Annotated in this window: 40 protein-coding genes and 1 pseudogene; 17 read left to right on the forward strand and 24 right to left on the reverse strand. The window is 71.5% G+C overall.

Features of this window, described 5'->3' with window-relative positions; all coding sequences use genetic code 11:
* Positions 1-255: 255 nt before the first annotated feature.
* Complete coding sequence (locus GCU69_RS09310) at positions 256-1560, forward strand: MFS transporter (protein ID WP_156205659.1); 1305 nt, start codon at positions 256-258, stop codon at positions 1558-1560.
* 59 nt (positions 1561-1619) lie between these two features.
* On the forward strand, positions 1620-3272 hold the full coding sequence (gene pgi, locus GCU69_RS09315; RefSeq protein ID WP_098751360.1) for a glucose-6-phosphate isomerase: 1653 nt from the start codon (positions 1620-1622) through the stop codon (positions 3270-3272).
* A 94-nt stretch (positions 3273-3366) separates the two neighbouring features.
* Here pgi and pgl read toward each other — a convergent pair whose 3' ends face one another.
* From pgl to tkt, 5 genes are read right to left on the reverse strand one after another with little or no spacing between them, the layout of a single operon-like run.
* Positions 3367-4128 (reverse strand): 6-phosphogluconolactonase, encoded by a 762-nt coding sequence (gene pgl, locus GCU69_RS09320; RefSeq protein WP_098751357.1) that lies wholly within the window; start codon positions 4126-4128, stop codon positions 3367-3369.
* Entirely contained in the window at positions 4125-5231 is a 1107-nt protein-coding gene (opcA, locus tag GCU69_RS09325) for a glucose-6-phosphate dehydrogenase assembly protein OpcA (RefSeq protein ID WP_156205661.1), read from the reverse strand. The genes pgl and opcA overlap by 4 nt, the downstream gene beginning before the upstream one ends.
* Positions 5228-6751, reverse strand: coding sequence for a glucose-6-phosphate dehydrogenase (zwf, locus tag GCU69_RS09330; RefSeq protein WP_098751355.1), 1524 nt, complete (start codon positions 6749-6751; stop codon positions 5228-5230). The genes opcA and zwf overlap by 4 nt, the downstream gene beginning before the upstream one ends.
* Position 6752: 1 nt before the next feature.
* Positions 6753-7871: a transaldolase gene (gene tal, locus GCU69_RS09335; RefSeq protein ID WP_098751354.1), complete on the reverse strand. Its 1119-nt coding sequence runs from the start codon at positions 7869-7871 to the stop codon at positions 6753-6755.
* Positions 7872-7906: 35 nt separating this feature from the next.
* Positions 7907-10000 carry a transketolase gene (gene tkt / locus GCU69_RS09340; RefSeq protein ID WP_098751353.1) on the reverse strand — a complete coding sequence of 698 codons (2094 nt, stop codon included), beginning with the start codon at positions 9998-10000 and terminating at the stop codon, positions 7907-7909.
* A gap of 402 nt (positions 10001-10402) precedes the next feature.
* Here tkt and GCU69_RS09345 point away from each other — a divergent pair, with 402 nt between their 5' ends.
* Positions 10403-11344, forward strand: a complete 942-nt coding sequence (locus GCU69_RS09345; protein WP_235978349.1) for a heme o synthase — start codon at positions 10403-10405, stop codon at positions 11342-11344.
* A gap of 128 nt (positions 11345-11472) precedes the next feature.
* Positions 11473-11853, forward strand: coding sequence for a hypothetical protein (locus tag GCU69_RS09350; RefSeq protein ID WP_098751351.1), 381 nt, complete (start codon positions 11473-11475; stop codon positions 11851-11853).
* Between the two features lie 158 nt (positions 11854-12011).
* Here GCU69_RS09350 and GCU69_RS09355 read toward each other — a convergent pair whose 3' ends face one another.
* From GCU69_RS09355 to GCU69_RS09435, 17 genes are all read right to left on the reverse strand, one after another.
* Positions 12012-13007: a COX15/CtaA family protein gene (locus tag GCU69_RS09355; RefSeq protein ID WP_156205663.1), complete on the reverse strand. Its 996-nt coding sequence runs from the start codon at positions 13005-13007 to the stop codon at positions 12012-12014.
* A 224-nt stretch (positions 13008-13231) separates the two neighbouring features.
* Positions 13232-13921, reverse strand: coding sequence for a glycoside hydrolase family 11 protein (locus GCU69_RS09360; RefSeq protein ID WP_098751349.1), 690 nt, complete (start codon positions 13919-13921; stop codon positions 13232-13234).
* A gap of 575 nt (positions 13922-14496) precedes the next feature.
* A complete protein-coding gene (locus GCU69_RS09365) occupies positions 14497-15063 on the reverse strand; it encodes a dihydrofolate reductase family protein (RefSeq protein WP_156205665.1) in 567 nt (188 codons plus the stop codon).
* Between the two features lie 410 nt (positions 15064-15473).
* Positions 15474-16301 carry a putative protein N(5)-glutamine methyltransferase gene (locus GCU69_RS09370; protein ID WP_408055783.1) on the reverse strand — a complete coding sequence of 276 codons (828 nt, stop codon included), beginning with the start codon at positions 16299-16301 and terminating at the stop codon, positions 15474-15476.
* 767 nt (positions 16302-17068) lie between these two features.
* Positions 17069-17344, reverse strand: coding sequence for a MoaD/ThiS family protein (locus GCU69_RS09375; protein WP_156205668.1), 276 nt, complete (start codon positions 17342-17344; stop codon positions 17069-17071).
* A gap of 445 nt (positions 17345-17789) precedes the next feature.
* Entirely contained in the window at positions 17790-18881 is a 1092-nt protein-coding gene (locus GCU69_RS09380) for an aminotransferase class I/II-fold pyridoxal phosphate-dependent enzyme (protein WP_156205670.1), read from the reverse strand.
* Between the two features lie 91 nt (positions 18882-18972).
* Complete coding sequence (locus GCU69_RS09385) at positions 18973-19491, reverse strand: flavin reductase family protein (protein ID WP_098755163.1); 519 nt, start codon at positions 19489-19491, stop codon at positions 18973-18975.
* On the reverse strand, positions 19488-21083 hold the full coding sequence (locus tag GCU69_RS09390; RefSeq protein WP_098755162.1) for a tryptophan halogenase family protein: 1596 nt from the start codon (positions 21081-21083) through the stop codon (positions 19488-19490). The genes GCU69_RS09385 and GCU69_RS09390 overlap by 4 nt, the downstream gene beginning before the upstream one ends.
* 98 nt (positions 21084-21181) lie before the next feature.
* A complete protein-coding gene (locus GCU69_RS09395; protein WP_156205671.1) occupies positions 21182-22588 on the reverse strand; it encodes an FAD-binding oxidoreductase in 1407 nt (468 codons plus the stop codon).
* Between the two features lie 72 nt (positions 22589-22660).
* Positions 22661-23335 (reverse strand): hypothetical protein, encoded by a 675-nt coding sequence (locus GCU69_RS09400; protein ID WP_098755160.1) that lies wholly within the window; start codon positions 23333-23335, stop codon positions 22661-22663.
* 67 nt (positions 23336-23402) lie between these two features.
* Complete coding sequence (locus tag GCU69_RS09405; protein ID WP_156205673.1) at positions 23403-24155, reverse strand: SDR family oxidoreductase; 753 nt, start codon at positions 24153-24155, stop codon at positions 23403-23405.
* Positions 24152-24835, reverse strand: a complete 684-nt coding sequence (locus GCU69_RS09410; RefSeq protein WP_328629986.1) for a DUF6875 domain-containing protein — start codon at positions 24833-24835, stop codon at positions 24152-24154. Before GCU69_RS09410 ends, GCU69_RS09405 begins: the two co-directional genes overlap by 4 nt.
* 17 nt (positions 24836-24852) lie before the next feature.
* A complete protein-coding gene (locus tag GCU69_RS09415) occupies positions 24853-26043 on the reverse strand; it encodes a cytochrome P450 (RefSeq protein ID WP_098755157.1) in 1191 nt (396 codons plus the stop codon).
* Between the two features lie 5 nt (positions 26044-26048).
* Positions 26049-26510, reverse strand: coding sequence for a PPC domain-containing DNA-binding protein (locus tag GCU69_RS09420; protein WP_098755156.1), 462 nt, complete (start codon positions 26508-26510; stop codon positions 26049-26051).
* 236 nt (positions 26511-26746) lie between these two features.
* Positions 26747-28564: an asparagine synthase (glutamine-hydrolyzing) gene (gene asnB, locus GCU69_RS09425; RefSeq protein WP_098755155.1), complete on the reverse strand. Its 1818-nt coding sequence runs from the start codon at positions 28562-28564 to the stop codon at positions 26747-26749.
* Between the two features lie 988 nt (positions 28565-29552).
* Entirely contained in the window at positions 29553-30029 is a 477-nt protein-coding gene (locus GCU69_RS09430; protein WP_098755154.1) for an ABA4-like family protein, read from the reverse strand.
* On the reverse strand, positions 30026-30982 hold the full coding sequence (locus GCU69_RS09435; RefSeq protein WP_408055784.1) for a hypothetical protein: 957 nt from the start codon (positions 30980-30982) through the stop codon (positions 30026-30028). Before GCU69_RS09435 ends, GCU69_RS09430 begins: the two co-directional genes overlap by 4 nt.
* Before the next feature lie 78 nt (positions 30983-31060).
* Between GCU69_RS09435 and GCU69_RS09440 the strand changes: the two genes are divergently transcribed.
* The 3 genes from GCU69_RS09440 to GCU69_RS09450 all read left to right on the forward strand — a co-directional run bounded on the left by GCU69_RS09440 (position 31061) and on the right by GCU69_RS09450 (position 33305).
* Complete coding sequence (locus tag GCU69_RS09440) at positions 31061-31768, forward strand: MerR family transcriptional regulator (RefSeq protein ID WP_408055785.1); 708 nt, start codon at positions 31061-31063, stop codon at positions 31766-31768.
* 261 nt (positions 31769-32029) lie between these two features.
* Positions 32030-32488 carry an ASCH domain-containing protein gene (locus GCU69_RS09445; protein WP_098755152.1) on the forward strand — a complete coding sequence of 153 codons (459 nt, stop codon included), beginning with the start codon at positions 32030-32032 and terminating at the stop codon, positions 32486-32488.
* A gap of 271 nt (positions 32489-32759) precedes the next feature.
* Complete coding sequence (locus GCU69_RS09450) at positions 32760-33305, forward strand: hypothetical protein (RefSeq protein ID WP_156205674.1); 546 nt, start codon at positions 32760-32762, stop codon at positions 33303-33305.
* Between the two features lie 265 nt (positions 33306-33570).
* On the opposite strand, the gene GCU69_RS09455 is transcribed toward GCU69_RS09450, so the two are convergent.
* Positions 33571-34305 carry an ABC transporter permease gene (locus tag GCU69_RS09455; RefSeq protein WP_170315814.1) on the reverse strand — a complete coding sequence of 245 codons (735 nt, stop codon included), beginning with the start codon at positions 34303-34305 and terminating at the stop codon, positions 33571-33573.
* 74 nt (positions 34306-34379) lie between these two features.
* Positions 34380-35318 carry an ABC transporter ATP-binding protein gene (locus GCU69_RS09460; RefSeq protein ID WP_156205676.1) on the reverse strand — a complete coding sequence of 313 codons (939 nt, stop codon included), beginning with the start codon at positions 35316-35318 and terminating at the stop codon, positions 34380-34382.
* 274 nt (positions 35319-35592) lie between these two features.
* On the opposite strand from GCU69_RS09460, the pseudogene GCU69_RS09465 reads away from it, so the two are divergent.
* The 10 genes and pseudogenes from GCU69_RS09465 to GCU69_RS09510 all read left to right on the forward strand — a co-directional run bounded on the left by GCU69_RS09465 (position 35593) and on the right by GCU69_RS09510 (position 43345).
* Positions 35593-36352, forward strand: a pseudogene (locus GCU69_RS09465) (helix-turn-helix transcriptional regulator).
* Positions 36349-37770, forward strand: a complete 1422-nt coding sequence (sufB, locus tag GCU69_RS09470; protein ID WP_098751341.1) for a Fe-S cluster assembly protein SufB — start codon at positions 36349-36351, stop codon at positions 37768-37770. Before GCU69_RS09465 ends, sufB begins: the two are co-directional and overlap by 4 nt.
* A gap of 92 nt (positions 37771-37862) precedes the next feature.
* On the forward strand, positions 37863-39035 hold the full coding sequence (sufD, locus tag GCU69_RS09475) for a Fe-S cluster assembly protein SufD (protein ID WP_156205677.1): 1173 nt from the start codon (positions 37863-37865) through the stop codon (positions 39033-39035).
* Entirely contained in the window at positions 39035-39373 is a 339-nt protein-coding gene (locus GCU69_RS09480; protein ID WP_098751339.1) for a non-heme iron oxygenase ferredoxin subunit, read from the forward strand. The genes sufD and GCU69_RS09480 overlap by 1 nt, the downstream gene beginning before the upstream one ends.
* Positions 39374-39380: 7 nt before the next feature.
* Positions 39381-40136, forward strand: a complete 756-nt coding sequence (sufC, locus tag GCU69_RS09485; RefSeq protein WP_098751338.1) for a Fe-S cluster assembly ATPase SufC — start codon at positions 39381-39383, stop codon at positions 40134-40136.
* A 6-nt stretch (positions 40137-40142) separates the two neighbouring features.
* Positions 40143-41414 carry a cysteine desulfurase gene (locus GCU69_RS09490; RefSeq protein ID WP_098751337.1) on the forward strand — a complete coding sequence of 424 codons (1272 nt, stop codon included), beginning with the start codon at positions 40143-40145 and terminating at the stop codon, positions 41412-41414.
* Between the two features lie 25 nt (positions 41415-41439).
* Entirely contained in the window at positions 41440-41913 is a 474-nt protein-coding gene (gene sufU / locus GCU69_RS09495; RefSeq protein ID WP_098751336.1) for a Fe-S cluster assembly sulfur transfer protein SufU, read from the forward strand.
* Positions 41910-42239 carry a metal-sulfur cluster assembly factor gene (locus tag GCU69_RS09500; protein ID WP_098751335.1) on the forward strand — a complete coding sequence of 110 codons (330 nt, stop codon included), beginning with the start codon at positions 41910-41912 and terminating at the stop codon, positions 42237-42239. Before sufU ends, GCU69_RS09500 begins: the two co-directional genes overlap by 4 nt.
* A gap of 207 nt (positions 42240-42446) precedes the next feature.
* Complete coding sequence (locus tag GCU69_RS09505) at positions 42447-42767, forward strand: DMT family transporter (protein ID WP_098751334.1); 321 nt, start codon at positions 42447-42449, stop codon at positions 42765-42767.
* Positions 42767-43345 carry a TetR/AcrR family transcriptional regulator gene (locus GCU69_RS09510; RefSeq protein ID WP_156205678.1) on the forward strand — a complete coding sequence of 193 codons (579 nt, stop codon included), beginning with the start codon at positions 42767-42769 and terminating at the stop codon, positions 43343-43345. The genes GCU69_RS09505 and GCU69_RS09510 overlap by 1 nt, the downstream gene beginning before the upstream one ends.
* Positions 43346-43443 lie beyond the last annotated feature (98 nt).

Raw genomic sequence — 43443 nt, forward strand, 5'->3', positions numbered from 1 at the left:
GGGCGGCGGAGAGCGGCGGAGGGCGGAGGGCGGGCACCCGGGCGGCGCGGCGCGCGGTGGGCGCCCGGCGGTCCCGCACGGGGCCTTCCCTCCCGCACGGCGCCCGCGGGAAGCGGCGGACGGGCACCGGAGGCGTGCGCCCGTCGCCGCCCGCTGTTTGAGGAGGGCGCGTAGGGCAGTTGGCCGAGGCGGTTGTCAGTGCCCGTCGCTACGGTCCTGCACGGACGCGAGGTTCGCGTCCGGGGAGGCCGAGTGATGGACGAAGCAGGACAGGGCGGCGCGGCCGGGGTGCGGGTCGCGGAGGGGCCGCCCGTCAGCGGTGCGGCGGGGCTCCGGTGGCGGGGCGGATTCGGCCGGCTGTGGGGCGCGGCCGTGCTGTCGCGGTTCGGGGACGCGCTGCGCACGGCCGCGCTGCCGCTGCTGGCGGTCGGGCTGACCGACGACCCGTTCCTGGTGTCGCTGGTGACGGCCTGCGGCTATCTGCCCTGGCTGCTGTTCGGGCTGCTGGGCGGGGCCGTCGCCGACCGGGTCGACCAGCGGCGGGCGATGTGGGCGGTCGACGTGGTGCGGGGCCTGCTGGTGGCCGCCTTCGCCGTCGCCGTCGCGCTGGACCGGGTGAGCATCGCGCTGGTGATCGCCCTGGCGTTCGCCCTCACGACCCTCCAGACCCTCTTCGACAACGCGGCCACGGCCCTGCTGCCGTCGGTCGTCCCGCGGCCCGCGCTGTCATCGGCCAACGCCCGGCTGATGACCGGCCAGCAGATCGCCGGATCGTTCGTGGCCACGCCCGCGCTCCCGCTGCTGCTGGCCCTCGGCGCGGCGGTTCCGTACGCGGTCGACGCCGTGACGTATCTGCTCGCGGCGGCCCTGATCGCCTCGCTCAAGACCTTTGGCCCGGAGCGGGAGCCGCGCCCGGAGGGCCGGACGCTGCGGCGGGACGTCGCCGACGGGATACGGCTGCTGTGGCGGGACCGGGTGCTCCGGGCCCTGTGCGCCGCGAACGCGCTGAGCAGTGTCGGCATGGGCGCCCTCATCGCGATGCTCGTGCTGCATGTGACGGGGTGGCTGGACGCGGGCGAGGCCGGGTATGCCGCCGCGCTGGCGGCCTACGGGGTCGGCAGCGTCGCCGGTGGCCTGTCGGCGGCCCGGCTCACCCGCCGGACCGGCCAGGCGCGGTCCCTCTTCTTCGGGCTGCTCGCGCAGATCGCCTCGCTGGTCGTGCTGGGTGGCGTCCGGACACTGCCGGCCGCCATGGCCTCCCTCGCGGTGCTCGGGTTCTGCACCATGGTCTGGAACGTCACCGAGGTGACGATGATGCAGGAGCGGACCCCGGCCGCCGCGCTCGGACGGGTCAGTGCCGCGAATCGCACCCTGTCGGCGGGCAGCGCTCCGTTCGGGGCGCTGCTCGGCGGAGCCGCCGCGGGAGCCTGGGGGCTGAACGCCCCGGCCCTGATGACCGCGGGCCTCTTCCTGCTCGCCCTGCCCGCGCTGCTTCCCGCGCTCGGGACACCCGCGCGCAAGGTCCCGGACAGCGGACGGACACCTCACCGCGACGGCTGATCCCTTAGGTTGGAAGACGCAGTGGGGGCACGTCGAGAAGAAGTGAGCTGATGTCGGAGATGAACGCAGAGGGCCGCGGCAGGCTGGACCGGATGCCGGAGTGGACCGCCCTGGCCCGGCACCGGGACAAGCTCGGGGAGGTGCGGCTGCGCGAGCTGTTCGACACCGACCCCGGCCGCGCCGGGCGCTACTCCCTCCGGGTGGGCGACCTCCACCTGGACTACTCCAAGCACCTCGTGACGGACGAGACGCTCGCGCTGCTGCGCGAACTCGCGGCGGCGACCGGCGTGACGGAGCTGCGGGACGCCATGTTCCGCGGCGAGAAGATCAACAACACCGAGGGCCGCGCGGTGCTGCACACCGCGCTGCGCGCGCCGCACGACACCGTCGTCGAGGTCGACGGGGAGAACGTCGTCCCCGCCGTCCACTCCGTGCTCGGCAAGATGTCCGTGTTCGCCAACCGGGTGCGCTCCGGGGACTGGACGGGCCACACCGGCCGGCGCATCCGTACGGTCGTCAACATCGGCATCGGCGGTTCCGACCTCGGCCCCGCCATGGCGTACGAGGTGCTGCGCCCGTGGACGGACCGGGAGTTGCAGTTCCGCTTCGTCTCGAACGTGGACGGCGCGGACCTCCACGAGGCGCTGCGGGACCTGGACCCGGCCGAGACGCTCTTCGTCATCTCCTCCAAGACCTTCACCACCATCGAGACCATCACCAACGCCACCTCCGCCCGGAGCTGGCTGCTGGCCGGGCTCGGCGGTGACGAGGCGGCGGTCGCCCGCCACTTCGTGGCCGTGTCGACGAACGCCGAGAAGGTCGCCGAGTTCGGCATCGACACCACCAACATGTTCGAGTTCTGGGACTGGGTCGGCGGACGCTACTCCTACGACTCGGCCATCGGTCTGTCCCTGATGATCGCCATCGGCCCGGAGCGGTTCCGCGAGATGCTCGCCGGCTTCCATCTGATGGACGAGCACTTCCGTTCCGCCCCGCCGGAGGAGAACGCACCGCTGCTGCTCGGCCTGCTCGGCATCTGGTACGGCAATTTCCACGACGCCCAGTCCCATGCCGTCCTGCCGTACAGCCATTACCTGTCCCGCTTCACCGCCTATCTCCAGCAGCTGGACATGGAGTCCAACGGCAAGTCGGTCGACCGTTCGGGCGAGCCGGTGAGCTGGCAGACCGGCCCGGTCGTCTGGGGCACCCCCGGCACCAACGGCCAGCACGCCTACTACCAGCTGCTGCACCAGGGCACCAAGGTCGTCCCGGCCGACCTCATCGGCTTCGCCCGCCCGGTCGGCGAACTGAGCGACGACCTCGCCGCGCAGCACGACCTGCTGATGGCCAATCTGTTCGCCCAGGGCCAGGCCCTGGCGTTCGGCAAGACGGAGGACGAGGTCCGGGCGGAGGGCGTGCCCGAGGAGCAGGTGCCGCACCGCACCTTCCACGGCAACCACCCGACCACCACCATCCTGGCCTCCGAGCTCAGCCCCTCGGTGCTGGGCCAGCTGATCGCCCTCTACGAGCACAAGGTGTTCGTCCAGGGCGCGGTGTGGAACATCGACTCCTTCGACCAGTGGGGCGTCGAACTCGGCAAGGTGCTCGCCAAGCGCATCGAGCCCGCACTGACGGAGGGCGCCGAGGTCGCGGGCCTGGACGGGTCCACCGCCGCCCTGGTGGCGCGCTACCGGGAGCTGCGCGGCCGCTGACGCGCTACCGCGAGCTGCGCGTCCGGCTGACCCGTACGACGCGGCCGGGCCCCGCCTCGGGAGGAGGCGGGGCCCGGCCGGGTGTACGGAGGGATCAGCGCGGCAGGTCCGCCGCGGCGGACTCGTCCAGCAGCCAGAGCGTGCGCTCGCTGCCGTACGCCCCCGCCGCCGGGGCCTGGATCTCCCCGATCCCGTCGGAGAGCACCGTCGTCACCGCCCGGGCCTTGTCCTCGCCCGCGGCGAGCAGCCACACCTCGCGGGCGGTCCGGATCGCGGGCAGGGTCATGGAGATCCGGACCGGAGGCGGCTTGGGCGCGTGATGGACGCCGACCACGGTCCGCTCCGTCTCACGCGAGGCCGACAGCTCCGGGAAGAGCGAGGCCACATGGGTGTCGGGGCCGACGCCCAGCAGCAGCACGTCGAAGACCGGCACCGGTCCGCGCCCCCCGGACCCGGCGGCCGTGGCCAGCTCCTCGGCGTACGCCGCTGCCGCCGCCTCCACGTCCTCGCCGTGCGGCCCGTCCGAGGCGGGCATCGGATGCACCCGCGCGGCGTCCAGGGGCAGGGAGTCCAGCAGCGCCTTGCGCGCCTGGGTGTCGTTGCGCTCGGGGTCGCCGGCCGGCAGGAAGCGCTCGTCGCCCCACCAGAGGTCCACCCGCGACCAGTCGACGGCCTCCCGGCCGGGCGCGTCGGCGAGCGCGGCCAGCAGGCCGTTGCCGTTGCGCCCGCCGGTGAGCACCACCGAGGCGCCGCCGCGCGCGGCCTGCGCCTCGGTGATCTTCGTGATCAGCCGGGCCGCCGTGTCCCGGGCCATCTGCTCCTTGTCCCGGTGGACGACGGTCTCGGGGGCGGTCACTTCCGCGCCGCCTTGCCGGAGGCGGCGGCCTTCCGGCCGGCGGGCTTCTTCCCGCCCGCGTCCGGCCCGGCGCCGCTCTCCGGTCCGCCGCCGTCGCCATCACCGGCGTCGCTGCCGCTGCCGCTCCCGCTGCCGGAACCGCTGTCGGTGTCGCCGCCCGCTCCGGGCCGGATCACCTGGCTGCCCAGCTTGCCGACCCCGAACCGCACCGTTGACGCGTACGTCTCGTCCGGGTCCAGCCGGCGCAGCTCCTCGGCGATCAGCTCGGAGGTCTCCCGCCGGTTCAGCGCCACATGCCGGTCCGGCTGGCCGGGCATGGCCAGCTCGGCGAGGGAGCCGTTCGCCCGGTCCAGGCAGATCTCGCCGTCGGTGGTCGCCATCCGGACCGCCGTCAGGCCGGGCCCCTCGGAGACCTTGCGCTCCACGGGGACGCCGAGCCGGTCCGCCAGCCACAGCGCGAGCAGCTCGCTGCTCGGGTTGTACGCCTCGCCCTCCACCACGGCCGACTCGATCGCCGCGTGCTTCTGGTCCAGCGCGGCGGCCAGCACACTGCGCCACGGAGTGATCCGGGTCCACGCCAGGTCGGTGTCGCCCGGTGTGTAGGTGCGGGCCCGCTGGGCGAGCGTGGAGACCGGGTCCTCGATGTTCGCCGCGTCGGTGATGCGCCGGGCGGCGAGCCTGCCGAGCAGGTCCTCGTTCGGGTGCTCCGGGGCGTCCTCGGGCCACCAGACGACCACCGGGGCGTCCGGCAGCAGCAGCGGCAGCACCACCGAGTGCGCGTGGTTCGCCAGTTCGCCGTGCAGCCGCAGCAGCACGGTCTCGCCGGTGCCCGCGTCCCCGCCGACGCGCACCTCGGCGTCCAGCCGGGCCAGTTTGCGGTCCCGCGGCGAGCGCCCGTGCCGCTTGATGACGACGAGGATCCGGGAGGGGTGCTCCTTGGAGGCGTCGCCGGCGGCCTTCAGCGCGTCGTAGTGGTTGCCCTCGTCGGTGACGATGACGAGGGTCAGCACCATGCCGACCGCCGGGGTGCCGGTGGCCCTGCGGGCCTGCACCAGCGAGGAATTGATCTTGCTGGCCGTGGTGTCCGTGAGGTCGATCTTCATGGCCGGCGCCAGCTCCGTCCGTCTCGTGCGAGCATCTCGTCCGCCGCCTGCGGCCCCCAGGTGCCCGCGGTGTACTTCTCCGGCTTGCCGTGCCGGTCCCAGTACTCCTCGACCGGATCGAGGATCCGCCAGGACTCCTCGACCTCCTGGTGCCGGGGGAAGAGGTTGGCGTCGCCGAGCAGGACGTCCAGCAGCAGCCGCTCGTACGCCTCCGGGCTGGAGGTGGTGAACGACTCGCCGTAGGCGAAGTCCATCGTCACGTCCCGGATCTCCATCGAGGTGCCGGGCACCTTCGAGCCGAAGCGGATGGTGACGCCCTCGTCCGGCTGCACCCGGATGACCAGGGCGTTCTGCCCCAGCTCCTGGGTGTCGGTGGTGTCGAAGGGGGAGTACGGCGCGCGCTGGAAGACGACCGCGATCTCGGTGACCCGGCGGCCGAGCCGCTTGCCGGTGCGCAGATAGAACGGCACGCCCGCCCAGCGCCGGTTGTCGATGCCGAGCTTGATCGCGGCGTAGGTGTCGGTGCGGGAGTGGGCGTCGATGCCCTCCTCCTCGCAGTACCCGAGCACTTCCTCGCCGCCCTGCCAGCCGTGCGTGTACTGCCCGCGCACGGTGTGCCGGCCCAGGTCCTCGGGCAGCTGGACCGCCTTGAGCACCTTCAGCTTCTCGGTGACCAGCGCCTTGGCGTCGAAGGAGGACGGCTCCTCCATGGCGGTCAGCGCGAGCAGCTGGAGCAGGTGGTTCTGGATGACGTCGCGGGCGGCGCCGATGCCGTCGTAGTAGCCGGCCCGGCCGCCGATGCCGATGTCCTCGGCCATCGTGATCTGTACGTGGTCGACGTAGGACCTGTTCCACAGCGGCTCGAACATCGTGTTGGCGAAGCGCAGCGCCAGGATGTTCTGGACCGTCTCCTTGCCCAGGTAGTGGTCGATCCGGAAGACGTCGGACGGCCGGAAGACCTGGTGGACGACCTGGTTGAGCTCCTGGGCGGTCGCCAGGTTGTTGCCGAACGGCTTCTCGATGACGGCGCGCCGCCAGGAGTCGCCCTCGCCCTGCGACAGCCCGTGTTCCTTGAGCTGCTGCACGACGGTGGGGAAGAACTTGGGCGGCACCGACAGGTAGAAGGCGAAGTTGCCTCCCGTGCCGCGTGCCTTGTCCAGCTCGTCGATCGTCGCCTTCAGCGTCCGGAAGGCGTCGTCGTCGGAGAAGTCACCGGAGACGAAGCGGAAGCCCTGGGCGAGCTGCTGCCAGACCTCCTCGCGGAACGGGGTCCGCGCGTGCTCCTTGACCGCGTCGTGGACGACCTGGGAGAAGTCCTCGTCCTCCCAGTCCCGCCGGGCGAAGCCGACGAGCGAGAATCCCGGCGGCAGCAGTCCGCGGTTGGCGAGGTCGTAGACGGCAGGCATCAGCTTTTTACGGGACAGATCGCCTGTGACGCCGAAGATGACCAGGCCGGACGGCCCCGCGATACGCGGGAGCCGCCGGTCCGATGCGTCACGCAGCGGATTGCTGCTGGTCAATTCAGGCCTCCGGGGGAGCGAGGCGCTTCAGCTCCGCCTCGGTGGACTTCAGGAGGTCGGTCCAGGACTTCTCGAACTTCTCCACGCCCTCGTCCTCGAGGAGCTGCACGACCTCGTCGTACGAGATCCCGATCTTCTCGAGCGCGTCCAGGTCGGCCTTCGCCTGCTCGTAGCGGCCGCGCACCGTCTCGCCGCTGATCTCGCCGTGGTCGGCGACGGCGTCGAGAGTGGAGTGCGGCATGGTGTTGACCGTGCCCGGGGCGACGAGTTCGTCGACGTACAGGGTGTCCTTGTACGCCTTGTCCTTGACGCCGGTGGAGGCCCACAGCGGGCGCTGCCGGTTGGCGCCGTCCTTCTCCAGGGCGGCCCAGCGCTCGGAGCCGAAGACCTCCTCGTACGCCTGGTAGGCGAGCCGGGCGTTGGCGATGGCGGCCTTGCCGCGCAGCGCCTTGGCCTCGTCGGTGCCCATGCCGTCCAGCCGCTTGTCGATCTCGGTGTCGACGCGGGAGACGAAGAAGGACGCCACCGACTCGATCGTGGCGAGGTCCAGGCCCGCGGCCTTGGCCTTCTCCAGACCGGTGAGGAAGGCGTCCATCACCGCGCGGTAGCGCTCCAGGGAGAAGATCAGCGTGACGTTGACGCTGATGCCCCGGGAGATGACCTCGGTGATCGCGGGAAGGCCCGCCTCGGTCGCCGGGATCTTGATGAAGGTGTTCGGCCGGTCCACGAGCCAGGCGAGCTGCTTGGCCTCGGCGACGGTGGCGTGCGTGTTGTGCGCCAGCCGCGGGTCGACCTCGATGGAGACCCGGCCGTCGCGGCCGTCGGTCGCGTCGTACACCGGACGCAGCACGTCCGCGGCGTCGCGGACGTCCGACGTGGTGATCATCCGGACCGCTTCCTCCACCGTCACCCGGCGGACCGCGAGGTCGGAGAGCTGCTGCTCGTACCCCTCGCCGCCGGAGATCGCCTTCTGGAAGATCGTCGGGTTGGTCGTGACGCCGACGAGGTGACTGGAGTCCATCAGCTCCGCGAGGTCACCGGAGGTGATGAACGAGCGGGACAGGTCGTCCAGCCAGATCGCCACACCCTCGTCGGAGAGGCGCTTGAGTGCGTCTGCCATGAAAATTGCATCTCCTACTTGATTGTCTACAGGCGTCAGCGACCGGCGGCTTCGAGAGATTCCCGAGCCGCGGCCTCCACGGCCTCTGCGGTCAGACCGAACTCGCGGTACAGCACCTTGTAGTCGGCGGAGGCGCCGAAGTGCTCCAGCGACACGATCCGCCCGGCCTCGCCGACATACCGGTGCCAGGTGAGGGCGATGCCCGCCTCGACCGCCACCCGGGCCTTGACGGACGGCGGAAGCACGCTGTCCCGGTACCCCTGGTCCTGCTCCTCGAACCACTCGGTCGACGGCATCGACACGACGCGCGCCGGGACGCCGGAGGCCTGGAGCCGCTCGCGCGCCTCGACGGCCAGCTGCACCTCGGAGCCGGTGCCGATCAGCACGACCTGCGGGGTGGTGGGCCGCCCGTCCGCGTCCTCGGCCTCGAAGAGGACGTAGCCGCCCTTGGCGGCGTCGTCGTTCGCCTCGTAGGTCGGGACGTTCTGCCGGGTGAGCGCCAGGCCGTGCGGGGCGGGCTTCGCGGTGTGCCGGCGGACGATCTCGCGCCAGGCGGTCGCCGTCTCGTTGGCGTCGGCCGGGCGGACCATGTTCAGGCCCGGGATGGCGCGCAGCGCGGCCATGTGCTCCACCGGCTGGTGGGTCGGGCCGTCCTCGCCGAGGCCGATCGAGTCGTGCGTCCAGACGTAGGTGACCGGCAGCTTCATCAGCGCGGCGAGCCGGACGGCGGGGCGCATGTAGTCGGAGAACACCAGGAAGGTGCCGCCGTAGATGCGGGTGTTGCCGTGCAGCGCGATGCCGTTCATGGTCGAGCCCATGGCGTGCTCGCGGATGCCGAAGTGCACCGTGCGGCCGTAGGGGCTGGCCTCCGGCAGCGGGTTGCCGGCCGGCAGGAAGGACGAGGTGGGGTCGATCGTGGTGTTGTTCGAACCCGCGAGGTCGGCGGAGCCGCCCCACAGCTCGGGCAGCACGGCGCCCAGGTGCTTGAGGACCTCACCCGAGGCCTTGCGGGTCGCGACGTCCTTGCCGGACTCGAACACCGGCAGCTTCTGCTCCCAGCCCTCGGGCAGTTCGCCCGCGGAGATCCGGTCGAACTCGGCGGCCCGCTCCGGGTTGGCCGAACGCCACTCCTGGAGGCGCTTGTCCCACGCGGAGTGCTCCTCGCGGCCCCGGTCCACGGCCTTGCGGACGTGCGCGAAGACCTCGTCGTCGACCTGGAAGTGCTGCTCCGGGTCGAAGCCCAGCACCCGCTTGGTCGCCGCGACCTCCTCCGCGCCGAGTGCCGAGCCGTGCGAGGCCTCGGTGTTCTGCGCGTTCGGCGCGGGCCAGGCGATGATGGTGCGGGCGGCGATCATCGAGGGGCGCTCGGTCTCGGCCTGCGCCGCCTTGAGCGCCGCGTGCAGCGCCTGCACGTCGAAGTCGCCGTTCGCCGACTGCTCGATGCGCTGGACGTGCCAGCCGTACGCCTCGTAGCGCTTCAGCACGTCCTCGGAGAGGGCGGTGGCGGTGTCGCCCTCGATCGAGATGTGGTTGTCGTCGTAGAGCGCGACGATGTTGCCGAGCTTCTGGTGGCCGGCCAGCGAGGACGCCTCCGCGGAGATGCCCTCCTCCAGGTCGCCGTCGGAGACGATCGCCCAGATGGTGTGGTCGAACGGGGAGGTCCCCTCGGGGGCCTCCGGGTCGAACAGACCGCGCTCGTAGCGCGCGGCCATCGCCATGCCGACGGCGTTGGCGATGCCCTGGCCGAGCGGGCCGGTGGTCGTCTCGACCCCGGTCGTGTGGCCGTACTCCGGGTGCCCGGGGGTCTTGCTGTCCCAGGTCCGGAAAGCCTTCAGATCGTCCAGCTCCAGGCCGTAACCCGCCATGAACAGCTGGATGTAGAGCGTCAGGCTGGAGTGGCCGGGGGAGAGCACGAACCGGTCGCGGCCGGTCCAGTCCGCGTCCGAGGGGTCGTGCCGCATGAGCTTCTGGAACAGCAGGTAGGCGGCCGGGGCGAGGCTCATGGCCGTGCCCGGGTGGCCGTTACCGACCTTCTGCACGGCGTCCATGGCCAGCACCCGGACGGTATCGACAGCCCGCTGGTCCAGTTCGGTCCACTCGAGATCGGTGGTGGTCGGCTTAGTGCTCACCCTGAGTCAGGGCTCCTCTCCACAAGGTCGCAATGCCGGTGACTTGCCCACCGGGCGTAGTCGAGCCTATCTCGCGCGCACGTGCGTTTTTTCGACTGTCCACCAGCTGAAAACAACCGGCGGACCGGTTGCCCGCGGTAACCGGAATCGTGGTGACGCGTTTCCGTCCCGCGGGTGAACACCCGCCTCCCAGCGTGCCCGCCGCCGTGCGCCTTCGCCTGTCGGGCTATCCATACGGACGGCGCGCGGCCGCCGCTCAACACGGTGACCCCGGGGAGGGGCGGGTAATCCCCTGCGTCTAGAGTGGCGTGGTAAGCGCAAGTCCTGCCCGGGCGGACGCCCGGCGGGTTTGCTGGTCTTCCAGCGGCTCAGCCGCCGATGTCATTTCAACCAGGGGTGTGCGTGACGGCCGTCGATTCCCGTCCTGTGCGGATGCCCGTGATGGGTCCCGGCTACCGGCCGCTGGACTCCCGGGTCAAAGCGTTCGTCGCCCTGACGAAGCCGCGCGTCATCGAACTGCTGCTGATGACGACCGTGCCGGTGATGTTCCTGGCCGCCGAGGGGGTCCCGGACCTCTGGCTGGTGCTCGTCACCTGCGTCGGCGGTTATCTGTCGGCCGGCGGCGCCGGGGCGTTCAACATGTACATCGACCGGGACATCGACGCGATGATGGACCGCACCGCGCAGCGCCCGCTGGTCACCGGTGTCGTCTCGCCGCGGGAGTGCCTGGTCTTCGCGACCGCGCTCGCCGTCATCTCCACCGCCTGGTTCTGGGTGCTGGTCAATCCGCTCTCCGCGATGCTGTCGCTGGGCGCGCTCCTCTTCTATGTCGTCGTCTACACGATGTGGCTCAAGCGGCGCACCGCGCAGAACATCGTCTGGGGCGGCATCGCCGGCTGCATGCCGGTCTTCATCGGCTGGTCCGCGGTGACGAACGAGGTCTCCTGGGCCGCCCTCGTCCTCTTCCTCGTCATCTTCTTCTGGACACCGCCGCACTACTGGCCGCTGTCGATGAAGGTGAAGGACGACTACGAGCGGGTCGGCGTGCCGATGCTCCCGGTCGTCGCGGGCAACAAGGCCGTCGCCCGGCAGATCGTCCTCTACAGCTGGGTGATGGTCGGCGTCTCGCTGCTGCTCCAGCCGCTGGGCTACACCGGCTGGTTCTACACCCTGGCCGCCGCCGCGCTCGGCGCCTTCTGGCTCAAGGAGGCACACGGCCTCCACAGCCGGGCCGCCGCCGGGATCACCGGTGCCAAGCTCAAGGAGATGCGGCTCTTCCACTGGTCCATCACCTATGTGTCGCTGCTCTTCGTGGCCGTCGCGGTGGACCCCTTCCTGCGCTGACCCGGGTGCGTTCCCGCGCGCCGGCCCGGGCGTACGCCGTTCGGGGCCGGGTTTCCCGTACGGCGCGGACGGGGCTCCGTGGGTACGGCCCGTCGCCCGTTGATCTACCCGTGGGTAGCATCCTGTCCATGGCAGACACCAAGCAGGACGAGGACACGCAGGCGGCCCCGGCGGCGGGTGCCGGGGGCTCCGCGGGCGACCGGAGGGCCGCACGGCGGGCCGCCAAGCTCGCCCGTGAGATCACCGCCTTCGCCGGGCGCCACGGCGGCGCCGAGGGCCAGCTCGCCCATCTCGGGCAGGTGGGCACCCGCATCGTGCTCGTCGGGGAGGACGGCGGCTGGGGCGACCTCGTGGCCCCTTCGCACGCCGTCGCGCGGAGCGCCGCGGAGAAGGCGGGCATCACCCTGCACGAGAACTTCGACGGCGACCTCGCGGCGAAGGTCCGCACCGGCCCGTACGAGTGGTCGCGGATGGCGGGCATCCAGGTGGGCGGCCCGTCCAACGACTGAGGGCACGGGCCCGGCGGTGACAGCGGGCCGTCCGGGCACCGGGCGCCCCGACGGGGCCGTCCGCGCCGGCAGTCTTTCCGCGTTGTACGGGCGCGGGCTGTCCCGTCGGGGCGCCCGGAGCAGCCAGGCACCCGGACCCGGACGCCCCGCCGGAGCCGTCAGACGGCGGCCGTGACCGCCGTGTCCGCGCGCGGGGCCGCTCCGGCGGCGGAGGAGTCCGGCCGTTCCCGGAGCGAGAGCAGGACCCGCACCACGCCGACCCACACCAGGCAGGACCCGAGCATGTGCAGGCCCACCAGGACCTCCGGCAGCTCGGTGAGGTACTGGACGTAGCCGATGCCGCCCTGCGCGAGCAGCACCAGCATCAGCGCGCCGGTCATCCGCCGCGGCCGCGCGGGGGCGTCCAGCACCCGGAGTACCAGCCACAGTGCGGCGGTCAGCAGGACCACGGCCCAGGCGAGCAGTGCGTGCAGCCGGGTCACGGTCTCCCAGTCCACGCCCATCCGCGGCACCTCGCTGCTGTCGCCCGCGTGCGGACCGGCGCCGGTGACGACCGTCCCCGCCACGATCAGCAGCCCGGCGACGACCGCCATCACCCAGGCCAGCTGCCGCACCCGGGGCCCGACGAGCACGCGCGGCGCGCCGTTCCCCTCCCGGCTGCGGTGCCAGGTGATCGCGGTGATGGTGAGCAGCGCGGTGGCGGCCAGGAAGTGCCCGGCGACGGTGTACGGGTTGAGTTCGGTGAGCACGGTGATGCCGCCGACGATGCCGTTGGCCATGACTGCCCAGAACTGCGCCCAGCCGAGGCGGGTCAGGTCGTGGCGCCACGGCTTGGCGGACCGGGCCGCGAGGATCGCCCAGCCGACGGCCGCGGACAGCACGTACGTCAGCATCCGGTTGCCGAACTCGATGGCGCCGTGCAGCCCCATCTCGCGGGTGGCGATGAGGCTGTCGCTCGAACACTTGGGCCAGGTCTCGCAGCCCAGGCCGGAGCCGGTCAGCCGGACGGCGCCGCCGGTGACCACGATGACCACGCTCATCAGGAGCGCGGCGAAGGCAGCCCGCCGGACCGTCGCCTGCGACGGGGTCCACCGGGCGGCGAGGAAGGCGAGCGGGTTGCGTACGACTGCGGGCACTTTCGACACGGCAACCATCGTAAGCAACCCCTTGTGCTTGTTTTCACGAGGGGGGCTCCCGGGCGGAAGCGGGTGGTCCGGGGCGCGGTCGGTCCGGACCACCCGCCCGGCTGCGGTCCGCCGCTCCGCCGTCGCACCGGCGAGCCTCCGAAGCGGGAGGCCGGTGGTCACGGAGCCCGGCAGCGGTGTGGCGCGGCGGCCGGGCCGCCGCGCCACGGGTGCGGTGTCCCGGGCGTACGAGGTCAGCTGACCCAGATGTTGGAGCGGCCGCTGCTCTGGTAACCCTCGGTAGCCATGATCATGTAGTAGTTGAAGTTGCCGAGGCTCATGCCGGCGCGGGACCAGGCGTCGAAGTGGTTGCCCGTGGTGATGACCCCGCTCATGCTCTTGGACTGCCGGACGCTCCAGAACTGCGGGAAGGTCTTGTTGTCGCCTTCGATGGACGGCTTGTTGTACCGCATCGTGTGGTACATGTCGTACGTGCCGCCGTTGCTGGACATGGTGCCCTTGTGCGTCCCCGTGGGTCTGTAGGTGCCCCAGTTCTCGATGATGTAGTACTCGACGAGCGGGTTGGAGGTCCAGCCGTAGAGGCACAAGTAGGCGTTGCCGGACGGCTGGAAGTTGCCCGAGTAGTTGACGTTCCGGCGGCTGCCGTTGCTCCATCCCTTGCCGCAGACGAAGTTGCCGGTGTTGCTCCACTGGGTGCTGTAGTTGCCGCCGGCCTTGAGGGTCATGGAGGTCGACCCGCCGCCGTCGGTCCAGAACGAGTAGTAGTAGCCCTCGTGGTTGCCGGTCTGGTTCGTGGTGATCGTCGTGTCCGCGTGGGCGGTGCCGGGCAGTATCAGCCCGGAGGCGCCGCCGACGGCCAGGGCCCCGGCACCGCCGAGGATGCTCCTGCGGCTGATGGGGCGGCGGGCGGGGGAGTTGTCCATGTGCACGCTTCCTCCTCGGGAAGGCTGGCGCGAAGCCAGGCAGCGTTGTGCGACCCCGTGGGTCTGCCGGCGGCCGGGGTGGCGGCCACCGCGCGGCGTCGTCCAACGTCGGTGGGGATTGGCCGGTCCTCGTGCGGCTCGGACCGGACAAGCGGGTCACGCTGAGTGACCCGGCATCACAGGGGGTTGAGGACTGTGACGCCGACTCAGTGTTGGCCCGGCTCCGTGACTAGTCAACAGTTCTCGCAAAGATTCCGGAAGGATCGCCCTGGCCGAAAACCAGCTGACAACACGTCACTGCTGGTCAAGTGGGTTGAGTGGTGAATCAAACTCCGGATCATTGCTTGAAGGGGGCAATCGCAAGATCAAATATCGGTGATTTCGGTCAGTGGGACCGAAAGTTTCCGGAATAACTTCCGGGGTGGCTGGAGAGAAGCGGGAGCCGCCGGACGGGCTCCTCCCGCGGACGCCCGCACCGGCAACCCGGCACTTCCGTTCGTGATCAGTCCCCCGGAGCGGCATGCCCGGCGGCGCAAGCGCCCCCTGTACGGGACACGGCCGGGGCGGGCGTGCGCTCAGCGCCTCGTCTCGTACCTGGTCAGCACCACGCCGCCGGGGAACGTCCGCGTCTCCACCAACTTCAGGTTCACCCAGCTGTCCAGCGCGGCGAAGAAGGGCGTGCCGCCGCCCACCAGCACCGGATGGGTGGCGATCACGTACTCGTCGATCAGCCCGGCCCGCATGGCCGCCCCGGCGAGCGTCGCGCCGCCGATGCCCATCGGGCCGCCGTCCTCCGCCTTGAGCCGGGAGATCTCGGCGACCGCGTCGCCGGTGACCAGGCGGGTGTTCCAGTCGACCTTGCCGATCGTCGAGGAGAACACCACCTTCGGCGTGTCCCGCCAGTTCCGCGCGAACTCGATCTCCGCCGGGGTGGCGCCCGGCCGCTGGTCGCCGGTCGGCCAGTAGGAACTCATCGTCTCCCACAGCTTGCGCCCGTACAGCGACAGGCTGCTCGCCCGCTCCTGGTCGAGCCACCACTGGAACAGCTCGTCGCTCGGCGGCCCGCTCCAGCCGATGTCGTCGCCCGCCGCGGCGATGTAGCCGTCCAGGGTCAGGTTCATGCCGTAGACCAGTTTCCGCATGGCGCCAGCCTTTCGCGAGGGGGACTCGTGGGTATGGACCGGCGCCGTGCGGGAAACTCATCGGTGCCCGCTCCGGGCTCACGGACAGCCTCGTGGGCGGGGCTCGATGCGACGTACTCGCCGGCTCGGGCACCCGGCGGATTCGGGCTCGCCCCTGTACGGCAGCAGCCCGCGGGCGAACCGGACCTGGGCCTCAACCGCGACCAGGCCGCTCAACCGCAATCAGGCCGCTCAACCGCGACCAGGCCGCCGAAGGAGCGGATCACCGACTCGGCTCGCGGGCAGGACGCTCGCCGAGGACCCGTAATCGTCGGGGCGGCCCCGTTTCCGTCGGGGCGGCCCCGTTTGCGTCGGGTCGGCGGTCGGCGGTCGGTGGCGGGTAGGCCGGTGGTGGGCGCGGGCCCGGGGCGTCAACGGCCGGCCCGTATTTCCCGTTCCGGGTCCGGCATGGTGCCGAGCACCACGCCGGTCTCCAGCTCGTCGCAGGTGGTCACGCGCGGAACCAGACCCGCGCGGGCCATCGCCTCGGCGGTGTACGGGGCCTGACGCTCACTCGTCTCGATCAGCAGGCAGCCGCCCGGTGCGAGCCACCTGGGCGCCTCCGCCGCCACCCGCCGCTGGATCTCGACACCGTCCGCGCCGCCGTCGAGCGCCGCCCGCGGCTCGTGCACCCGGGCCTCCGGCGGGAGCAGGCCGATTGCCCGGGTGGGGACGTACGGCGCGTTGGCGACGAGTACGTCGACACGACCGCGCAGCCCCGCGGGCAGCGGCTCGTAGAGGTCGCCCTCGTACACCTGCCCGGAGGCGGCCGCGGTGTTGCGGCGGGCGCAGCGGACCGCGGCGGGATCGATGTCGGCCGCGTACAGCTCCGTGCGGCCGACGGCGGCGGCGAGGGCGGCGCCCACCGCTCCCGAGCCGCAGCAGAGATCGAGCACGACGGGTGCGGGGCGGCGCGGCGCCCCACCGGTGCCCGCGGTTCCGCCGTCCGCCCGGCGCCGCACGTGCTCGGCGGCCTGCCGGACCAGGAACTCGGTACGGCGCCTTGGCACGAACACGCCGTGGTCCACGGCGATCCGCAGCCCGCAGAACTCCGCCCAGCCGAGGATGTGTTCCAGCGGCAGGCCGGCGACGCGCCGTTCGACCATGGCGGCGAGGTCGTCCGCCGTACGCGCGGTGGAGACCAGCAGCCGTGCCTCGTCCTCGGCGAAGACACATCCGGCCGCACGGAGCCTGGCCACGACGGCGGACGGCGGCAGCAGCTCCGAGGCGGCGGGCGCGGGGGAGGCGGGGCCGCGGAAGCCGGGCGCGGAGGCGGCGGGCGCGGGCGAGCCAGGTGCGGACGAGGAGGGCGTCCGCGCGGCGGAGGAGGGAGGCGAAGGGGCCGGCGACGGGCCCGGCGGAGAGGAAGCGGGCCGCCTCGAAACCGACGGTGTGGAAGCCGGGGGGCGGTAAGCCGACGGCGTGGAAGCGGGCGAGGCGGAGGACAGCGGGGATGGTGAAGCCGACATGGGAGACGCGAGCCTTTCGAATACCGAAGGGCGCTCTCGCGGGTCGCCTGTGCCTACGGGACCGCGCTGGTGGGAGACGAGAGCACCCGGACTGCCGCAGCGGTAATGGGTCTCACCTCCTCGGTCGGTTCCTGGCCGGAAGCGGCAACAGTACCCGATCGGACGGCCCCGGGCACAGCGGCGCCCGGCCTGTCCGCCCCTGCCGGTCGCTGTGTCAACCGGCCACCGGTCACGGCCGGATGGGGCCCTCGGGGCCAGTCCTTCCGCAGTTCGGCGAGGCGGGCCAGGTCGTCGCGCATCTGCTCCGAGCGCGCCTCCGCGTCCGCATCGGCGCACGCCGTACGGCATGGCACGGAGCGGGCCGATTCCGGCCCTGCGGTGCGCCCGCCCCCGGTGCGCCCGCCGCCCGGTGCGCCCGCCCCCACGGGCGGCCGTGAGCGGGCCGCCGTGAGCGGGGACGGGCGCGCGAGGCTGCCACCGCGGGGAGCGGGGCACGGTCAGCCGCCGGCGACCGCCGGGATGATGGTGATCTCGGCCCCGTCGGGCGTGCCGGCGCGAAGACCGCCGGTGAACCGGACGTCGTCGTCATTGACGTACACGTTGACGAAGCGCCGGAGCCTGCCCTGGTCGTCCAGCACCCGGCCGGAGATTCCCGGGTGCTCCTTCTCCAGGAAGTCGATCACTTCGGACAGCGTGTCACCGACGGCGGGGACGACCGCTCGGCCGCCGGTGTGGGAGCGCAGAATCGTCGGGATGCGAACGGTCACGTTCATACGGGGCCTGCCTCTCGGAACGAGCGTCGCGGAACTGACGCGGATCGGGTCGGAAACGGGCGGAAGCGAATCGGGAACGGGCGGGAGCCGGTGGAGAACGGGCGGGAGCCGGTGGGGAACGGGCGGGAACCGGCGGGAACGGGCAGGGAAGTGAACGGCGGAGGAGTCTCCGTGACGGAGCCGGAACCGGAGCGCGGACTGAACCCGCCCCGGAACGGGAGCCGGAGCCGGACCCGGACAGAATCCGGAGTCGGAGCCGCAGCCGGAACCGGGACCGGAACCGGGACCGGAGCCGGAACCGGAGCCGGGACCGGGACTGAAGCCGGACCCGGACTGAAGCCAAGATCCGGACTGTGGCCGGATCGGGAACCGGAACCGAACCGGCAGGCTGAACCCGGCCCGGAGCCGAGGCCGGCAGGACCGGTCCCGGGCCGCCGGCCGGGGCTCAGCCGGACCGGTGGCGTCTGGCCGCGAGCAGCACCCGGCGGTGCGCCTGTTCGGTGCCCACCGAGATCCGCACGCCCATGTCCGCGTACGCCCTGACACGCACCCCGGCCTCCAGGGCCGAGGCGGCGAAACGTTCCGAGGACGGACCGAGCGGGAGCCAGACGAAGTTCCCCGCCGAGGGCGTGGGCACCAGCCCCTCGGCGCCGAGGTCGTCCTCCAGCGCGCCGCGCAGCCGCCGGATCGTGGCGATTCTCGCGGTGAGTGCCTCCTGCTGCTGGAGCGAGGCCACGGCCGCGCGCTCCCCGGTCCGTGTGATGGAGAACGGGATGACGGTCTTCCGGGCACGGTGCACGATCTCCGCGGAGGCGAAGGCGTAACCGACCCGCAGCCCGGCCAGCCCGTGTGCCTTGGAGAAGGTCCGCAGCAGGACCACGTTGCCGTAGTCGCGGATGGGAGTCAGGTCCCGCTGGTCCTCCTCCGCGTCGAACTCCGTGTACGCCTGGTCCAGGACGGCCACCACATGGGACGGGAGGCCGTCGAGGAACCGGCGCAGCGCGGGGCGGGTGATGCGGCTGCCCGTCGGGTTGTGCGGGGAGCACAGGATCACGGCCCGGGTCCGGGAGTTCACCTTCTCCAGCAGCCGCGGCAGGTCGTGGTCCCCGGAGGCGGTGAGCGGCACCGGGACACCCCGGGCGCCGCTGACCGCGATCAGCAGGGGGTAGGCGTCGAAGCCGGGCCAGGCGTAGAGCACCTCGTCGCCCGCGCCGCACAGGACGAGGAGGAGTTGCTGGAGGACTCCGGCGCTGCCGGGCCCGACCAGGGTCTCCTCCGCCCCGGCCCCGAAGTGCTCGGCGAGGCGGAGCCGCAGGGTGTGGGCGGTCGGGTCCGGGTAGAGGTTGACATCCGTCCCGATCCGGCGCAGTGCCTCGGCCACCGCGGGCAGGGGGGAGATCATGACCTCGTTGTTGGACAGGTCCAGGATCTCGTCGGCCGCGTCCCGCCGGCCGCCCTCGCCGGCGCGGTACGCGGAGAACCGGTCGAGCTCCGAGGCCCTCAGCGCGGGGGATGGGCCGGTACGACTCGTCGACATCGGCTGCTGCCTTCCGGGTAGTTCACGGGTGCGGGCGCGGGCGCGGAACGGGCACCGGCCGGGAAGCGCGGTGATCCGCCGGGAGACCCCTTCACGGGCGCCCCCCTCGCGAGCCGGCCACGGTGGCGTCGACGGGCTCCGGCCAGGCAGCGAAGCGGCGCAGCCCGTACAGCAGCGGCGTGCCCTCCACCTGCGAGATCCGGTCCACCTCACCGAGCACGAGGGCGTGGTCGCTGATCCGCTGGATGCCGCTGACCCGGCACTCCGTCACCGCGAACGCGTCACCGGTCAGCCAGGGCAGCCCGGACGACGACTGCTTCCACTCCACCAGCGAGAACCGGTTCGGGGCGGGCCCGGAGAACACCTCGGCCGCGTGCCGGCCGCCCTCGTGCAGCAGGTTGACGGCGAACGCGCCGTGGGACGTCACGGCGTCCAGCGTGGCGCTGCCGGTGCGCATGCAGACGAGCAGCGTCGGCGGGCTCACGGTGACGCTCGCGATCGAGGAGCACGTCATGCCCCGTGGCGCGCCCTCCCCGTCCAGGCTGGTCACGACCGCGATCCCGGTGGGGAACGCGCTCATCAGGTCGCGGTACCGCTGCCCGCTGCTCATGAGACACCGTGTAACTGCCGGAGCAGTTCATAGGTGGACGGCAGCGAGTCGGCCGTTTCCCGCTGCCTCTTCTTGATGTCGGCGAACAGCAGGTCGGCCTGGGCGGCCGACTGCGGCTTGTAGGCCAGCAGGGGCAGCGGTGCGCGCGGCATCAGGCCCAGCCCCGCGAAGATGCAGTAGTAGCTGCCGTTCGTCCAGAAGTTGCGGAACTCGGCCTCGAAGTTGCCGTAGTAGGTGCTCTCGTCGGTGACGGGCAGGTTGACCGGCAGGCCGGCGCGGTAGGTCTCGATCTTGTCCTTGATGCCGTCGGCGAGCACCAGCTCCTTGTTGGCCTGCCAGAACGGCGTGTCCGTCCGCGGCGACAGGGAGTAGTGCGCCTGGAGGAAGTCGCGGGTGTCGTCGAACATCTCCTGGATCTCGCGGTTGAACCGGTCGATGATGACCTTGTCGAAGGTCTTGTCGGGGAAGTGCTTGGCCAGCATGTGGATGGCCGCGTAGATGAAGTAGATGCCGCTGGACTCCAGTGGTTCCACGAAGCACGAGGCCAGGCCGACGCTGACGCAGTTGCGCACCCATGCCCTGCGGTTCCGCCCCACCCGGAAGCGCACGTGGTTGAACTCGGTGTGGTCCGGGTCCAGCCCCCACAGCTTCGAGAACGCCAGGGTGGCCTCGTCCTGGCCGGTGAAGTCGCGGGAGTAGACGTAGCCGGTGCCGAAACGTCCCAGCATCGGGATCTTCCACGTCCAGCCGGACGGCATGGCGATCGAGGAGGTGTAGGGCTCGACGCCGTTCTTCTCGTCGTCGTGCGGCACGGCCGTGGCCACCGCGCTGTTGCACAGCAGGTGGTCGCTCATGTCGACGAACGGCTCCTCCATGGCCTTGTTGATCAGCAGCCCGCGGAAGCCGGAGCAGTCGATGAACAGGTCACCCTTGAGCAGCTGCCCGGACTTGGTGCGCAGAGCGGTGATGAAGCCCCGCTCGTCGGTGAGCACTTCGGTCATCTCGTCCTGTACGTGGACGACCGCCTGCTTGGTGACCGCGAAGTCGCGCAGATACGCGGCGACCTTGGCGGCGTCGAAGTGCCAGGCGTAGTTGGTCGCCCTGCTCATGTCCAGCCACCGGGGCGCCTTCTTGGCGTCCATGATCGCGGTGTCGACGAAACAGGCGTCGTCGAACGCTTCGTTCGTCTCGCCCCGGAGCGCCTTGGCCGCCCAGTAGTGGGACAGCGGGATCCGGTCGGCGGACGGCAGCAGGCCGAACGGGTGGTGGAAGGTGTCCGGGCGCCCGTCGTCGCGGGTCCGCGGCTGCGGGCTGCCGGGGCCGGGCGTGCGCCAGTTGATGAACTTGACGGCCATCTTGAAGCTGGCGTTGCACTCGCGCATCCACTCCTCCTCGGGGATGCCGAGGTAGTCGAAGAACGCGCGCTGCAGATTGGGGACGGTCGCCTCGCCCACGCCGATCCGCGGGATAGAGGGGGCCTCCAGGACCGTGATGTCGACCGTCCGCTGGAGGGCCTTGCCGAGATAGGAGGCGGCCATCCAGCCCGCGGTGCCACCGCCGAGGATGACGACCGACTTGATGCGGTTGTCCATGTTGTCTCCTGAGGGATTCGGAATGCCTGTCCGAAGTGCTCCGGAACCGATGTCCCGGCCGGTGCGGATCCGGCCGCCGGCCGCTGTGCTCCCGGGGGTCAGGAGCGGAGCAGGCCGCGCCCGCGCAGTTCCGCGACGACCGTGTCGGTCAGTCCCGCGGCGCGGGCCTCGGCGGGGGAGAGCGAGGTGGGGATGCTCTGCTCGAACGAGAACACGTCGTCCGGGTCGTAACGGCGCTTGACGTCCATGAGTCCGGGCAGGTTCCCGCCGTAGTAGGCGTGGAGCCAGTCGGCCAGGTCGCGGTCCGGGCTGTTGACGTAGGCGCCACCGGTCATGAAGCCGTGCAGCTCCTCGCGGGTCGCGGTCAGCCAGTCGAGGTGCTCGCTGTCGTGCGCGGAGTCCTTCCAGTGCCCGAGGTACTCCACGCAGATGGGCGCGTCCCGGTGCGCGAACGACGAGCGCTTCGCGGGCGCGTTGTCCAGCACCGCGCCGCCGAGTCCGTACAGCCCCGTCTTGACGCCGGCCGGCGCGTCCCGGTGCCGGCGTTCCAGGATCTCCAGGGCCTCGGTGCCGAGCGGGCCGCCGGCGAGCGCGGGCACGAACTTCGCCCGGATCGAGGGGACCGGTTCGGTGAACGTGCCCACGCTCTCCGCGTACGGCACCGTGCGGACGACGGAATCGCGCGGCGGGTGCTTTCCGACCAGCGGCCGGAGGATCGACTCCAGCTCCCGCGCCGGCCCCTCGAACAGCCCGGTGGACATGACCGTTCCGGTGGAGCCGGGCAGGAACGCGAACCGGGCGTTCACGCGCGTGTCCGCCCGGAGGATCCAGTGCTGCCAGGTGTCGAGGACGCCGATGCCGCCGTTCCAGTCCCACTCCAGCGTGAAGAGCGTCACCTCGGAGACCGGCCGCATCTCGAAGGTGTACGACGTGACGATTCCGTAGTTCCCGCCGCCGCCGCCACGGCAGGCCCACATCAGCTCCGGGTGCGAGGAGTCGTCGACCTCCAGGATCCGGCCCCGGGCGTCGACCAGGGTGAGCCCCACCAGGCTGTCGATGAGCAGGCCGCGGGAGCGCACGAGCATCCCGATGCCGCCGCCGAGCACGTGCCCGCCGATGCGGATGTCGGGGCAGACGCCGGCCGGGATGGTGCCGCCGACGGCGGCCAGAGTCGCGTAGACCTCACCGAGCAGGACACCGGGACCGGTCGTCGCCCGGGTCCGGTCGTTGTTGACGCCTATCGACGCCAGCTTCGACAGATCGATGACGACGCCGTCGTCCACACTGCAGAAGCCCTCGCTGTTGTGACCGCCGGACCTGATGCGGAACGGCAGCCCCCGGTCCCGTACATGCGTGACGGCGGCCGCCGTCTCCTCGGCGTTCCGGGGGTAGAACACCGCCCGGGGCCGGAAGTCGAAACGCTCGTTCCAGATGTGCCGTGCCTGCTCGTAGTCCGGATCGGCCTGTGTCACCACAGTGCCGACGTGCTGCGGGTGTTCCTCCATGCTGCCTCCACTGTCGGACTGCCGGACGACTCGTCAAAACCGGACGACTCGCCGAAACGGGGAGCCGCCGGGTCAGCCGGCCCCGCTGTGGCCCCGCGCGAAGAACCTGATGGCCATTCCCCTGACCTTCGGGGACGGGGCGTCGGAGGCGGGCGGGCACCACGCGGCGTACGTGTGGGTGATGCCGTCCCCGCGGCTCTCCAGGTAGCAGATGATGTTGAGCGGCCAGCCGGCGTTGGTGAACAGGTACTCGTCCATCCGGCTGGGGCGTTCGCTGAGGGTCTCCGTGCCCCGCTCGTGGGCCGGCCCGATGCGGTGCCAGTCGGGGTGCATGTGGATCGAGCCGAGCATGTCCAGGCCGAGGGCCTCGAACCGGCGGGTGACGTCGAGGAGTTCACGGGAGTCGCACCAGAAGCCGCGCTCCCCGTCGTCGTACTGCTTGCCGAACTTCGGGACGATGTTCTCCTTGAACTCCTCCTGCGGTACGGACCCCACGGCCCGCACATTGGCGGCGAACGCGAGCTGCCGCACCACCAGAGCGTCGCCCTCGCAGGTACCGCCCAGCAGCCCGAAACTGTTGGGGCGGTGCACGCGGGAGCCGGTCCGGCCCACCGACTCCCGGCCCATGCGGTACTGCTCCAAGGCGTCCTCGACGAAGGGGGCGAACACCTCGGAATCGGCGACGACCACTTCGACGCCGTCGAAGGCGCCACCCGGCGGGGTCTGCGGGATCGCACTGTCCAGCATTGCGGTACTCCTCTCGGGGAGACGTACGGTCGTACGGTTCTGTCGCGCGGCGGACGGCACGGGTCCGCTAGACGATGCCTCCGTTGGCGCGCACGACCTGGCCGTTGATCCAGCCGCCGTGCTCGCCGGCCAGGAAGGCCACCACGTCGGCGATGTCCTCGGGGCGGCCGATCCTGCCGAGCGGGACCTGCCGGGCGAGGGCCTCGACGGCCTCCGGGGGCCGGCCGCTCAGGAACAGCTCGGTCCCGGTGGGCCCGGGGGCGACGGCGTTGACGGTGATGCCGCGCCCGGCCAGTTCCTTCGCGAGCTGGCGGGTCAGCACCTCGACCGCCGCCTTGGCCGCGTTGTAGACCGCCTGGTCCGGTACGCCCAGATGGAGCGCGGAACTGGAGAAGGTGACGATCCGCCCGCCCGGCCGTACCGCCGCCGCCGCGGCACGCAGCATGTGGAAGGTGCCGCGCAGGTTGACGTCCACCACGCGCTGGAAACTCGCGTCGTCGGTGTCGGCGAGCGGGCCGCGCGTGGCCGCGTGCGCCCCGGCGCAGACCACCACGACGTCCACGCCGCCGTAGCCGGCCTCCGCCTCGGTGAAGAGCTTCTCGGCCTCTCCCGGATCGGTGATGTCGGCGCGGACCGCCTTGGCGCGGCCGGTCCCCTCCGCGGTGATGGCGCCGACCACGGCCTCGGCGGCCGCGGCGTCGTGCGCGAAGCCGACGATCACGTCGAGGCCGGCCCCGGCGAGCCGCCGGGACGTCTCCGCCCCGATCCCGCGGCTGCCGCCGGCCACGACCGCCACCCGGCGCGGCGCGGGGGCGCTCACTGCTCACGCTCCTGGGCGAGGCGGTTCTTCTCCAGGGCGGCCCGGGCCTTCTCGGACCAGCGGGACGGTTCGGCGCCGTCGAAGCGCTGTCCGTAGGACTCCAGGAACCTGATGCGGTCCTGGGTGGGGTCGTCGACACGGTTGAGGAAGGGAAGGTCGGAGTCGACCATGTGCCGGATGGCGAGCAGCGGAACGGGACTGCGCAGCGGCCGGAAACCGGGATTGTGCAGACCGCCCTGTTCGCTGCGCGGGTGGAACTTGCCGATCATCAGGCCCGAGTCGACGAAATCCGACTTCAGCCTGCGGTGGGTCTCGTCCACCATCCGGGGGGCGTCCTCCTCGCTCACGTCGGGGAGGATCACCAGAATCGCCTTGTCCATGGCTTCCTGGCCGGAGACCGGTTCCATGTCGAGGAAGATCTGCCGGTACCGGGCTATGGTCTCGTCGACCTCGGACTCGGCGCGGTTCTCGGTGTGCACGACGACGAAGACGACCCTGTTCATGGAAAGGGCCTTTGGAATGAACGGGCAGACGGAACCGCCGCGGCCGAGGTCCGGGTGCGGTTTCGCGAGAAATTCCTCGCACCATTGCGCGACGGTCTGCACGACCGGCCATTCCTTCGCCAACCGGGCCACGTCCTGCGACCGGTAGAATGCTGGGCTCTCTTGTACGGTACTCACATCGACCTGCCTCCGGGTTACCAGGTGAGCGGGAGTTCCGCTATCGCATGGGTCATCATGTCCGGCTTCCAGACCACGCTGTCCGGGGAGACCGCGAGGCGCAGGCCGGGAAAGGCGCGGACCAGAGCGTCGTACGCCTCTTGCATCTGCACGCGGGCGAGATGCGCTCCGACGCAGTAGTGCGCTCCCTTTCCGAAAGCCATGTGCGCGTTGTCGGCCCGCTGGATGTCGAATGTGCCGGCGTCCGGGAATTTCGCGGTGTCGTGGTGTGCCGAGGAGATCAGCGGCATGACTCCCTCACCGCGCCGCACGGCGCCGGAGGGAAGTTCCACGTCATCGGTGGCGACGCGCAGGAAGCCCACGTCCGCGGGGAAGTCGTGACGGAGCGTCTCCTCGACGGCGGACGGCACCAGTCCCGGATCCGCCACCAGCCGGGCGTACTGGGCGGGCTCGCACAGCAGGCGGAACATTCCCCGCCCGATCGAGGTCATGGTCGTCTCGTGGCCGGCCAGCAGCAGTGAGCGGGCGGTGTCGCACAGCTCGGCCTCGCTGAGCCGGTCGCCGTCCTCGGTGGCCTCGATCATGGCGTCGAGCAGGTCCGTGCCCGGCCGCTCGCGGTGCTGGGCGACCAGGTCGGCGAGGTACGCGAAGAACTCGTCGCGTCCCCGGGCCCGTTCCTCCGCCATGTCGGGGGTGATGCTCATGGCCACGTACGACCAGTGGCGGAACCGGTCCAGATCGCCGTCGGCGACGCCGAGGATCTCCGCGATCACCGTGATCGGCAGCGGTTCGGCCAGGGCGGACATCAGGTCGGCGGGGCGGGGCCCGGCGGCCATGTCGTCGACGAGCCGGTGCACGATCTCACGGATCCGCGGGCGCCACTTCTCGATGCTGCGCACCGTGAACGCCCGGCTCACCAGGCGCCTGACCCGTGTGTGCCGCGGCGGGTCCATGTTGATGAGGGTGTCGCGGTCGTCGGACATGTCCGCGCCGGGCTGGAGCCGCGGGCAGCCGGGCTTGCTCAGGTCGCGGCTGAAGCGCGGGTCGCTGAGGACCGCCGCGACGTCGTCGTAGCGGACGGCGAGCCGGACGGTGTCTCCGCTGGGCAGTGTCACCTGGCCGAGCGGGTCCGACTCGCGGCGCCGGGCGCAGCCGGCCGGAACGTGCCCGAGCGGCTCTGGGGGAAAGGGAAAGTGTTCGGCGGGCATGGCGCTCAGCTTTCGAAGGTGAGGAGGGGGACGTCCCACAGCTCGGTGTGCACCGGGCGGCGCATGTCGGGGGCGACGACCTCGGTGATCAGCATCTCCGAGAGGTACTGGATCCTGGCCGAGATCAGATGGCTCGAGTAGGCGAGGGCCGCCTGCTGCTTCAGGCCGACCGTGACGTGCACGTGGGGGACGATGTCGTCCTTGTCGGGGTCGTAGGAGAAGGTGCCGCTGCCGACCGCCTCGACCTTCTGCAGATACACCGGGAGCCGCACCGGCGCCTCGGGGTCCTCGACCTTCGCGCAGGTCCCCGCGATCTCGGTCTCGGCGAACGCGGCGAGGAACATGGGGATGTACCCCTGCGTGACCTCGTTCTCCTTGCAGAATTCCGAGAGCGCCTGGAAGAAGTCCTCGTCATGGTCGAAGTTGACGCCGAAGGACCGGCCGGTCTTCAGTTCGTGCGTGCGCACAGGAGGAAATCCCTTCGTCGGGCGTGGCGGTGGATCGGTGGATTCTGTTGCGTTCCGCGGCAGTTGTGGGCCCGCTGAAGGGGCGGAGGACCGCGGCGGGAGGGAGAGGGGGCGCGGGAGGTCGGTGAGGGAGGCGGTGGTGCGCCGGGCGGCGTGCTGCCGGCCGCGGCAGCCGCGGCAGTCCGTACGGCGCGTGGCGCCGGCCCGGTGGTCGTCGGTCCCGGGCGGGGCGGGGATCAGACCTCGACGTCGAGTGCCTGGGACTGGAGCCAGGCGTTCAGGTCCAGCACCATTTCCATGCTGAGGCGCGTCACCGTGGACGCGGAGTCCTCCGCCGGCGTCGCGAGCAGTCTCTGCACCGCGTCCGTGTCGAGCAGCGGCAGCACCGGGGCCGTACCGCCCGCGACCAGCTCGGAGAGCGTTCCGCGCAGGGCCTTTCCGTACCCGGGATCCTGGGTGGCGGGGTAGGGGCTCTTGCGCCGTTCCAGGATCGACGCGGGCAGCAGGTCGGAGACGGCGGCCCGCAGCAGGCTCTTCTCGCGGCCGTCGAAGGTCTTGAATGCCCAGGGTGTGTTGAACACGTACTCGACGAGCCGGTGGTCGCAGAACGGCACCCGGACCTCCAGGCCGTGCGCCATGCTCAGCCGGTCCTTGCGGTCGAGCAGCATGTTCACGAAGCGGCTCAGATGGAGGTACGAGATCTCCCGCATCCGCCGCTCCCGGGCACTGGCCCGCGGGACGTGCGGCACCTCCGCCAGCGCTTCCTGGTACCGGTCCTTCTCGTAGGCGGTGACATCGAGCTGTTCGCGCAGCTGCGGGCTGAAGAGGTCGTCGGGGCGCTGTTTCTGCATCATGACGACGAGCCAGGGGAACGTCGGTGCCTGCACCGCCCGGGGCAGGTGGAACCAGGCGTAGCCGCCGAACACCTCGTCGGCGGACTCGCCGGAGAGAGCCACGGTCGAGTGGCCCTGGATGGCACGGAACAGCATGTACAGCGAGGTGTTCATGTCGCCGCTGAACTGCGGGTACTCCCACGCCCGCATCACGTCGGCGCGCAGCCGGGGGTCCGTGAGTTCGGCGGTGTCGAGCAGGGTGTCGGTGTGATCGGGGTTCAGGTGCCGTACCGCGTCCTGCACGAACGGCCCGTCGGGGCTGCCGCGCATCTCGTCGGGTGTGAAGTGCTCGGCGTAGCCGGCGAAGTCGACCGCGAAGGAGCGGATGTCGCCGTGTTGCAGGGCCAGGGCGGTGAGCGCGCTGGAGTCCAGGCCCCCGGAGAGCAGGCTGCACAGCGGCCGGTCGGAGACCAGCTGGCGCTCCACGATGTCGTCGAGCAGTCCGCGTACGGTGCGGACCGTCGTGTCGAGGTCGTCGGTGTGTTCGCGGGCCTCCAGCTTCCAGTACCGCCGCTTGGTCAGGCCCGTGCGCCGCACCCGGACGACTTCGCCGGGCCGCACCTCGTGCATGCCCTTGTAGAGCGACAGCCCCGGGGTCTGGGCGATGGTGAAGATCTCCCGCAGGCCGTCGGCGTCCACCGTCCGGCGGGCCTGCGGGTGGGCCAGGATCGCCTTCGGTTCGGAGCCGAACAGCAGGCCTCCGCCGGGCAGCGGGTAGTGGAAGAGCGGCTTGACGCCCATTCTGTCCCGGACCAGGAGGAGTTCCTCGCGCCGGATGTCCCACAGGGCGAAGGCGTAGATGCCGTTCAGCCGGTCGACGACGTCCTCGCCCCACTCCAGATAGCCGCGCAGGACGACCTCGGTGTCGCTGCGCGTGCGGAAGCGGTGTCCCTTCGCCTCCAGCTGGGTGCGCAGCTCCCGGAAGTTGTAGACCTCGCCGCTGTAGGTGAGGACGGCCGACTCCTCGGCCGTCATCGGCTGGAGACCGCCCTCGACGTCGATGACGGCCAGTCTGCGGTGCCCGAGCGCCGCGTGCGGGGCCAGCCAGACCCCTGCGGAGTCGGGCCCGCGTAAGACCATGGTCTCTGTCATGGCGGACGCGACGGCCCGTTCACCGGTCAGGTCGCCGGTGAAGTCCACCCATCCTGCGATGCCGCACATACGGTTTCCCATTCGTCGGATCGATCGCTGGAGCTCCGTCGTTCTCACATGCCGGCAGATACTGCCAAGGGGTATTTGGTAAATACCAATTGAGGTCGTGGGGGCGAGTTCTCATCGCGTCTCCGAGCTGCGCGTTTTCAGATTTTAGCGTTTCTGGCGTATTTCGATCCAGTCAATGGAGCCCGATGGAACGTCATTTGGCCAAGGGTGAGCGGCATGCCCGATCGGTCAGCACGAACGCGGCTTCGCACCCGAGGCGGGCACGCGGCCGGCGGCCCGCGCCCCTATCGCGATCTCCAGAGCTGGAATGGAAAAGTCCGTTTGCCCTCCGGGCCGGGTCCGGCCGCCCTCGGGGCCCTGGTGGGGAATGCGCGGGCGCGTTGCGGCGGACAAGTCGTCCAGGTTTACGGGGGATCCCGTTCTGACGTGTGGGCGGCGAGAGTTGTTCCGGGCTTCGGTGGCTCCTGTGAATTCTGAGGCGCAAATGACGCCTGATGTAATGTGATTGAGCCAGGGGGCAGGCGCCCGTGCCCGATCGGTCAGGCCGGACGGGGACTTGCGCCGGGGCGGGCGCGGCCGGGCCGCGGGCACTGCCGGCGGGTGTTCCGGGCCGGGACCGGGAAAGTTCGTTTGCCCTTGATGCCGGCACCGGACGGCCGCCAAACGGTCCCGTGGCGGAGTCGGCGCCCGGTGCGGTGCGCGGAAAGTCCGTTTTTACGGCGGCCCGCTTTTGACGCAAAGGCAATGAGGCCCGCTCTGTGCGGGGAAGCTATAGGTGTATTTCAGATGTCATTTCTCCAACCGCTGACATGCCGCGCCTGTCCCGCCCCGCCCGGAGGACCGCCCGTGCCGCGGTCCGCGCAACCGGCGGTCCGCACACGGGCAGCGGCCGCACGCGGGAGGGTCCGCAGCGGGCGGCGGCCGCACGCGGGAGGCGGTCCACACGCGGGCCGCCCGCCGGACCCGGGCGTCGGCGGCGGGGCGGTGGTCACCGGGGCAGCACCGGGTCGGCGCTCCGGGCCGGGGCGTCCGCCGCGCCACCCGTGCCGGGCGCCGGCTTCGCCGCGCGTATGGCCAGGAAGAGCAGCAGGCCGAACGGCGACAGCAGGATCGTCAGCACCAGCAAGGGGCCCATCAGCAGCGGGTGGACGGAGAGCCGGCGGCCCTCCCGGTACATCCACTGGCCCACGAGGAGGTCCCAGGCGAGGATCTGGGCCCAGAGCGCCCCGGCGCCTCCGGCGAGGGCCGCGAAGTCCCGGAAGGTGTCGATGTCGGGCCCGCGGACCATGGCCCACAGCTCGGGGAACACCGGGAAGGCCATGACGCAGTAGACGGCGAGCACCGGCAGGACCGTGAGCGGGGAGGCGGCCAGCCGCGCGGTCCACCGCCATCCCGGAGCGAAGATCATCAGGGCCCAGACGGGAAGGACCAGCCAGAAGGAGAGTTCGAAGAGAGCGCCGGTCATGCGACAAGCTCCTTGTCGTTCCCGGCCGCCTCGGGGGCCGGCCGGTTCGGTCGGAGGGCGGCGGCCGTCCCGGCGGCCGCACCGACGAGGATCAGGGCCGCGGCGCCCAGGGTCGCCCCGTCGGGGTGGATCAGCGGCTGGCCGCGCAGCGCCTGCCAGGTGAGCAGGGCCAGCACCGCGGCGTACGCCCCGGAGGCCGTGAGGACCAGCCGCAGCCGGACGCGCGGGTCGCGCAGCCGGGGGAGGCGGGGGGCCAGCGCCGCGAGGAGGACCAGCAGCAGCGGCAGCAGTTGCAGGGCGTGCATGCCGACGAAGTGCGGAACGCGCAGGTCACCGCCGGTCGTCGCCCAGCCGGTCAGCGGCATCGAGGGACCGCCGTCCGCCACGCCCACGCTGTGCGCCCCGCTCACCGTGTCGTCCGGGCGGACCTGTCCCGGGACGGGCAGCGTCATCAGGAAGCCGAGCCCGGCCCCGGCCAGCGCGAGGACCGTGCCGAGCCGTATCGCCCAGGTGCCCGCCCGGTCCGCCGTCCCGCTCCGCCACAGCGCCACCGCTATGACCACGGTCGCCCCCCACAGCACGACGATGGTCATCCCCATCACGTTGAACAGCATGGCGTCGAACGCCGTCTCCTGGTTGAAATGGCTCCGCCTGCCGCGGATCACCTGCCCGGTGATGACCGCCATCTCGACCGCGCTCGCCACCGCCACGACCGTCCCGGCCCACCACACGGCCCGCCGCCCCCGCGGCAGCAGGGACAGCATCCAGGCCAGCGTCATGCAGTAGGCGGTGAAGGACACCGAGAACTTCCAGGGCTTCAGCCAGATCGGCGAGCCCACCAGCACCCGGTCGTCGAGGACCAGCCCCGCAGTCGAGACCACGGCCAGGACGGCCGTCACGGCCGACAAACACACCAGCGGCCGGTGCCAGTCCCGCCATGAGGACACGGACATGCCCCACCCCTCTCCCCGTTATGGATAGTGACACTCGCCGCTATCCGGTAGTGGCACTATCTAGGATGGGCACGGCGTTTGGCAAGGGATTCGGGACGAGAGGCGGGCGCGTTGCGCATCGGCGAGCTGAGTCGCAGGACCGGGGTCCCGGTCGCGACGATCAAGTACTACGTGCGCGAGGGGCTGCTCCCCGCCGGGCGTCTGACCAGCCCCAACCAGGCGGCGTACGACGACACGCACGAGCACCGGCTGCGGCTGATCCGCGCGCTGCTGGATGTCGGCGGACTGTCCGTGTCGTCGATCCGGGACGTACTGGAGGCGGTGGACGACCGCACGCAGCCCGTGCACGAGGTGCTCGGCTGGGCCGCGAAGGGCATTCTCGGTCCGGCGGGCGTGGCGGCCGACCCCGCGGCCGCCGCCGCCCGCGACCGGGTGGCCGGCCTCATCGAACGCCGCGGCTGGCAGGTGGCCCCCGAGAGCCCGCCCGCCGAGGCCCTGGCCGAGGCCCTGGCCGCGCTCGACCGGGTCGGGCACGGCGTGTTCGTCGACGCGGTGCTGGAGGACTACGCCGACGCCGCCGAGGACGTCGCCCGGGTGGACCTGGAGTACGTCGGGCGGCACGGGTCGGTCGAGGACATGGTGGAGTCCGTCGTGGTCGGCACGGTGCTGGGCGAGGCGGTTCTCGCGGCACTGCGCCGCCTCGCCCATGTGCACGCCTCGGCCCGCCGGTACGGGGCGGCGGCGGTACCGCCGGCGGCGGACGGCAGCGGCGCGCACTCCTCCTGACCCGCCGGGACCCGGGGCAGGCACGCCGTCGGGCCGTGGTGCCCCGCCGCCGGCTTGCGGGGCAAGGGCTGACGGCCCGCCGGTGGCGGACACGGCGTCGAAGCGCTCACCGGGCGGGACCGGGCGCGGGCGCGGGCGAAGCGTGCAACGCGAACGACCGGCAGGGCAGCCAGGGTGCCCGCGCGGGCGGGACTTACCTCTTTCGGTCAAATCCCTGATCGCGACAGGACTTTGGCGCCGTGCCCGCCGTAACGTGTCGGCATGACCAGCGAACACTTCCCGATCACCGGCACCGGCGGCCTGCCGAAGGCCGAGTTCGCCTTCCCCGGACCGCTGCGCGACAAGCTCGTCGCCGCGATTCTCGACGGTACGAAGACAGCGACGACGGGGCTGGTCATCGAACTGGAGCGGGAGGGCGAGCCGCTGCCCGTGGTCGGTGACCGGTCGGTGGTGGTCGACTCCCACGACCGCCCGGTCGCCGTCATCGAGGTGACGGACGTACGCGTCGTGCCGCTGAAGGACGTCCCCCCGGACCACGCCCGTGCGGAGGGGGAGGGGCACGCCACGGTCGACGACTGGCGCGCGGATCACGAGGAGTTCTGGCACAGCGAGGAGATGCGGACCGCGTTGGGAGATCCGGACTTCACCGTGGACGACGCGACGCAGGTCGTGCTGGAACGCTTCCAGGTCGTCAAGGCCGTCCGCCGCTTCTCGGGCTGACCGGACGCCCCGGGCGGGCCTGCGCGGGCACCGGGCCGGGTCCCTCCGGGCCGTGCTGCCGGGACGGCGCGGGCACCGGGACGGGGTCTCGGCGTCGTGCGCGGGACCGGTACGGCCACCCGGCGCCGGGTGTTCCCCGGCGGAAGCGACTCCTCCTGTGCCGGGCCCCTAGGCTCCCCGGGAACACGCTCCGGAGCGCCTGGAGCGCACGCGGTCGTTGCGCGTCGTGCAGGCACGACGCACGTCGTCCGCCGCACGAGGGGAGCGGGCGATGAACCGGCGGGACCGCGCTCTGGCGCGTGAAGCGGGGCGGTACGTGGTCATGTGGTTCTGCGGTCTGCTGGCCCTGTGCACCCTGCTCTTCATGGGCCTGCTGGTGCTGATGACCGCACCGCACGGCCTCCTCTTCCTGCTCAGGCGGGGCACACTGCTGCCGCTGATCCTGGTGTTCACCGTGACCTGCCTGTGCTGGCTGTTCCTGCTGCTGGTCACGAGGTCCGACGATGCCGAGGATGACGCCGACGACGCAGCCGATGCCGCAGCCGATGCCGCAGCTGTCGCCGACGGGGACGACGCGTGGGACGACGGCAGGGCGCGGGACGACAACGACGACAGGGCGCGGGACGACAACAGGGCGCGGGACGACGACAGGACCGGCCGGACCGACGGCAATCGGACCAACGGTAACCGGACCGACGGCGGCCGGGACGCGGCCAGGACCGACGGGACCAACCGGGCCGGCACGACCGCCCGTACCGACGACCGCGGCACCCATCCCCGGACCACGCGGTACGACGGCGTCGAGGACAACGTCTAGAACCCCCGGACCACCCGGCACTCCGGGCCACCCGCCCCGAACCCCCTGCGCGGACCACCCGCCTCGGACCCCCTGCGCGGACCACCCGCCTCGGACCCCCTGCGCGGACCACCCGCCCCGGCCATCCGCCCCGGCTACCCGCCCCGGCTACCCGTCCCGGACCGCCCGTTCCGGCCACCCGCTCCGGGCGACCCATTCCAGACCGCCCGCCCCGGCGTACGCGCCCGGGCGCCGCCCCGCCCCGCCGCCCCTTCCCGCGGCCGGGCTACTCCCAGCGGAAGAAGCGGGCCGCCGCACCCAGGCCCAGCACCGCCCACACCGCCAGGACGCCCACGTCGCCCCACGGCAGCGCAGAGCCGTGCTGGAGCACGTCCCGCAGCCCGTCCGAGAGCGCCGTGATCGGGAGCAGGTCGAGGACCGCCCGGGCGGCCTCCGGGAAGCGGTCCAGCGGGACGATCACTCCGCCGCCGACCAGCAGCAGGATGAAGACGAGGTTCGCGGCGGCCAGTGTGGCCTCCGCGCGCAGCGTGCCCGCCATCAGCAGCCCGAGGCCGGAGAAGGCGGCGGTGCCCAGGAGCAGGAGCAGCAGCACGGCCGCCGGGCTGCCGTGCGGCGACCAGCCCAGGGCGTACGCGATGGCCGTCAGCAGCGCGATCTGCAGTATCTCGGTCAGCAGGACGGAGCCGGTCTTCGCCGTCATCAGGGCCCACCGGGGCAGCGGCGACGCGCCGAGCCGCTTCAGCACCCCGTAGCGGCGTTCGAAGCCGGTCGCGATGGCCTGGCCGGTGAAGGCCGTGGACAGGACGGCGAGGGCGAGGACGCCGGGGGCCAGGAAGTCCACCGCCCGGCCGCTGCCGCCTGCCGTGTCCCCGGACACGTCGACGATGTCCACCGTGGCGAACACCGACAGCAGCAGCGCCGGGATGACGACCGTCAGCAGCAGCTGCTCGCCGTTGCGCAGCAGCATCCGGGTCTCCAGCGCGGTCTGCGCCGCGATCATGCGGCCGAGCGGGGCCGGTCCCGGGCGGGGGACGAAGGTGCCCGTGCCCCGGCCGGCGGGTCCCGTGGTGGTGCTCACGCGCGCAGCTCCTTGCCGGTCAGTTCGAGGAAGACGTCCTCCAGGGTGCGGCGCTCGACCGATATCCGGTCCGGCATGACGCCGTGCTGGGCGCACCAGGAAGTCACCGTGGCCAGCATCTCGGGGCCGACCTTCCCGGTGATGCGGTACGAGCCGGCGGTCAGCTCCGCGGCCGCCGTGTCGGCGGGCAGCGCGTTGAGCAGGGAGGCGAGGTCGAGACCGGGCCGTCCGGCGAAGCGCAGGGTGTTCTCGGCGCCGCCGCGGCACAGCTCCTCGGGGCTGCCCTCGGCGACGACCCGCCCGCCGTCGATGATCGCGACCTGGTCGGCCAGCTGTTCGGCCTCGTCCATGAAGTGGGTGGTGAGCACGACGCTCACGCCGTCGGAGCGCAGCTCCCGCACCAGGTCCCAGGTCGCGCGGCGGGCCTGCGGGTCGAGTCCGGCCGTCGGCTCGTCGAGGAAGACCAGCTCGGGGCGGCCGACGACGGCCATGGCGAGCGCGAGCCGCTGCTGCTGGCCGCCGGAGAGCCGCCGGTAGGCGGTGCGGCCGCAGGAGCCGAGGCCGAGCCTGTCGATCAGCTCGTCCACGTCGACGGGGTGGGCGTGCAGCTTCGCGGTGTGCCGCAGCATCTCCTCGGCGCGGGCGCCCGGGTAGACGCCGCCGGACTGCAGCATGACGCCGATCCGGGGGCGGAGCGCGGCCGCGTCGCGGAGCGGGTCCAGGCCGAGGACGCGGACGCTGCCCGCGTCCGGGCGGCGGTAGCCCTCGCAGGTCTCGACGGTGGTGGTCTTGCCCGCGCCGTTGGGGCCGAGGACCGCGCAGACGGTGCCCGCCGCGACGGTCAGGTCGAGGCCGTCCACCGCCGCCCGGCGCCCGTACCGTTTGACCAGACCTCTGATCCGGACCGGGTCCGGGGTGGAAGGCTCGCTGCGCATGGCCGCAGTCTACGGAGCGGGGACAACGCGGTCAGTGCCAGGGCACCCGCTGTTTCCGGCCCCTGCGCGGGAGGCCGGAGCCCGGCACCACGGGGCGGGACGGACACCCCGGCGGCCCGGGATTAGGTAACCCTTAGTGACCGACCCCACGCGCGGGCGGCCCCGGCCCGGGTTGTCCCCGGCGGAATAATTACGCAACAATGGCGTTGTGAAATACGTGAGCGACGAACGGAAGACGCCGGAGGAGGCCGCGACGGCCGCCCCCGGCCCGGCCGTGCCCGCGCACGACGAGCTGCGCGGCACCCGCAACCGCGTCGCCCGCTCCATTCTCGACCACGGACCCTCGACCGCGGCGGAACTCGCCGAGCGGCTGGGCCTGACCCAGGCCGCCGTGCGCCGCCATCTCGACTCGCTCGCCGCCGAAGGCGTCGTGGAGCCCCGCCAGCAGCGGGTCTACGGCTCCCGGGGCCGCGGCCGGCCGGCGAAGGTCTTCGCCCTCACCGACTGCGGCCGCGACGCCTTCGACCAGGCGTACGACACGCTGGCCGCCGACGCCCTGCGCTGGATCGCCCAGACCGCGGGCGGCGGCGAGATGGGCGAGGCCGCCGTCTCGGCCTTCGCCCGGGCCAGGCTCGCCGCGCAGGCGGAGGGCTACCGCGAGGCGGTGGAGGGCGCGGCCCCCGCCGGCCGCACCGAGGCGCTGGCGAAGGCGCTCACCGCCGACGGGTACGCTGCCACCGCGCGCAGCGCGCCCGGCCCCCGGCAGGGTGAACAGCTCTGCCAGCACCACTGCCCGGTGGCCCATGTCGCCGAGCAGTTCCCGCAGCTGTGCGAGGCGGAGACCGAGGTCTTCTCCCGCCTGCTCGGCACCCACGTCCAGCGGTTGGCGACCATCGCCCACGGCGACGGCGTGTGCACCACCTTCGTACCGGGAGGCGGCGTGACCGCGGCCCGGGACGGCGCCACCACCAGCGACACCTGAGACCACCGAAGCATCTGCATCCGCAAGTACGGCCGGGAGGAACCCCGCATGACTCTCCCCACGGAGACCGCCCACCCCGAACTCGAGGGCCTGGGCACCTATGAGTACGGCTGGGCCGACTCCGACGCAGCCGGCGCCTCCGCCAAGCGCGGCCTGTCCGAGGAGGTCGTCCGCGACATCTCCGACAAGAAGTCCGAGCCGGACTGGATGCTGAAGCTGCGTCTCAAGGGCCTGAAGCTGTTCGACAAGAAGCCCATGCCGACCTGGGGCTCCGACCTCACCGGCATCGACTTCGACAACATCAAGTACTTCGTCCGGTCCACCGAGAAGCAGGCCGCTTCCTGGGAGGACCTGCCCGAGGACATCAAGAACACCTACGACAAGCTGGGCATCCCGGAGGCCGAGAAGCAGCGCCTCGTCGCCGGTGTCGCCGCCCAGTACGAGTCCGAGGTCGTCTACCACCAGATCCGCGAGGACCTGGAGGAGCAGGGCGTCCTGTTCCTGGACACCGACACGGCGCTCCGGGAGCACCCGGAGATCTTCAAGGAGTACTTCGGCACGGTGATCCCGGCCGGCGACAACAAGTTCGCCGCGCTGAACACCGCCGTGTGGTCCGGCGGCTCCTTCATCTACGTGCCCCCGGGCGTCCACGTCGACATCCCGCTCCAGGCCTACTTCCGGATCAACACCGAGAACATGGGCCAGTTCGAGCGGACCCTGATCATCGTCGACGAGGGTGCCTACGTGCACTACGTCGAGGGCTGCACCGCCCCGATCTACTCCTCCGACTCGCTGCACAGCGCCGTCGTGGAGATCATCGTCAAGAAGGGCGGCCGCTGCCGCTACACGACGATCCAGAACTGGTCGAACAACGTCTACAACCTGGTCACCAAGCGTGCCGTGGCGTACGAGGGCGCGACCATGGAGTGGGTCGACGGCAACATCGGCTCCAAGGTCACCATGAAGTACCCGGCCGTCTACCTGATGGGCGAGCACGCCAAGGGCGAGACGCTGTCCATCGCCTTCTCCGGTGAGGGCCAGCACCAGGACGCGGGCGCCAAGATGGTCCACATGGCCCCCAACACCTCCTCGAACATCGTCTCCAAGTCGGTGGCGCGGGGCGGCGGCCGGACCTCCTACCGCGGCCTGATCGAGATCGGCGAGGGCGCCGCGGGCTCCAAGTCCAACGTGCTCTGTGACGCCCTGCTCGTCGACACGATCTCCCGCTCGGACACGTACCCGTACGTCGACGTCCGCGAGGACGACGTGTCCATGGGGCACGAGGCGACCGTCTCCAAGGTCAGCGACGACCAGCTCTTCTACCTGATGAGCCGCGGTCTCTCCGAGGACGAGGCGATGGCGATGATCGTGCGCGGCTTCGTCGAGCCGATCGCCCGGGAGCTGCCGATGGAGTACGCGCTGGAGCTGAACCGGCTGATCGAGCTGCAGATGGAGGGCGCGGTCGGCTGACGCCGGCCGAGTCCCCGTCCAGTCCCGCAACGGCCTCCCCCGGGAGGGGGAGGCCGAGGACCGTAAACCAGAAAGAGAGCAGTACGACAGTCATGGCCGACAACATTCCGGTGGGCAGCACCACGGAAGGTGCCATCCAGGTCGGCGGGGACCACCCCGCCGACGCGCGGGTGAGCGCGCCCGCCTCCTACGACGTGGCGGACTTCCCCGTGCCGCACGGCCGCGAGGAGGAGTGGCGGTTCACCCCGCTGGAGCGCCTCCGCGGTCTGCACGACGGCAGCGCGGTCGCCGACGGCGGCATCCGTACCGAGGTGTACACGCCCGAGGGCGTCACCCAGGAGCAGGTCGGCCGCGACGACCCGCGGGTCGGCCGGGCCGGCAAGCCGGTGGACCGGGTCGCCGCGCAGGCGTACAGCTCGTTCGAGAAGGCGACCGTCGTCTCGATCCCCAAGGACACGGTGCTCACCGAGCCGGTGCGGATCTCCGTGCACGGCCAGGGCGGCACCGCCTTCACCCACCAGGTGATCGAGATCGGTGCCTTCGCCGAGGCGGTCGTCGTCATCGACCACACCGGTGACGCGACCCTCGGCGGCAACGTCGAATACCTCGTGGGCGACGGCGCCAAGCTCACCGTCGTCTCCGTGCAGGACTGGGACGACAAGGCCGCGCACGCGGGGCAGCACACCGCTCTCGTGGGCCGCGACGCCACCTTCAAGTCCGTGATCGTCACCTTCGGCGGCGACCTGGTCCGGCTGCACCCGCGGATCAACTACGCGGCCCCCGGCGGCGAGGCCGAGCTGTACGGCCTGTACTTCACCGACAACGGCCAGCACCAGGAGCACCGGCTCTTCGTCGACCACGACACCCCGCACTGCCGCAGCAACGTCGTCTACAAGGGCGCGCTGCAGGGCGAGGACGCGCACGCCGTCTGGATCGGCGACGTGCTCATCCGCGCCGAGGCGGAGGGCACCGACACCTACGAGCTGAACCGGAACCTCGTCCTCACCGACGGCGCCCGGGTCGACTCGGTGCCCAACCTCGAAATCGAGACCGGCGAGATCGTTGGCGCCGGCCACGCCTCGGCCACCGGCCGCTTCGAGGACGAGCAGCTGTTCTACCTGATGGCCCGCGGCATCCCCGCCGACGAGGCGCGCCGTCTGGTGGTCCGCGGCTTCTTCGCCGAGCTGGTCCAGCAGATCGGGCTGCCCGAGCTGCAGGAGCGGCTCATCGAGAAGATCGACGCGGAGCTGGAGGCGTCCGTCTGATGACCGAGACCGCCTTTGTCCGGGCCTGCGGGCTGAGCGAGCTGGAGGAGGACACCCCCAAGCGGGTGGAACTCGACGGCACGCCGGTCTCGATCGTCCGGACCGGGGGCGAGGTGTTCGCGATCAACGACATCTGCTCGCACGCCAACGTCTCGCTGTCCGAGGGCGAGGTGGAGGACTGCTCCATCGAGTGCTGGCTGCACGGGTCGAGCTTCGACCTGCGCACCGGCAAGCCGTCCGGGCTGCCCGCGACGCGCCCCGTTCCCGTATACCCCGTAAAAATCGAAGGAGACGGCCCCGATGCGGCTGTGTACGTCTCCGTCACCCAGGAGTCCTGAGGCACCCATGGCAACGCTTGAAATCCGCGACCTGCACGTCTCCGTCGAGGCCGACAACGCCACGAAGGAGATCCTGAAGGGCGTCGACCTGACCGTGAAGCAGGGTGAGACGCACGCCATCATGGGCCCGAACGGCTCCGGCAAGTCCACCCTGGCGTACTCCCTCGCCGGCCACCCGAAGTACACCGTCACCAGCGGCACCGTGACCCTCGACGGCGAGGACGTCCTCGAGATGTCCGTCGACGAGCGCGCCCGCGCCGGTGTCTTCCTCGCCATGCAGTACCCGGTCGAGGTCCCCGGCGTCTCGGTGAGTAACTTCCTCCGTACGTCCGCCACCGCCATCCGCGGCGAGGCCCCGAAGCTGCGCACCTGGGTGAAGGAGGTCAAGGAGGCCATGGAGCGCCTCCGGATCGACCCGGCCTTCGCCGAGCGCAACGTCAACGAGGGCTTCTCCGGCGGTGAGAAGAAGCGCCACGAGATCCTCCAGCTGGAGCTGCTCAAGCCGAAGATGGCGATCCTCGACGAGACCGACTCCGGCCTGGACGTCGACGCGCTGCGCACCGTCTCGGAGGGCGTCAACCGGGTCCGCGAGACCGGTGAGGTCGGCACCCTGCTGATCACGCACTACACGCGGATCCTCCGGTACATCAAGCCGGACCACGTGCACGTGTTCGCGAAGGGCCGCATCGCCGAGTCCGGCGGTGCCGAGCTGGCCGACAAGCTCGAGGCCGAGGGCTACGAGGCCTACACGAAGGGGGCCTGAACCTCAGTGACACAGCAGCCGGGCCTCCTCACGGCGTCGTCGTACGACGTGGAGGCCATCCGCAAGGACTTCCCCCTGCTGGACCGCACGGTCCACGACGGGGCGAAGATCGTCTACCTGGACAACGCGGCCACCTCCCAGAAGCCGCGCCAGGTTCTCGACGCCCTGAACGCGTACTACGAGCGGCACAACGCCAATGTGCACCGCGGGGTGCACGTGCTCGCGGAGGAGGCCACGGCGCTGTACGAGGGGGCCCGTGACAAGGTCGCCGAGTTCGTCAACGCGCCGAGCCGCGACGAGGTGATCTTCACCAAGAACGCCTCCGAGTCGCTCAACCTGGTCGCCAACATGCTCGGCTGGGCCGACGAGCCCTACCGGGTCGACAGCGACACCGAGATCGTCATCACGGAGATGGAGCACCACTCCAACATCGTGCCGTGGCAGCTGCTCGCGCAGCGCACGGGCGCGAAGCTGAAGTGGTTCGGCCTCACCGACGACGGCCGGCTGGACCTGTCGGAGATCGACCGCGTCATCACGGAGAAGACCAAGGTCGTCTCGTTCACCCTGGTGTCCAACATCATGGGTACGGTCAACCCGGTCGAGAAGATCATCCGGCGCGCACAGGACGTCGGCGCGCTGGTCTGCATCGACGCCTCGCAGGCCGCGCCGCACATGCCGCTGGACGTGCAGGCCCTCCAGGCCGACTTCGTGGCCTTCACCGGCCACAAGATGTGCGGCCCGACCGGCATCGGTGTGCTCTGGGGCCGGCAGGAGCTGCTGGAGGACCTGCCGCCGTTCCTGGGCGGCGGCGAGATGATCGAGACCGTCTCGATGCACTCCTCGACCTATGCCCCGGCGCCCCACAAGTTCGAGGCGGGCACGCCCCCGATCGCGCAGGCCGTCGGCCTCGGCGCGGCCGTGGACTACCTCACCTCGATCGGCATGGACCGGATCGCGGAGTACGAGCACACCATCACGGACTACGCCGTGCGCCGCCTGCGGGAGGTCCCCGACCTGCGCATCATCGGCCCGGTCACGGCCGAGGACCGGGGTGCCGCGATCTCCTTCACGCTCGGCGACATCCACCCGCACGACGTGGGCCAGGTGCTCGACGAGCAGGGCATCGCGGTCCGGGTCGGGCACCACTGCGCCCGGCCGGTCTGCCTGCGCTACGGAATTCCTGCGACCACGCGAGCGTCTTTCTATCTGTACTCCACCCCGGCCGAGGTCGACGCCCTGGTCGACGGGCTGGAGCACGTACGGAACTTTTTCGGTTGATGGACGCTGCGGCTGAAGGTGACTCGTGAAGCTGGACTCGATGTACCAGGACGTGATCCTGGACCACTACAAGAACCCGCACGGGCGTGGGCTCCGGGACGGCGACGCCGAGGTGCACCATGTGAACCCGACGTGCGGCGACGAGATCACGCTGCGGGTCCGGCTCGCGGGTGACACCGTCGAGGACGTGAGCTACGAGGGCCAGGGCTGTTCCATCAGCCAGGCCAGCGCCTCGGTGCTCAACGAACTGCTGGTCGGCAAGGAACTCGCGGAGGCGCGGAAGGTCCAGGAGACCTTTCTGGAGCTGATGCAGTCGCGCGGGCAGCTCGAGCCCGACGACGCGATGGAGGAGGTGCTGGAGGACGCCGTGGCGTTCGCCGGCGTCTCGAAGTACCCGGCGCGCGTGAAGTGCGCCCTGCTGTCCTGGATGGCCTGGAAGGACGCCACGGCCCAGGCACTGGACGACAAGGCCGCGAAGTCGGCGAGGGAGACGGTATGACCGAGACCACCACCAAGCCCGCCAGCGAGGAAGAGGTCCGCGAGGCCCTGTACGACGTCGTCGACCCCGAGCTGGGCATCGACGTCGTCAACCTCGGGCTGATCTACGGCATCCACATCGACGAGTCGAACGTGGCGACCCTCGACATGACGCTGACGTCCGCGGCCTGCCCGCTGACCGACGTCATCGAGGACCAGGCGAAGTCCGCCACCGACGGCATCGTCAACGAGCTGCGGATCAACTGGGTCTGGATGCCGCCGTGGGGCCCGGACAAGATCACGGACGAGGGCCGCGAACAGCTCCGCGCGCTAGGCTTCAACGTCTGACCCTCCGGCCGCGGGCTGCCCGCGCCGGATCTGTGACACGACAGCCGTGTCCGTCACCTCCCGGGGTGACGGACACGGCTGTCTGCGGTCCGGGGCGGGTGCGGGAGCCGGGCACGGGCGGGGCCGGGTCCGGGTGCGTGGTGGCGTCACCGGGGTGCGGCCCGCCTTTCTGTACGGCCGTACACATCGTTGTGTACGGTGGTACGCATGGTATGGATGACGCTGGCGGCCGCGATCCTGGCCGAGGTGCTCGGGACGACCGCGATGAAGTACAGCGAGGGCTTCACCCGGCTCTGGCCGTCCCTGGGCACGGCAGCGGGGTACGCCGTCGCGTTCTTCCTGCTCGCGCAGACCCTCAAGAGCCTGTCGGTCGGCACCGCCTACGCCGTCTGGTCCGGCGCCGGGACTGCCGCCATCGCCGCCATCGGGATGGTCTTCCTGGGCGAGTCCGCGAACGCCGCGAAGCTGATCGGCATCGCCCTGGTGATCGCCGGCGTGGTCGTGCTGAACTGGGGAGGTGCCCACTGATGGCCGCCGCCCCCGGCCGAGGGCGCCGCTACGACCCCGACCGGCGGCAGCGGATCGTGGACGCCGCCATCAGGGTGGTCGAGCAGGGCGGGATCGCCGCCCTCAGCCACCGGTCCGCGGCCCGCGAGGCCGATGTCCCCCTCGGCTCCACCACGTACCACTTCGCGACCCTCGACGACCTGCTCGGCGCGGCGCTGCGGCAGGTCAACGGCGAGTGGCTGGCCGGGGTCGAGGCATGGGAGCGCGGGCTGCCGCCGGACGCCCCGCTGGCCGACGAGGTCACCCGCTACGTCGAGTCGGTCGTCACCCGTGACCGTGCCCGGGTCGAGCTGGAGTACGACCTCTATCTCGCGGCCCTGCGCCGCGAGGCCGTCCGGCCCCTGGCCGCCGACTGCCTGGACCACACCGTGCGGCTGCTGCGCCGCCGCACCCCCGACGACGCGAGCGCGCGGGCCCTCGCCGCGCTCATCGACGGCCTGGTCCTCCAGCTGCTCCTCACCGGCCGGCCCTTCGACGCGGAGGAGACCCGGGCGGCGGTGGCCGGGGTCATCGGCGGCCCGGAGTCCGCTGACGGCTGACCACCGGCTGCCAGGCCGCCGGGAGCGGGCCCGCGGCGGCCGGGCCGGGATCGGCCCGCCTGCCCGGCGGGGTTGCGCCTGCCCGGCCGGGATCCGCC

Source organism: Streptomyces lycii, assembly GCF_009735685.1.
GTDB lineage: Bacteria > Actinomycetota > Actinomycetes > Streptomycetales > Streptomycetaceae > Streptomyces > Streptomyces lycii.

Excerpts from the sequence above, each read along its gene's own strand:
- sufD (WP_156205677.1), top strand. The coding sequence starts at position 37,863 with ATGGCCGACAACATTCCGGTGGGCAGCACCACGGAAGGTGCCATCCAG.
- GCU69_RS09460 (WP_156205676.1), bottom strand. The coding sequence starts at position 35,318 with ATGCGCAGCGAGCCTTCCACCCCGGACCCGGTCCGGATCAGAGGTCTG.
- sufB (WP_098751341.1), top strand. The coding sequence starts at position 36,349 with ATGACTCTCCCCACGGAGACCGCCCACCCCGAACTCGAGGGCCTGGGC.
- GCU69_RS09480 (WP_098751339.1), top strand. The coding sequence starts at position 39,035 with ATGACCGAGACCGCCTTTGTCCGGGCCTGCGGGCTGAGCGAGCTGGAG.
- GCU69_RS09350 (WP_098751351.1), top strand. The coding sequence starts at position 11,473 with ATGGCAGACACCAAGCAGGACGAGGACACGCAGGCGGCCCCGGCGGCG.
- asnB (WP_098755155.1), bottom strand. The coding sequence starts at position 28,564 with ATGTGCGGCATCGCAGGATGGGTGGACTTCACCGGCGACCTGACCGGT.
- GCU69_RS09365 (WP_156205665.1), bottom strand. The coding sequence starts at position 15,063 with ATGCGGAAACTGGTCTACGGCATGAACCTGACCCTGGACGGCTACATC.
- GCU69_RS09375 (WP_156205668.1), bottom strand. The coding sequence starts at position 17,344 with ATGAACGTGACCGTTCGCATCCCGACGATTCTGCGCTCCCACACCGGC.
- GCU69_RS09415 (WP_098755157.1), bottom strand. The coding sequence starts at position 26,043 with ATGCCCGCCGAACACTTTCCCTTTCCCCCAGAGCCGCTCGGGCACGTT.
- GCU69_RS09400 (WP_098755160.1), bottom strand. The coding sequence starts at position 23,335 with ATGCTGGACAGTGCGATCCCGCAGACCCCGCCGGGTGGCGCCTTCGAC.
- GCU69_RS09500 (WP_098751335.1), top strand. The coding sequence starts at position 41,910 with ATGACCGAGACCACCACCAAGCCCGCCAGCGAGGAAGAGGTCCGCGAG.
- opcA (WP_156205661.1), bottom strand. The coding sequence starts at position 5,231 with ATGAAGATCGACCTCACGGACACCACGGCCAGCAAGATCAATTCCTCG.
- GCU69_RS09450 (WP_156205674.1), top strand. The coding sequence starts at position 32,760 with ATGAACCGGCGGGACCGCGCTCTGGCGCGTGAAGCGGGGCGGTACGTG.
- GCU69_RS09355 (WP_156205663.1), bottom strand. The coding sequence starts at position 13,007 with ATGGTTGCCGTGTCGAAAGTGCCCGCAGTCGTACGCAACCCGCTCGCC.
- GCU69_RS09505 (WP_098751334.1), top strand. The coding sequence starts at position 42,447 with ATGGTATGGATGACGCTGGCGGCCGCGATCCTGGCCGAGGTGCTCGGG.
- GCU69_RS09510 (WP_156205678.1), top strand. The coding sequence starts at position 42,767 with ATGGCCGCCGCCCCCGGCCGAGGGCGCCGCTACGACCCCGACCGGCGG.
- tal (WP_098751354.1), bottom strand. The coding sequence starts at position 7,871 with ATGGCAGACGCACTCAAGCGCCTCTCCGACGAGGGTGTGGCGATCTGG.
- GCU69_RS09445 (WP_098755152.1), top strand. The coding sequence starts at position 32,030 with ATGACCAGCGAACACTTCCCGATCACCGGCACCGGCGGCCTGCCGAAG.
- GCU69_RS09395 (WP_156205671.1), bottom strand. The coding sequence starts at position 22,588 with ATGGAGGAACACCCGCAGCACGTCGGCACTGTGGTGACACAGGCCGAT.
- GCU69_RS09310 (WP_156205659.1), top strand. The coding sequence starts at position 256 with ATGGACGAAGCAGGACAGGGCGGCGCGGCCGGGGTGCGGGTCGCGGAG.
- GCU69_RS09435 (WP_408055784.1), bottom strand. The coding sequence starts at position 30,982 with ATGTCCGTGTCCTCATGGCGGGACTGGCACCGGCCGCTGGTGTGTTTG.
- GCU69_RS09430 (WP_098755154.1), bottom strand. The coding sequence starts at position 30,029 with ATGACCGGCGCTCTCTTCGAACTCTCCTTCTGGCTGGTCCTTCCCGTC.
- GCU69_RS09380 (WP_156205670.1), bottom strand. The coding sequence starts at position 18,881 with ATGTCGACGAGTCGTACCGGCCCATCCCCCGCGCTGAGGGCCTCGGAG.
- GCU69_RS09385 (WP_098755163.1), bottom strand. The coding sequence starts at position 19,491 with ATGAGCAGCGGGCAGCGGTACCGCGACCTGATGAGCGCGTTCCCCACC.
- sufC (WP_098751338.1), top strand. The coding sequence starts at position 39,381 with ATGGCAACGCTTGAAATCCGCGACCTGCACGTCTCCGTCGAGGCCGAC.
- GCU69_RS09390 (WP_098755162.1), bottom strand. The coding sequence starts at position 21,083 with ATGGACAACCGCATCAAGTCGGTCGTCATCCTCGGCGGTGGCACCGCG.
- GCU69_RS09360 (WP_098751349.1), bottom strand. The coding sequence starts at position 13,921 with ATGGACAACTCCCCCGCCCGCCGCCCCATCAGCCGCAGGAGCATCCTC.
- GCU69_RS09455 (WP_170315814.1), bottom strand. The coding sequence starts at position 34,305 with ATGATCGCGGCGCAGACCGCGCTGGAGACCCGGATGCTGCTGCGCAAC.
- pgi (WP_098751360.1), top strand. The coding sequence starts at position 1,620 with ATGAACGCAGAGGGCCGCGGCAGGCTGGACCGGATGCCGGAGTGGACC.